The sequence below is a fragment of the Methylosinus sp. DMC45 genome (assembly GCF_056313885.1).
The window spans coordinates 122,905-177,892 of sequence record NZ_JBQUZK010000035.1; the positions used below are offsets into that span (position 1 = coordinate 122,905).

Sequence of the window (54,988 nt, forward strand, 5' to 3'; positions counted from 1 at the left end):
CGTGCCTTACGCATCCGAGGCCGGGCACTTTCAGCAGACCGGCATTCCCAGCGTCATTTGCGGCCCCGGCCGCATAGACGAAGCGCATCAGCCGGACGAATATATCGAAATCGGCGAGCTCGCGGCCTGCGTCGATTTCATGCGCGGCCTCGCCCGCGAGCTCGGCGCCTGAGAGAGGCGCCGAGCGGAACCAGAGGCTTTCAGTAGCAGGCCCAGACCCAATAGCCGACCCAGCGCCAGCACGGGCCGACGCCATAGCCATACCAGCGCCCATGCCAGAAACGGCCGCGGCCGCCATAGCCATAGGCGGGTCCTCCGCGCCAGCCGGGGCCGCCATGCCAACCGGGACCACGACCGCCGCCGTGCCAACCGCCGCCGTGCCAGCCGCCACCCCCGTGCCAGCCGCCGCCATGACCTCCGCCATGCCAACCGCCGCCGCCGTGGCCGCCGCCGTGATGCTGAGCAAATGCTTCCGACGGCAGCGCGAGCGCGGCGCCCAGCGCGACGACGAGCGATAATTTCTTGAACATCGGAATTCTCCTCACTTCGCTGCGAAGCGCGCGGAGCCCCTCCGCCCCGATGCTTCCCAGAGGCGACATACTTCCCCGCCGAGGCCTCCGACTGTGAGTTGTCGCACAGACCTCGCCGAATTCATACCGGCGACGGCGCCGCAGCGCAGCGCCGGCCGCCATTGATTTCGGGATAGGGCCGGCTATAGTCCGCGCCCGTTGCAAGGCGGCTTCCTGCCGGCACGAAGGCGCGCGCGCCGCTTCTAAGAGATCGAACATGAAATTGATCCAGACCGCCCAAGCTCAGACGGCCCCTGCTCAGACCGACGCTCCCGCGGCTCCTCCCGCTCCGCCCGTCCCGGCCGCTCCCCCCGTTCCGGCGGCTCCCTCGGCGCCGCCCGTCCCGCCCAGCACGACAGTGCAGACGGCGCCGGATGTGGGCGCTCCCCCGGCGGCTCCGGCTCCCGACATGATCACGCAGCTCGTGCCGCTGCTGCTCGTCACGCTGATCGTCTATTTCATCGTGCTGCGTCCGCAGGCGCGCCGCACGAAGGAGCAGAAGGACTCGCTCAAGAATGTGCGGCGCGGCGACACGGTCGTCACCGCCGGCGGGCTGATCGGCAAGGTCACCAAGACCATCGACGACGCCGAGGTCGAGGTCGAGATCGCGCAGAACATTCGCGTGCGCGTGCTGCGCTCGGCCATCGCCGAGGTGCGCGCCAAGGGCGAGCCGGTGAAGGATCAGGCGGCCTCGCGCTAGCCTTCGCTCAGAACGCGACGTCTCCCATCCCGGCCGCCACGCCCGGCGCCGGGACCTTTCTTTTAGGACCGCCTCACAGGACCGACGATCCATGCTGCGCTTCGCCACCTGGAAGATCATCGCCATTCTGGCGCTGACGCTCGCCGCCGTTCTCGTCGTCGTCCCCAGCATGCTCGCGCCGGCGAGCGTCAAGGCGCTCGAAAACGCACTGCCCTCCTGGGCGCAGCCGCGCACCATCGTGCTCGGCCTCGATCTGCAAGGCGGCTCCTATGTGATGCTCGAGGTGGACAAAGCCTCGGTGCTGCATACGCAAGTGACCAATCTGCGCGACGACGTCCGCCGCATCCTGCGCGAGGAGAAGATCGCCATCACCGGCGGCATAGGCGCGCAGGCGCGCGGCGTGCAGCTGCGCATACCGGAGGCCGCCGACCGCGCCAAAGTGCTGCCGAAGTTCCGCAATCTGGCGCAGGGCTTCGGCGCGAAGATCGGCGGCGCGCCGCCCCTAGAGGTGCGCGATTCGGGCGACGGCCTGGTGCAGATCGTCGTCACCGACTCCGGCGTGACCGACAAGGTCCGCCACGCCGTCGATCAGTCGATCGAGGTCATCCGCCGCCGCGTCGACGCGCTCGGCACGCGCGAGGCCAGCATTCAGCGCGAGGGCGACGATCGCATCATCGTTCAGGTCCCCGGCCTTCAGGACCCGGAGCAGCTGAAGACCATTCTCGGCCAGACCGCCAAGCTGGAATTCCGCCTCGTCGCCGAGCCGGGCCAGAGCCCGGCCGAGCTCGAGGAGCTCGATCAGGCCGATCAATCCGGCAAGATCGCCATCGAGAAGCAGGTCATGGTGCAGGGCGAGGATCTGACCGACGCCCAGCCCGGCTTCGACCAGCAGCGCGGCGGCGAGCCGGTGGTGAATTTCCGCTTCAATATTCGCGGCGCGCAGAAATTCGGCGAGGTCACATCCAAGAATGTCGGCCGGCTGTTCGCCATAGTGCTCGACAATAAGGTGATCTCGGCGCCGCGCATCCTGCAGCCGATCACCGGCGGCTCCGGCCAGATCTCCGGCCATTTCACCGTCGAGCAGGCAAACAACCTCTCGATCCTGCTGCGCGCCGGCGCCCTGCCCGCCAAGCTCGACATCATCGAGGAGCGCACGGTCGGCCCCGGCCTCGGCCAGGATTCGATCGACGCCGGCAAGCGCGCGGCCTATGTCGGCGCCGGCCTCGTCGTCGTCTATATGCTCATCACCTATGGCGTGTTCGGAATCTTCGCCAATCTGGCGCTCTTCGTCCATATCGCCTTCATCTTCGCCGGCCTCGTGCTGCTCGGCTCGACGCTGACATTGCCGGGCATCGCCGGAATCGTGCTGACGATCGGCATGGCGGTCGACTCCAACGTGCTGATCTATGAGCGTATTCGCGAGGAGCAGCATGGCGGGCGCTCGATCCTCGCCTCGTTGGACGCGGGCTTCAACCGCGCCTTTGCGACCATCGTCGACTCCAATGTGACGATGTTCGTCGCCGCGGCGATCCTCTACTTCCTCGGCTCCGGCCCCGTGCGCGGCTTCGCCGTGTCGCTCGCGCTCGGCATTCTGACGACCATTGTCACCGCCGTCACCATGACGCGGATGATGATCGCGATCTGGTATCATTACGCGCGCCCGACGCGCCTGCCGATCTGAGGGTGAAACAGATGAAGCTGCTGCGTCTCGCCCCGGAGAACACCAAGTTCCCCTTCATGCGGTTCCGCCGCGTGAGCTACCCGTTTTCGGCCGTGCTCTCGATCTGCTCTATTCTGCTGTTCATCTTCAGCGGCATGAATTTCGGCATCGATTTCGCCGGCGGCACGGTCATAGAGCTGCGCGCCAAGACCGGCCAAGCCGAGATCGCCACTCTGCGCACGACGATCGAGAAGCTCGAGCTCGGCGACGTCGAGGTGCAGGCCTTCGGCAATCAATCCGATGCGACGGTCCGCTTCGGCCCGCAGAAGGGCGGCGATTCCGCCCAGCAGGCCGCGGTCGAGAAGGTCCGCAGCTCGGTCGGCTCAGACTATGAGCTGCGCCGCGTCGAGGTCGTCGGCCCGCGCGTCTCCGGCGAGCTGGTGCAATCGGGCACGCTCGGCGTCGTGCTGTCGATCGTCGCCGTGCTGACCTATTTGTGGTTCCGCTTCGAATGGCAGTTCGCCGTCGGCGCGGTGATCGCGACCATGCACGATCTTCTGCTCACCGTCGGCTTCTTCTCGCTCACCCATCTCGAATTCAACACGACGTCGATCGCCGCCATTCTGACGATCGTCGGCTACTCGCTGAACGAGACCGTCGTCGTGCTCGACCGAATTCGCGAGATGATGCGCAAATACAAGAAGATGCCGACGGATCAGATGATCGACCTCTCGATCAACGCGGTGCTGCCGCGCACGATCATGACGGCGACGACGGTGTTTCTGGCGCTCCTCTCGCTGGCGATCTTCGGCGGCCATGTGATCCGCAGCTTCTCGCTGGCGATGATCTGGGGCATTTTCGTCGCCACTTATTCGTCGGTCTTCATCTGCTCGCCCATGCTGATCTATCTCGGCCTGCGCAATGAGGATGTCGGACCGGCGCCCGAGGCCGCCGCCGCGCCGGGCAAGGGCTCCGCCAAGGCGACGACGCGCGCCAAGCCCAAAGCGGCCTGATGGCCGAGCAGGGTCGAGGCTTCGTTCCGGGCCGCCATAGGATCGAGACCTATGGCGGCGGCGGCTTTCGCTTCGCGGAAATGTCGCATCGCGGCTCGCTGCTCGCCCTGCCCTCCGGGATTCATGCGCTGGAGGCGGTCGCTGCGGCGGAGATCGACGAAGCCACGCTCGCGCCGCTCTTCGACGAGAGCGCCGGCGCGGTCGAGCTGCTGATCTTCGGCTCCGGCGCGAATTTGCGCCCACCCTCGCCCGCCCTGCGCGCGCGGCTGAAGCAGGCGGGAATCATGGTCGAGGCCATGGCCACCGGCGCCGCCGTGCGAACCTATAATATGCTGCTCGACGAGGACCGCCGCGTCGCCGCCGTGCTGATCGTGGTGTGAGCCGAGGTTTTTCGCCCATGGACGAGGCCGCGACGACCGCGCGCGAGACCGAGCTCGCCGACCATTACCGCCATTGCGAGGCGGCGCTGCGCGAGCAGGATCTCGACCTCTGGCTGGCCTGCCTGTTCGCGCCGGCGCAGGCGCGGCCGCATCTCCGTGCGATCGGCGCTTTCTGCGCAGAGATTTCCAGCGTGCGGGCGCGCGTCTCGCAGCCGATTCTCGGCGAGATGCGGCTGCGCTGGTGGTACGATTCGCTGGAGGCGCCGGCCGATAGCGAGGGCGCCCGCGCCCATCCGATCGCCGACGCGCTTTTCGATACGCTAGAGCGTTGCGCTATCCCACGCGAGGAGGTCGTCGAGCTGCTCGAGGCCCATAGCTTCGATCTCTATGACGAGCAGATGGAGAGCCTCGCGGCGCTGGAGACCTATTGCGACCGCGTGTTCGGCGCGCCTCTGCGCTGGCGCGCGCGCGTCATCGACGCCGAGGACGCCGCACGGCAGGAGGAGGCGCTTCGCCTCGCCGGGCGCGCCTTTGGCCTCACGGCGATTCTGCGCGCCCTGCCCCGGCATTTGGCGCAAGGGCAGCGATTCTTGCCGCTCGATCTTCTCGCACGCTGCCGCGCCGAGAGCGATTTCGTCGAGGCGAAGCTCACGCCCGCGCTCGCCGCCGCTCTGGCGGAGCTGCGCGGCAAGGCGCGCGATTATTTCGAAAAGGCGCGCAAAGCCGTGCACGGCGATGGCGCGGCGCGCGCGGCTCTGCTGCCCGCAGCATTGATTCCACTCTATCTCGGCGCGATGGAGCGCAAAGGCTTCGACCCGCTCCATATGATCGCCGAGCCGCCGCAATGGCGGCGGCAGTGGCGGCTGTGGCGCGCGGCAAGGGGGCGCGGCATATAGTCCTGCGGAAAATCGCTGCGGAGCACAGGCGAAACGCGCTACAAATCGCAGAGCCGCGCGTCTCGCGCTGCTGCAATTTTCGAGACAACGCCGCCTCATGACCAATACAGCCGACGCCGATTTCGGCCATCAGGCCCGCCAGCTTCGCGTCGACACGCTCATCATCCTGCGCTGGCTGGCGATCGCCGGCCAGACCTTCGCGACGCTCGTCACCTTCTTCTATTTTCAGTTCGATTTCCCGATCGGGCTGAGCTTCATCGCCATCGCGACCTCGGCCTGCCTCAACGCCGCGCTGCGCCTCGCCACGACGCGCACCTTCCGCCTCGACGACGGCGAGGCGGCGTTGCTCTTGTCCTATGACATATTGCAGCTCTCGGCCCTGCTCTATCTCACCGGCGGCGTCGCCAATCCTTTCGCCATGCTGTTTCTGGCGCCGGTCATGATCTCCGCGGTGTCGCTGCCGCGCAAGCTGACCATTCTGCTCGGCGTGCTGATGATCGCCGCGGCGACGATACTGACCGTCGAGTTTCAGCCTTTGCCCTGGTACGAGGGCGTCGAGCTGCATTTCCCGCTGCTCTATCGCACCGGCGTGTGGACGGCGCTGGTGCTGAGCGCGGCCTTCGTCGGCCTCTACGCGGCGCGCGTCTCCGACGAGGCGCGGCAATTGTCGACAGCGCTGGCGGCGACGGAGTTGGTGCTGGAGCGCGAGCAGCATCTCTCGCAGCTGGACGGCCTCGCGGCCGCCGCCGCGCACGAGCTCGGCACGCCGCTCGCGACCATCGCCGTGGTGACGAAGGAATTGCAGAAATCCGCGCTCGCGACGGCGCCGGCGCTCGCCGACGATCTCGCCCTCCTCGCTCAGGAGACGCGGCGCTGCCGGGACATTCTGCGCAAGCTCGTCTCGCTCGGCCAGGCGGACACGGGCGGCCTGCTCGACATGCAGACGCTGGAGACCATGCTCGAGGAGGTGATCGAGCCGCACCGCGCCTTTGGCGTGGACGTAGAGCTGACGCGGCGCGGCCCGCCCCCGGAGCCGAGCTTCTCGCGCAATCCCGGCATCGTCTACGGGCTCGGCAATCTCGTCGAGAACGCCGTCGATTTCGCGCATTCGCGCGTGCGCATAGAGGCCTTGTGGTCCAAGGAGCTCGTCGTCCTCGTCATAGAGGATGACGGCCCCGGCTTCTCGCAGGCGATTCTCAATCGCCTCGGCGACCCTTATGTCAGCGGACGCCCGACCGATCGGCGCACCAAGAACGAGCCGGGCTCCGGCCTCGGCCTCGGCCTCTTCATCGCCAAGACGCTGCTCGAGCGCTCCGGCGCGACCGTGACGACCGCCAATGTGCAGGCCCCGCAGACAGGCGCCAAGGTGACGATCTCCTGGCCGCGCGCGGCGCTGGAGCGCTCCAGCGGCAATGGCGAGGCAGGCGGGCACGAGCGTGGCTCAGACCAACAAACGCCTTCGTCCGACGCGGCGTGATGCTATATTGAATAATCCCAAACCAGGACGACGACGCATGATCGACGACGCTGGCGCAGCCGAACACACCGATTTCGATGCGGCCGTGGAGGCCGCGCTCGGGGAGCTCCCGCAGGAGCGCTCGCTGCTGATCGTGGAGGACGACAAGCCCTTCCTCGGCCGGCTCACGCGCGCCATGGAGGCGCGCGGCTTTCTCGTCACGGCGGTGGAGAGCGTCGCCGACGGCCTCGCCGCTGTCGAGGCCGCCGCGCCGGCCTTCGCCATCATCGACATGCGGCTCGGCGACGGCAATGGCATAGACGTCATCTCCTCGCTCAAGGTGAAGCGGCCGGACGCGCGCGGCATCATCCTCACCGGCTATGGCAATATCGCCACGGCGGTGACAGCGGTGAAGCTCGGCGCCTTCGACTATCTGGCCAAGCCCGCCGACGCCGATGAAATCTATCATGCGCTGATGGCGACGAAGATCGACAAGCCCGACGCGGTCGACAATCCCATGTCGGCCGATCGCGTGCGTTGGGAGCATATTCAGCGCGTCTATGAGAGCTGCGACCGCAATGTGTCGGAGACGGCGCGCCGGCTCAACATGCATCGCCGCACGCTGCAGCGCATATTGGCCAAACGTGCGCCGAGATGAGCGCACGGCGATGACGCGCGGCGGCGCGGGTCAGAATTCGTCGCGATGCAGGGCGTAATGAAGCCGCTCCGCCGCCGCGCCGGCGAAGCGCAGCAGCATGGCCTTGCGGCTGGCCGGAGCGAGCTTATGGACCGGCGCCTCGCGCGTCAGCATGGCTCCATGCGCGTCGGCGACGATGAGGCCCGCGTCCAGGGGAAAGGCCGCCTCGGAGAGATCGCAGGGAATGGCGAAATAGAAGCGATCGCAATGGAGGCGATAGTCCATCCATTTGCGATCGGCGCGGAAATCGGCGAGCGAGCTCTTCACCTCGACGATGCGCAGCGCTCCATCCGGCGCGAAAGCGACGAGATCGGCCCGCCGCCCGCCCGGCAGCGGCAGCTCCGCGAGCACGGAAAATCCCGCCGCGCGCAAATAGCGCCGCGCGCCGCGCGTCACGAGACGGGCGTTATGCTCGCGCAGACTTTCGAGCGGAGAGGCAGGCTCCATCGCATAATCTCGGAATGGCGGGAGAGCGAGAGGATGGCCATTGTGCCCATGAGGCGACGCGCCGCGCAAGCGGCGAAGCAAATCGCCGGACGTTGAGGGAGAGCGAAACCAAATGAGAATCCTCGCCGCATGTCTGCTCGCGCTCGGAAGCGCCATGGGCGCGCAGGGCGCCGAGCGGGTCGTCAACATCTTCAATTGGAGCGATTATATCGACCCGCGCGTGCTCGAGGACTTCACCCGCGAGACGGGCGTCAAGGTCGTCTACGACACCTATGATTCCAACGAGATATTGGAGACGCGCCTGCTCGCCGGCGCCGCCGGCTATGATGTCGTCGTCCCCTCGGCGACCTTTCTGCAGCGGCAGATCAAGGCCGGCGTCTATCGCCCGCTCGACAAGAGCAAGCTCAAGAATATCGACAATGTGTGGCCGGAGATCGCGCAGCGTCTGTCGCGCTATGATCCAGGCAACGCCTATGCCGCCCCCTATATGTGGTTCACCACCGGCGTCGCCTATAATGTCGCCAAGGTGAAAGAGCGCATCGGCGACAAGCCGATCGCCTCCTGGGAGCAGGTGCTGAAGCCGGAAAATCTGCGCAAATTCGCCGATTGCGGCGTCTATGTGCTCGATAGTCCCGAAGATCTCTTCTCGATCACGCTCAATTATCTGAAGCTCGATCCAAATTCCAAGGAGCCGGGCGACATTCGCCGCGCCGCCGATCTGCTCTCCGGCCTTCGGCGCCACATAAAGAAATTCCACTCCTCGGAATATATCAACGCGCTGGCCAATGGCGACATTTGCCTCGCCATCGGCTGGGCCGGCGACAGCTTCCAGGCGCGCAATCGCGCCCGCGAGGCCGCCAATGGCGTCGAGATCGCCTATGTGATCCCGCAGGAGGGGACGCTGATGTCGCTCGACAGCCTCGCCATCCCCAAGGACGCGCCGCACCCCGACGAGGCGCATCTCTTCATCGATTATCTGCTGCGGCCGGAGGTCGCCGCCCGCAACACCAAGATCACCAATTTCGCCAATGGCGTCGGCGCCTCGCGGCCGCTGGTGGACAAGGAGATCGCCGAAAATCCGGCCATCTATCCCGATGCGGCGACGATGAAGCGGCTCTTCACCGTCACGGCGCCGGATCAGCCGATCCAGAAGATCGTCACCCGCGAATGGACGCGGGTGAAGACCGGCCGCTGACAAAAACGGTTCGTCTCTTGCTCCGAGTGGGATGGCGGCGCCGCCGCCGTCTCATTTTGAAACAGGACGGAGCCATTGATGATCCGCGCGACCGAACGCAAGAAGACGCTGTTCCTGGTCTCGACGGCCACGCAGCCTTGCGGCGTCGAATCCTTCGCCCGCCATGTGGCGGCGCGCTGGGGCGAGCTCGGCCTCGAGGCGCAGCGGCTCGCCGTCTCCGGCAGGCTCTCCGATTGGGCGGCGATCTGGCGCGCGCTCGGCGAGGTGGACGCCATCGCGATCAATCTGCCGGTCGTCGCCTGGAAAAAAATCGTGCTGACGCCGCTCGTCGCGCTCGTGCTGGCGCTGCTGCGCGGGCGCGGCCGGGTCCTCGTCCTGCATGAATGGGCCGATCTCGACTGGCGTCGCCGCCTCATCATCTCCGTCTACGCCCTCTTCGCGCAGCGTTTCGTCTTCTCCTCGCCCTTCGTGCGCGAGGGCTTCGCCGAAGGCGTCGTCACGCGCTTTCTGGCCGCCCGCAGCGCCATCGCGCCCATTCCTTCCAATATTCCGCCGACCGCGCCGGACGGCCCCTCCCCGCTCGCCGCGCGCATAGACGCGGCGCGCGCCGAGGGACGCATGGTCATCGGCCATTTCGGCTCGATCTATCCCAAGAAGCAGTCCGATTTCGTGCTCGATGTCGCAGCGAGGCTGCGCGACTCCGGCCGGCCGGTCCTCTGCCTCTTCATCGGCGGCTTCGTCAAAGGCGTCGATCGCGTCGAGGAGGATTTTCGCGCCAAGGCTCAGGCGCTCGGCCTCGCCGAGGATTGCCTCGTGACCGGCTATGTCGACGGCCCTCGCGATCTGCATGCGCTCTTCGCCGAGGTCGACTGCTTCCTCTATCGCTTTCCCGAAGGGCTCACCTCGCGCCGCGGCAGCGTGCTCGCCTGCCTGCAATCCGGCAAGCCGGTGATCGTCAATGCGCCGCGCGAGGCCGGCGAGTTCGACCATCATCGCGCCTATCGCCGCGCCATCGCCGACGGCTCTCTGATGCTGCTCGCCAATGACGCCGATGCGCGCGCCTATGCCGACCGCCTCGCGCGTTCGGAGAGCCTGCCGTCGCGCTCGCTGTCGCCGCTCTACGATCAGTGCTGGCGCGACGCCGCCGCCGCTGTCGCGATCGATACAGAGCCCATGAACGCCGCGCCGCTTATGGCCGAGTAAAGAGAGAGAAGACGACCGCGTCAGGCGGTCCTGCGCGTCGTCTCCGCACGGCGGCGCGCATCGCGACGCGGCAGCCAGGGATCGCTATGATCGACTCGCAAAATCACCGCGATCTTGGCGCGCAGCGCCTCGGGAAGCTCGCCGATCGCGGTCTCCTCATCCTGATCGCGGCCGAGCACCGGCGCCACGAAATCGAGCCGCTCGAACATGCTCTCGTCCGAGCCGACGCCGTCGCAGAGCACGATATCGACCTCGGCCGGACTGCCGTCGCGGAAGCCGTCGACGATGCGCTCCACCGCTCCGGCCGCGCGCGACCGACGATCGATCGCCGGCAGCGCCAACAGCACGCTGTCATTGGTGCGCACGAAAGGATCGTCGGCGTCGCCGAAGGCCTCGAGCCCATCCTCGATGAGAACAGTGAGCGCCGCATGATCGCGGTCCGCATCGACCAGCGCCACCTCGAGATGCTGCAGCCGCAGCGCCAGCGCGATATTGACGGCCATCACCGTGCGAATGGAGCCGGGCGCGTCGCCGACCAGACCGATGACGAGCGGCCGATGCGCGCTCTCGGCGACCAGCGCGCCAAAGCGCGACACCACCGCCTCGAGCTCGCGGCGATCGGCGAAAGGCCGCACGAAAGGGATGCCGAGCCGCGTCAGCTCGAGCCGGTCGGGTCCCGCCGTCGGCCCGCGCACGGTGAATTTCGTCGCATCGGTCACAGCGACGCGCACCGGCTCGTTCTCGACGTCGCGACGCGGACCCGACTCGGGCGCGCCGCCGAAGCCGCGCTCCCGCAGAAAAGCGAGGCCGAGGCCCAGAGTGAAGCCGGCGACGAAGCCAGCGCCCGTCATCAGCCCGGCGCCCGGCGGAAAGCTGCGCGCGATCGGCGGCGTCGCCATTGTAATGATATGCGTGCTGGCGGCGTCGAGCTGCCGCGCCTCGCCGGTCTGACGCGAGCGCGTCAGGAAGGATTCGTAGATCGTGCGGCTGACCTCGACCTCGCGCTCGAGATCGCGAAGCTTGACCGAAGCTTGCGCCGAGACGACAGCCTTGCCCTCGAGCTTCTGCATCTCGCGGTTCAGCGCCTCTTCCGTGCTTCGCGCGCGCTCGTAATCCTTGCGCAGCGAGACGGCGACGCGCGCCAGCTCGGTATTGACGAGGCGCTTGGTCTCGGCGAGCCGCGCAGTCGCATTCTTGACGACCGGATGCTGCGGCCCGAGCTCGGCGGAAAGATCGGCGAGCTTTTGCGCCGCCTCCGCCTGCTGCCCGCGCAGCGCGTTCAGCGTCATCAAATTCATATTGGCGGCGATGGCGGCGAGCTCCGTGTCCGAATGCGCCGCGCGCTGCACCTGCTCGAAACGGGAGCGCGTGTCCTCGAGCCGCGTGCGGGCGAAGGTAAGCTGCTGATTGAGCTCCTTCAGCCGCTGCTCGTCTATGTAGGAATCGCGCGTGCCGACGAAGCCATTCTCCGCCTTATAGGCCTCGACGGCTTTTTCCGCGGCGAGCAGGCGCTCGCGCAGCCCGTCGAGGCGTCCGGTGAAGGACGTCGCCGCCTGCTGCGCCGCATCCTTATGCATCGTCGAGCGAACATCGATATAGGCTTGCGCCACCGCATTGGCGATGCGCGCGGATTTCTGCGCATTGTCGCTCGAGGCGGCGATGTCGATGATGAAGGTGCGCTCGGGACGGCGCACCATGATCTTCGTGCCGAGCGCGCGCACGGCGCCGTCGACGATCTCCTCCTTCGTCGGCGTGCGGCCGAAATGCCCGAACAGCTTGCCGAGCAAGGAGGTAGAGGCTCCGAACTCGGGATCCTCGGTGAGCTTCTCGGCCTCGACGACGCGCTCGAGCACGACCTGCGAGGTCAGAATGCGCGTCTGCGTCTCGACGAAATTGATGAAGCCGGTCGAATCCTGGCCCTGATTGGCGTCGCCCTCGAGACCGGGCAGCCCGCGCGGATCGAGATAGATCTGCGCGGCCGCGACATAGCGCGGCGTCAGCAGCTTGGTGAGCGCATAGCCGCCGACCGCGCAGGCGAGCGCGACGGACAGGATGAACAGCTTGTTGCGAAGCGCGAGCGCGATCAAGCTCCCCGGCGTCAGAGAGGAGCGGGCGCGCGGCGGCTCCGCCATGGGGCGCTGACGTTCGGCAACGCTTTTCGACCCGGAGTCATAGTCCAACATCACGCGAGTTCCGTTCCGACGTCGAACAAGCGAGCACAGTCCCGCATTCGCGCTGAAGCCGAATGTTCCATTTCATGGTTAACGTTTCTTAAACCCCTCTCTCTCATTCATCCTCTTCATGTCGAAAATAGGGTTTGCAGGGACGATTCGCCACGTTTCACGATCGTGACAGAATTCGAGACGCCTCGAGTGTCTCGTCCATGTCCAGAGCATCATAGCCGCGTTTCATTTTCACGCAAATGGCCGCGAAATTCTTGCCCGAACGGGTCAAATTTTATGGAACGAATTTGGCAACGATCAAATCCGCAAACTGTTCACCAACGAGCGGCAATTTAGCTGAAAATGCAGCGCGAGCGCGTATGGTGACGCTGAAACTCGAGCTTGGTCGATGGAGAAGAAGATGCTCGATACGATTAGACGACTCGTCGATGAACAAGGCCGCTTGGCCGTGGCCGCGGAGGCGATCGGCGACGACGCCGATCTCTACGCCACGGGACTCACATCCTTCGCCGCCGTCCAGCTGATGCTGGCGCTCGAAGAGACTTTCGACGTCGAATTTCCCGACCGCATGCTCAACCGTCGCAGCTTCTCCTCGATCGCCTCGATCGCCGGCTGCCTGCACGAGCTCAAGGAAGCCGCCTGATGAATGCGCCACTCGATCGCGGAGCGAATGTCATTGCGACGGCCGCCCGCCACGCCGATGACGTCGACCGCAACGGTCGCTTCCCGATCGAAGCGATTCAGGCGCTCAAGGACGCGCGCCTGCTGTCGCTGCTGATCCCGATCGAGTTCGGCGGCGGCGGAGCCTCGCTCGCCGACGTCGCCGAGATCTGCACCTCGCTCGGCCAGCAATGCGCCTCGACGGCGATGATCTTCGCCATGCATCAGATCAAGGCGTCGAGCCTCATCGCGCATGGCCGCGGCAGCGCATGGCACGAGAGCTTCATGCGCCGCGTCAGCGACGAGCAGCTGCTGCTCGGCTCCGCGACGACCGAAGGCGGCGTCGGCGGCAATATGCGCAACAGCATTTGCGCTTTCGAGCGCGACGGCGCGACATTCCGCATCGCCAAGGAAGGCGCGCTCATCTCCTATGGCGCCTATTCGGACGCGATCCTCGTCACCGCGCGCCGCGCGGTCGACGCTCCGCCCTCCGATCAGCTGATGGCCGTGCTGGAGAAGAGCCAGTATCGTCTCGACCGCACCGGCGGCTGGGACGCGCTCGGCATGCGCGGCACCTGCAGCGAAGGCTTCACCTTCAGCGGCGAGGCGCCGATCGAGCAGATCTTCACTCATGACTTCGCCGAGATCGCCTCCGAATCCATGCTCGCGACCGCGCATCTCCTGTGGAGCGCGGTGTGGTACGGCGTCGCCTCGGACGCGCTCGCGCGCGCGCAATCCTTCGTGCGCAAGGACGCGCGCCGGCATCCCAATGGCCCCGCCCCCGGCGCGCTGCGCCTCGCGGAGGCGACCGCGAAGCTGCAGCTCATGCGCTCCAACGTCGTCGAGGGGCTGAAGCGCTTCGCCAAGGCGCAGCAGAACGTGGACGATCTCAACTCGATGAGCTTCGCCGTAGCGATGAACAACATCAAGATCGGCTCGTCGCAGCTCTCGATCGAGATCATCAATCATGCGCTGCTGATCGCCGGCATCGCCGGCTACAAGAACGACACGCCCTTCAGCGTCGGCCGCCACATGCGCGACGCGCTCTCGGCGCAGGTGATGATTTCCAACGACCGCATCTTCACCAATCTGTCCAATCTGCTGCTCGCGCAGCGCATCGACCAGCGGCTGGGAGACTGACCCATGTGCCAGGCCTGCGACAGCTTTCTCGATCGCCTCTTCGCCAAAGGCGTTCTGCATGAGACCGGCGTCGACGGACTCTATGGCCGTGGACAGGCCTTCGAGGCGGTCATAGAGGGAATGGATCGGCTGATCACGCGCATCGCCGCGAATGATCGCGCCGAGGTCATCCGCTTTCCTCCCGGCATGAATCGCGCGCTCTTCGAGAAGAGCGGCTATATGAAGAACTTCCCGCAGCTCGCCGGCACGGTTCACAGCTTCGCCGGAAGCGAGAAGGACCATCTCGCCCTTCTCGACAATATTCACAACGGCGGCGACTGGACCGGCGGACAGGGCGCGACCGACATCGTGCTGACGCCCGCCGCCTGCTATCCGCTCTATCCGATCGTCGCCCGCCGCGGCCCGCTCGCGGCCGAAGGCGGCCTCTTCGACATTCAATCCTATTGCTTCCGTCACGAGCCGTCGAAAGACCCGGCGCGCATGCAAATGTTCCGCATGCGTGAGTTCGTGCGCATCGGCGAGCCGGAGCAGGCCGCGAGCTTCCGCGAATCCTGGCTGGAGCGCGCCCGCGGCTTCGCCGAGACGCTCGAGCTGCCGCATCACATCGATGTGGCGAATGATCCGTTCTTCGGCCGCGCCGGACGCATGATGGCCTCGAGCCAGCGTGAGCAGGCGCTGAAATTCGAGCTGCTGGTGCCGATCGAGAGCACGGAAAATCCGACCGCGTGCCAGAGCTTCAACTATCATCAGGATCACTTCGGCGCGCTGTGGGGCATCAAGACCGCCGCCGGCGAGACGGCGCATACCGCTTGCGTCGGCTTCGGCATGGAGCGCCTCGCCCTCGCCTTGTTCAAACATCACGGGATCGACACCAATGGCTGGCCGACCTCAGTCCGCGCTGCTCTCTCTCTCTGACGCCGAGCTCTCGCCGCTGAAGCCGGCGAAGCCACATTTCCGTCACGCGCTGCATCATGCAGAGCGTGATTGGCCGCAGACCAATTGCTATGTCGATCTCATGATCGAGCTCGTCACCATGCGCGGCTTCGAGCCGGAGGCCATGCTCGGCTTCACGCTGGCGCAGGATTTCGAAGAAGATCAGCTCACCTTCTTCAAGCCGCGCCTCGCCGATCTCGAGCGTCTCTACGGCCTTCGCGTCGAGGAGCTGGCGCTCTACGATCGGCTGGACGATCACATCGCACGTCAGACCGCGCGCGGCCGTGTGGTGATGGTGGAGGTGGACGGCTATCATCTGCCGGACACGCGCGGCGTCACCTATCGCATCGATCACTCCAAGACGACCATCGGCGTCACGGAAATCGATCTCTCCGCGCGGCGGATCGACTATTTGCACAATGACGGCTATTTCGCGCTCGACGGCGAGGACTTCGACGCGATCTTCGGCCGCGCCGGCGAAGCGCGCGATCTCGCCGCTCTGTTTCCTTACGCCGAATTCGTGCGCTTCGACCGCGAGCGCACGCATGCGGATTTGCGCGGAGCAGCGGAAGAGCTGGCGAGCGAGCATTTCGCGCGCCGCCCGAGCGACAATCCGATCCGCGCCTTCGCCGCGCGTTTCCCTGCGCTGTGGAATGTGCTGGAAGCGCGCCCTCCGTGCTTCTTCCACAGCCTCGCCTTCAACACGTTCCGCCAGCTCGGCGCCAATTTCGAGCTACTCGGCAGCCATCTCGATTGGCTGCGGCCGGGTGGCGATCTCGCCGCCGAGGCGGAGGCCTGCCGACGCATTTCGGCCGGCGCCAAGGCGATGCAGTTCCAGGCGGCGCGCGCCTCCGCGCGCAAGCGCGTCTATGATCCGCGCGAGACGCTCGACGAGCTCGCCGGCGTCTATGACGGCTTGTTCGGAGGTCTCTCGGCGAAGCTGCGCTGAGGCCGATGATGCGCGCGCGCGTCGAAGGAGAAAAGCGCCAGCGCCTCGACGCCGGTTGGACTTTCGCGATCGACGAGGCCGGCGAGTGGACGGAGCCATCCGCCATTCCTGGCGTCGCATCCTGGCGCGCGACGCGCGTTCCCGGCACGCTGGCGCAGACGCTGATCGCAGAAGGCGCGCGCTTCGACGAGCTGCCGCCGCTCGACGCCATCGACGTCTGGTACAAGACCTCCTTCGTCAATTCCGCCTCGGCAGAGCTGCGCCTGCACGGTCTCGCCACGCTCGCGGACGTCTATCTCGACGGCCGACTCGCGCTGCGCTCGGACAATATGTTCCACGCGCATCGAATAGAGGTCGCGACGCAAGGCGCGCATGAGCTTCATATTCGCTTTCGCTCTGTCGAGCGCGAGATCGCGACGAAGAGCGGCCGCGCGCGTTGGCGGCCGCGCATGATAACGCCGGCCGGCCTGCGCCATATACGCACGACAGCGCTCGGCCGCCTTCCCGGCTTCGCGCCGCCGACGCCGCCAGTCGGTCCCTGGCGCGAGATCGAGCTGATCGAGCATGGCGCACTGCGCCTGCGCAATGTGGATATGCGCGCCACCGCCCGCGATGGTCGCGCCAATCTGCGCGTGGCGCTCGAAATTTCCGGCCTCGACGATTCACCCGCGCGGCTCGTCTGCGGCGAAGCGGAGACGCCTTTCACGCGCGTCGCCGACGATCGTATCATCGCAGAGCTGTCGCCGCCCGATGCGCGGCTGTGGACGCCGCATACGCATGGCGCGCCGCACCTCTATGACGTCTCGGCGACGATCGGCGCGCATCGCATCGATCTCGGCCGCGCCGGCTTTCGCGACATTCGCGTCGATCGCGGCGCGGATGGCGCCGGCTTCGCGCTACGTGTGAACGACATGCCGCTGTTCTGCCGCGGCGCCTGCTGGACGACGGCGGACGCGGTGTCGCTCGCCGGCGGCAGAGAGGATTGCGCGCCGCTGCTGCGCGCGATGCGCGACGCCGGCATGAATATGGTGCGCGTCCCCGGCGTCACGCTCTATGAGAGCAATGATTTCTACGCGCTCTGCGACGAGCTCGGACTCTTGGTGTGGCAGGATTTCGCCTTCGCCAATTTCGATTATCCGTTTCATGACGCCGCCTTCCGCGCCAGCGTCGAGCGCGAGGCGACGGAGTTTCTGGCACGCACGCGATCCTCGCCTTCGCTCGCCGTGCTCTGCGGCGGCAGCGAGGTCTATCAGCAAGCGTCCATGCTCGGCCTCGCCGAGGCCAAATGGCGCTCGCCTTTCTTCGACGAGGCTCTGCCACAGCTCATCGAGGCGCAGCGTCCCGACGCCATCTATGTCCAGAACTCGCCCTCCGGCGGCCCCCTTCCCTTTCATGCTGATGTCGGCGTCTCGCATTACTATGGCGTCGGCGCCTATCGCCGCGGCTTGGACGATGCGCGCCGCGCCAATGTGCGCTTTGCGTCCGAATGTCTCGGCTTCGCCAATATCGCGGATGACGCCGCGCTGCGCCGCGACTTCGGCGACGCTCCGCTGGCGTCGCCTCTCTTCGCCGAACGGATCGCGCGCGACATGGGCGCGACGCAGACTTTCGGCGACGTCACCGAGCATTACATGCGCCTGCTCTATGGCTGCGATCCGTCGGCGCTGCGCGTGAGCGATCCGCAGGTCTATCTCGACATTGCCCGCGCCGCGGTGGCCGAGACGATGGAGACGACGATCGGCGAATGGCGGCGCGGCGGCTCCACGACTCATGGCGCCATCGTCTGGTTTCTAAAGGATCTGTGGCCCGGCGCCGGCTGGGGCGTTCTCGATGCGCATGGCGAGCCGAAATCCGCCTATCACGCTTTGGCGCGCGCCTTTCGTCCGCTGTCGCTCATGCTCACGGACGAAGGCGTCAACGGACTCTTCGCGCATTTGCGCAATGACGGATCGCAACGCGTCGAGGGCGAGATTTCGCTGGCCTGCTATCGCGACGGCCATGTCCCGGTGATGAAAGCGAGCCGCAGCGTCGTCGTCGAGCCGCATGGCGTCGCGACATTGCGCGACGCGGAATTCTGGGGCGGATTTTTCGACACGGCGCTCGCCTATAATTTCGGGCCGCCGTCGCATGATTTGACCGTCGCACGCTTCATCGGCGCGAATGGCGTCGAGCGGGAGGCCTTTCATTTTCCACTCGGCCGCAGCGCTGCGAAATCACAGCTCGGCTTGACGGCGGAGATAGAGGAGGACGGCAACGGATTCCTTCTCGCTCTATCGACGAATGTCGCCGCGCAATCCGTTTCTATCGAGGATGAGTTCTTTCGTCCTGCCGAAAGCTGGCTGCATATCGCGCCCGGCGCGACGCGGCGCATTCATCTCGTCGCGCGATCCGCCGATGTGAAGCGCCCCAAGGGCGTCGCGAGAGCGCTGAATGGGGAAGCGATCCGCTACGGCTAGTGTGTTTTCGAGCGAAGTGGGAACCGGTTCGCGTGAAGAACACACGTCCGAACAAAGAGAGTGATTTCGGTTCGATCCGAACCGGAATCACTCTAGCCCACATGCTCGGGGAATTCGACACGCACCAGCGTACCTTGCGGCAGACGCTCGAAGAAAGCCTCGCCCTTGAGCTGGCGCGCCAGCCCGCGCATCAGCTGCAGCCCGTCGCCCCGCGTGACATTGGCGGGATCGAAGCCACAGCCATTGTCAGCGATGGTCAGCTCGAGCCTGTCGCCGATGCGGCGCAGACGCGCCTGCACCTCGCCATGCGCGCCGCCTGGAAAGGCGTGCTTCATCGCATTGGTGACGGCTTCGACATAGACGAGGCCGACGCATTGCGCGCGGCGATAATCGAGAAAAATATCATCATCCGCTATCGTCTCTCCGACGATGCGATCGTCGAAAGCTTTGCGGCGCGCCTCGGAGAGCGCCCAAAGATAGGAGGACATGCAGATCTCGGCGTCATCGTCCTCGTCCAGCGCATTATGCAGCTCGACGGCGCTGCGCAGGCGCATGGCGCAATTGCTGCAGCCCTCGGGCCTCTCGAGCCGGCGGGACTGCGCGGAGATCAAGGTCGCCAAGGCCTGCAGATCATTGCGGACGCGGTGACGCAGCTCGCGATAGCGCTCCTTCTCGGCGCGGAGCTCGGCATGAACGCTCGCGAGCTCGGCCTCGAGCTCGGCGATTTTGTTCTTGCCCCCGACTGCCGGGGATACGCCAGCGACTTCGCTCATTCAGCCCGATCCCTCCGCGCGACGCGTCGGAGACGACAGCCCGTCGAACGGACCCATTTTTCATTTATCTGAAGCGTTCATCGCGAATTTTCAAGCTACACTTCGGCCGATTGCGCGCCGGCGGCCGCGCGCGCGAGCTTGCTGCGCTTACGGCCATAGGAGAAATAGAAGATCAGCCCCAGAGCCATCCAAATGGCGAAGCGCTCCCAGGCCGCGGCGGGCAGCTTGGAGAGAAGCCATAGGGAGAAGCCGACGCCGACGAGCGGAACATAAGGCACGAGCGGCGTGCGAAAGCTGCGCGGCGCATCCGGCCGCGTGCGCCGCATGACGATGACGGACAGGCAGATGATGACGAAGGCCGAGAGCGTTCCGATATTGACGAGCTCGGCGACCTCGCGGATCGGATAGAGCCCGGCGACGATCGCCGTCAGCGCGCCGATGAGGAGCGTCGGGCGATGCGGCGTGTGGAAGCGCGGATGCGCGTGAGAGAACCAGGCCGGCAGCAGACCATCGCGGCTCATGGCGAAGCAGATGCGCGCGCAGCCCAGCAGAAACGCCAGCATGACGCTGATAATGCCGGCGACCGCGGCGACGGAGACGACGAAGGTCGCCCAGGGAAGGCCGACGGCGGTGAAGGCCGCGGCCACCGGCGCCGGATTGTTCAGCGTGTCGTAGCGCACCATTCCGGTGAGCACGAGCGACACCGCCACATAGAGCGTCAGCGCGACGGCGAGCGAGAGCAGAACCGCGCGGGGCAGCTGGCGTTGCGGGTCTTTCGCCTCCTCGGCCGCCGTGGTCAGCGTGTCATAGCCGAAGACGGCGAAGAACACGACCGCCGCGCCCTCGACGACGCCGCCGAAGCCATAGGGCATGAAGGGCGTCCAATTCTCTAGGCGCACATGCGGCAGGCCGGCCGCGACCACCAGAAGAACCGCAGCCGTCTTCACCACCACCATCACGGCGTTGAAGCGCGCGCCCCACTCGATGCGCAGCACCAGCACGCCGGCGACAAAGAGCGCGCCCAATATGGCGGCGAGATCGACGACCCTGCCCTCCCCCGTTCCCGCCGCGCCCGAGGCCCAGACCGGCAGAGCGAGGCCCAGCTGACCGAGCAGCGCCTGCAGATAGCCGGACCAGCCGATGGAGACCACGGCGACGACGAGCGCATATTCGAGCAGCAGATCCCAGCCGATGATCCAGGCCGCGAGCTCGCCGAGCACGGCATAGGCGTAAGTATAAGCGCTGCCCGCCGCCGGAATCATTCCGGCGAATTCGGCGTAGCAGAGCGCCGCCGCCGCGCTGGCGACGCCGGCGATGAGGAAGGACAGCGAGACCGCAGGCCCGGCCTGCGTCGCCGCCACCACGCCGGTCAAGACGAATATGCCGACGCCGATCAGCCCGCCGAGGCCGATGCTGGTGAGCTGCCAAAGGCCCAGCACGCGACGCAGCTCGCTCGGCCTGCCGGACTCCGCCGCGAGCGTCTCCAGCGGCTTCACGCGCAGGAGATCATGCAGAGATGGAAGATCATGCAGGGAAAAGCGTCGCTCGGTCATGCCGTCCCTTCGGTCGGATTCGTCGCCGAAGTGTAGCATGTCCGCCGAAACGACGGATCGTCCTCAGTGCTTATCCGCCGCGCGAAACTGGACCGGCACCTCGAAGGAGAGGCCCTCGTCCGCCACGGCGGGAGGCGGCGGCGGCACCGGATCGGCGCGCTTCATCATGGCGAGGGCGGCGTCGTCGAAAATGCGGTCGCCCGCCGAGCGCTTGACGCTCGCGCTCACCACATGGCCGAGCCGATCGAGCGTGAAGGCGACGGCGACCTCGCCGGCGCGCCGTCCCGCTCCGCTCGGATAGCGCTTGGCGCGATTGAGATGCGCCATCAGCGCCTTCAGCCAGGTGAGCTTGGCCGCGCGCGCGACCTTGTCCGCGCCTTGGACGGGCGCGATGGCGCGCGGCGCCTCGGCGAGCGCATCGGTCTTGGGCGGGGCGGCCGCCTCGGAGGCGGCGGACTCGGCCGAGATCACCGGCGTCGCCTGCCGCTTGGTCGGATCCTCGACCGGCTTCTCGTGCTTTTCGGCGGTCGTGTAATCTGCGTCCTCGGCCTCGACGCGCGAGATTTTGGGATCGTCGTTTTCCTTGGTCTGCGAGGCGGCGACGGCCGGCGCGGCGGCGGCGGCTTCATCGGCCTGCGGACCGGGGGGAGCGTCGGGCGAATCCTCGACATTGGGCGCTGCGGGCGCGAGGCCGATCTCGATCGCCGGAGCGCCGCTGGCGTCATCGTCGGTCTCGATCTCGAAGACGACGAAAATAGCGGCGAGCGCCAGAAGATGCGCGGCCAGCGCGGCCAGCGCCGCGCCGGTCCAGATGCGATTGTTCCGGCCCGTGTCGAGATCGGCGGCGATCGTCATTTCGCAGCCCCGCCCGTCGTAGCCCCACCCGCGTCGAGCGCGACGAGAGAAATCTTGGCGTAGCCGCCGGAGCGCAGACGTTCGAGAATGGCCATCATCTCGCCATAGGGAACCGCCGTGTCGGCGCGCAGGAAGACGCGCTTGTCCTTGTCGCCGCCGGCGAGCGCGTCGAGCGAGGCGATGAGATCATTGCGCTTCACCGGCGTCTCGCCCAGCGCCAGAGCGAGATCGGCCTGAATGGTGAGATAGATCGGCTTGTCGGGCTTCGTATGCGTCGCCGCGCTCGCGGCCGGCAGATCGACGGGAAGATCGACAGTGGCGAGCGGCGCCGCCACCATGAAGATGATGAGGAGCACGAGCATCACGTCGATGAAGGGCGTGACGTTGATCTCGTGAGTCTCCTCGAGCGCGCCGCGCGGCGATCCTCCGATATTGCCGGCCATGGCGGCTTACTCCGCGGCGCGCAGAACGGCGGGCGCCTGCTGGACGCCGCGATCGAGATCGCGAGAGACGATGCGCAGCAGCTCGCCGGAGAGATTGGAGACGAGCTCGAGATAGGCGCTCGTCTGGCGCGCGAGATGATTATAGATCAGCACGGCGGGAATGGCGGCGATGAGGCCGATGGCGGTGGCGAGCAGCGCCTCGGCGATGCCCGGCGCGACGACGGCGAGATTGGTCGTCTGCGCTTTCGATATGCCGATGAAGCTGTTCATAATGCCCCACACCGTGCCGAACAGGCCGATGAACGGGCCGGTGGAGCCGACCGAGGCGAGCAGGCCCGTGCCGCGACGAATGGAGAGGCTCTCGGCGCGCTCGATCTCGGCGAAGCTCGACGCGACGCGCTCCTTCAATCCGCCGGCGGAGGAGAGATCGGAAGAGAGACGGAACTCGCGCAGCGCCTCGGCGATCAGCGCGCTGGCCAGAGGATCGTCGCCGCCGAGCGCGAGACGCGCTTCGGAAAGGCCGCGCGCCTCCTGCAGACGCTCGATCGAGCCGCGAATGCGCGCGCGCGCGCGCCGCAATTCGATGGTCTTGGCGATGAGCACCGTCCATGTGCCGATGGAGGCGCTGACGAGGCCCAGCATGACGATCTTCACGACGATGTCGGCGTTGAGGAACATGCTCGACACGGAGAGATCATGCGGACGATTGACGATGTCCGCGCGTCCGTCGGCCAGACAGAGAGACGTCGAGAGGAGGAGAGACGAGGCCGCGATCGCTAGCGTCTGATATGATCGTTTCATGCTTCCGCCCATATGCGAATGAGATTGTGATAGACGCCCGTCAGCTTGACGCAGGCCGGATCGCCGGCGCCGAGCCTCTCCGTGAGGCCTTGAATCGTCTGGTCCAAATCAAAAAGCAACGAACGTACCACGTTGTCGCGAATCATGCTTTGAAGCCAGAAGAAGGAGGCGACGCGCTCGCCGCGCGTCACTTCTCGCACGAGATGCAGGCTGGTCGATGGATAGAGCACGAGATGACCGGCGGGCAGCTTCACTTCCTGCGCGCCATAATGGTCCTCGATGACGAGCTCGCCGCCGTCGTATTCGTCGGGATCGGCGAGAAACAGCGTGACGGAGAGGTCGGTGCGGATGCGCACCGAAGTGCGCGGCACGCCGCGAATGGCGTTGTCGACATGCAGCCCGAAATCATGGCCCGCGCCATAACGATTGAACAGCGGCGGGAAAATCCGCAGCGGCAGAGCGGCGGAGACGAAAGTCGGACAGGCTGCGAGCGCATCGAGCACGAGATCGCCCAATTCGCGGGCGGCGGCGCCGTCTTGCGGCAGCTGCAGATTATTCTTCACCAGGCTCGATTGCGAGCCGGCCGTCGTGCGGCCGTCTTCCCACGCGTTTTGCGACATCACGTCGCGAAAATAGGCGACCTGCCGCGCATCGAGCACATCGGGTATGCAGATCAGCATGGCGCGACCCTCATACCTCGCTCCAATGGCGTATGAGATTGTGATACACGCCGCCGAGCTTCATCACATCCTCGTCGTCTCCGCCGAGCCGCGGAGCGAGCTGCTGGATCGCCGTGTCGAGATCATAGATCACGTCACGCACGCTCTCCTGGCGGATCATGCTCTGCGCCCAGAAGAAGGAGGCGACGCGCGCGCCGCGCGTGACCGGCGCGACCATGTGCAGATCGCTCGCCGGATAGACGGCGAGCGCGCCCGCCGGAAGCTTCACCTGATGAGAGTCGTAGGCGTCGTCGACGACGAGCTCGCCGCCGTCATACTCCTCCGGCTCGGACAGAAAGACAGTGACGGCGAGATCGGCGCGAATGCGCAAGCCGGTCAGCGGATCGCCGCGCACGGCATTGTCCACATGCACGCCGAAGCGATGGCCGACGCGATAGCGATTGAACATGGGCGGATAGATGCGCAGCGGAATCGCCGCGGCGACAAAGCCCGGATGCGAGACGATCGCCTGCAGAAGGCGCTCGCCGAGGCGCCGCGACAATTCGCCATTGGGCGGCAGCTGCTCGTTGCTCTTCACCGAGGGCGGCTGGGCGCCGGCGGTGGAAGCGCCGTCCTCCCATTCCGCGGCGTCCATGACGCTGCGGAATTGAGCGACCGTCTCCTTGCTCAGAACGTCCGGCACGCAGATCAGCATATCCGCACATTCCATTTTTTGCGGCGCAATGAAAAGGCGCCGGCTCCTTGTTTGAAACTTTTCCAAGGGAGCCGGCGCCTGCGACAATGTGTCCTTTAGAATTTGGCGCGCGCCTCGAACAGCACGGTGCGCCCGGGCGCCACCTGCGTGAAGGGCGTCGCCGTCTGATAGAAGGCGTCATAATAGGTGCGGTCGAAGAGATTCATGACCGAGACCTTGAGCGTGATGTTCTCCGTGACCTTGCCCTCGAGGAAGGCGTCGAAACGCCAATAGGAGGGCAGCACGGTCGGCACATTCACGAAGGGATTGGCCGCAGTCGGCGCCGGCCATCCGAGCGTTCCATTCACCGCCGTCGCGCCATTGGCGATGATATTGTTGCCGCCGTAGATTTTCGAGCGATAGATCGCCTGTCCGCCGAACTCCAGCCGATCCGCATCGAGGCCGAAGAGATCGCCGAACTCGTATTTGCTCAGCAGGCTGAAGGATTCATGCGCGATATTGGCGAGCGGCAGGCCGACATTGGTGACGATCTGCGATTGCGTGACCTTCGACTCCATGATGACGACGCCGCCGGTCACGCTCCATTTGTCGGTGATATTGCCGGCGATCTCTATATCCGCGCCTTGCACGTAATAGGCGGCGTTGCCCGTCGTCACCGAGCCGTTGACCTCGCGCGCGCCATTCACATCGGTGCGGAACAACGCCGCGGTCGCGAGGAGATGGCGATCGAACAGCTCCCATTTCACGCCGATTTCCTTGGCGTAATTGCGCTGCGGCGGGAAAATCTGCACCGCCGTGGTGAGACCGCCGTAATTGGCCGCGCCGCCGTCGAGCTCGGCGCCGACAGGATTGGCGGAGGTCGCATAGGCCGCATAGAGGCTCACTTCCGGCAGCGGCTTCAGCACCAAGCCGAAATTGTAATTCACCAGCGCCGAGTGATTGGCCGCGAAGGTCGAGTAGGACTCGTTGCGATTGGTGATCGTGTAATCGTCGAAGCGCACGCCGGCGTTGGCGATGACGATATCCTCGTAATTGGCCGTCTCGATGAGATAGCCGGCCTTGGTGTCGACGGCGACGCGCGTCACATTCTGATTGAGCGTCGGCGTGTTGAGGAAGGGAAGCGAATTGCACGGCAGATAGAGATTGCAGACCAGCGCGGAGCCGGTGGAGCCGCCGTTCAGCTCCGACGAGAGATTGGTGTAATTGGTTCTCGTCACGCCTTCGCGGCTGTATTCCGCCCCGAGCACCACTTCGTGCTTCACCGGGCCGGTGGCGAATTTGTAATTGATGTCGGTCTGGCTCGCGAGAACATTGGTCACCTGATAGCGGCTCTGCGCGCCGATGTTCACGGTTCCAGCGGCCCAGCTGGCGCTCTGCGTCAGCGTGCCGATGTAATCGATGACGGAGCGCTCCTGCCGCAGCCGGCTGGTGATCTTCAGATCGTCATCGACGCGATACTCGCCGGTGAAGGTGCCGAAATCCTGCCGATATTTCTGGTAGTCGCGATTGAGCAGCCCATACCATGTGCTGCGCGAGGTGACGCCTTCCGCATAAGGCCTGTTGGTGATGCGATTATAGGGAATGCCGAAGTCCGGCAGGCCGTTCTGATAGCTATGGGTGTAGTTCGCCGTGAGCGTGAAATTGTCGATCGGCTTGAAGACGACGGAGCCGGAGACGCCATTGCGGTCATCGGTGACATAATTGCGTCCCGCGACATTGGCGTCCTGGAACAGGCCGTTGAGGCGCACGGCGAGAATCGGGCTGATCGCCTTGTTCACATCGACGGTGATGCGCTTGGAATTGTCCGACGGGCCGCCGGAGAACTGCATATCGGTGAAGTCTCGGTCCTTGGCCGTCTTGGTGACGACGTTCAGCGCGCCGCCGGCGGTGCCGCGGCCGGCGAAGCTGGAGCCCGGACCACGCAGAATTTCCACCTGTTCCGTGTAGAAATTCTCGCGCAAGCTGACGCCCGGATCGCGCACGCCATCGACGAAAATATCGTTGCGGGCGTCGAAGCCGCGGATGAAGAAGCGATCGCCGAAGGCGTTGCCGCCCTCGCCCGAGCCGAGCGTGACGCCGGCCGTGCTGCGGGCGATCTCCTTCAGCGTGAAGGCGTTCTTATCGTCGAGCACTTCCTTGGTGAGGACGGTCACGGTGCGCGGCGTGTTGAGCAGCGGCTGGGTGAATTTGTTGGAGGACAGGCGATCCGCCTTATAGGGCGCCTTGGGATCGGCGTAAGGATTGGCGTCGGCCGGCGCGGCGCCGCCCCCTGCCCCCGCCTGCGCGCTCTGGGCGCCTTGCGCGCCCTGCTGCGGGGCGGCGGGCTGCTGCGACGGCGCATGCGCGGCGCGGCGCGGCTTGGCGGCGTGATGCGCGGTGGGCGCGGCATGGACGACGGGCTTGGGCTTCTCCTTCGGCGCGTCGACGCGCACCGCCGGGAGAGGCTGCGAGGCTTCCTGCGCCGTCGCGACGCCGACTCCGGCGGCCAGAAGCGCCGCCGCCCCCAATACTTTCACGGACGGGCCGTCGACGCGCGCGACCGACGCGGACGCCCCGCGCCGAAGGCTGCGCAGCGAAAACGGCGCTTTGATGTTGTTCATTCTGTCCTGCCCCCGTGGAATCAAATCCGGCAAAGCCGGTAAGGTCTTCCACTATGAGTATTTTCAGCTAGGGGCAGGGTCAATCGAAGGATACGCAGACTGGAAATGTTGCAAGAACGCTATTCTTGGAATGCTTACAACAAAGGCGTCTGTCTCCTTTCGAACATTGTCTGAAAGCAGCTGATTGGAATATTTCCATTTTGGAATTGGGTGAGCTTATCTCGCTCGTCTCACGTCGATTGCGCGCGCGGCGAACCTATTGTCGCACGCGCGGGCGGCGACGCGGCGCCGCCCTTCCAGCTCGGAAAACGCTTATTTTCCTTCGATCGTCTTGCGCGCCTCGTCGCGCAGCACCCGGCGGGAATCGTCGCGGATATAGGACATGTGGCCGCCGGGCGTCGTCACGAGCCGCACGCGCGGCGGCTCGCCGAAGGCGGGCAGCTGATCGAGGATCAGCTTGCTCGCATAATAAGGCGTCACCAGATCGGCGAGCCCATGGGCGACGAGCACCTTGAGGCGCGCGTCGAGAGCGAGCTCGTCGCGCAGCGTCGAGACCGCCTCCGCATTGGCGCGGCCGCCGCGGCCGAAGTCCCAGTCGCGTGCAACCTTGTGATTGAGAATCTCATAGCGCGCGTCGCCGATCGGCCATTGCAGCTTCTCGATCGTGACGCGCGTCATGGCGGCGCCGAGCGGCGCGGCGAGCGCGTCGAGCACAGGATCGGACCAATCGCTCTCGCGCGAGAAGGGCCGCGGATCGAAGCCCGTGATCTCGCCGTCATAGGCGCTGGAGACGAGATGCGAGGCGCGCAGACGATCGCGCAAAAAAGTCTTCAGCGAGACGCGGCCGCCTTCCTCCGTCACGATGCGGGATTCGAGCCCGGTGAAGCGCGCGACATTGGCGTCGAGACGCTCCAGCGCCTCCTTGTCGCGCGGGCCTTTGAGCAGATCGACGAGAAACTCGCCCGAGGCGTAGGCCTCGACATCGGCCAGCTCGGCGCGCTGCTTGGCGTCGCGCGCCACCGCCGCATAGGACGGCAGGCGGCCCGCCAGCGACAGGAGATTGCGCGGGCTGTCCAGCCAGGCGAAATCCAGCGCCGGCGAGATCAGCACAAGGCCTTCGACGCCTATGCTCTCGCGCTCGCGCAGCGCATGGGCGAGCTCGACGGCGCGAAAGCCGCCATAGCTCTCGCCGACCAGAAACTTCGGCGAAGCGATGCGCCGATGCGTCGCCAGCCATTTGCGCACCACGACGGCGAGCGCTTCCGCATCGCCTTGCGCCGAGAAGAAGTGCTTTCGCGTCTCCTCATTATCGGTGAGGAATTTGCTGTAGCCCGTGCCCGGCGGGTCGATGAAGACGAGATCGACGAAGGGCAGCCAGCTCTCGGCATTGTCCACGACGACGGGCGGCGCGGAAGGCGACAGCGGCCCTGCGCCGAGCGACAGTCGCCAGGGCGAGAGTCCACCGAGGCCGAGCCAGGCCGACGCCGCGCCCGGCCCGCCATTGAAGACGAAGGCGATGGGCCGCGCCGTCGCATCGACGTCGGAGCGCTCGTAGGACACGAAGGCCACATCGACACGCGGCGCGCCGCTCTGGGCGTCGCGCAGCCGCACCGCGCCGGCGCGGGCGAGGAAGGCCAGCTTCTCGCCGCGAATCGACATGGAATGTGTGGTCGTGACCTCGGTCGGAAGGCCTTGCGACGGGTCCGAAGCCTCCTCGCTCTCCTTCTTCTGCGCCGCAGGCGGCGCGGCGAGGCTCGAGGAGCCAGCGAGACACAGCGCCAGCGCGAGCGCAATCCAGGCTTTCGCAATCATGTGACGACCTTTCATTTCACGATATCGAACAAATAGCGCCGCGCTCCAGCGGAGCGAAGAGCGATGGAACCATCTCCATCGACAAGAATTGTCATCCGATCCTGCGGCGCTCGCAAATAGACGCGCCCCAGCAGAGGAGAATAAAGATGGAATGGAACCAGATCCAAGGCAATTGGAAGCAGGCGACGGGCAAGATCAAAGAGAAATGGGGCGACTTGACCGATGACGATCTGACCAGAATCCAGGGCAAGCGCGACCAATTCGAAGGCGAATTGCAGAAACGCTACGGGAAAAGCAAGGAAGCCGTTCAAAAAGACGTGGATGAATGGCTGAAGACGCTCCATTGAGCGACGCCTCTCCACTGCGCTCCCAGGGGAGAGACAAAACGGCGGCCGGTTCTCCGGCCGCCACCCCTTTTCGTCAGCGCGGCAGAACCGCCCAATAGTCGAGATCGAGCAGAACGGCCGGATGCGGCTTGCCCTCGGCAGTGGTCAGCGGGAAATCCGCCGGCGGATGATCCTTGGTGGCGACGAGCCGCAGGCGCAGCGCGCCAATGTCGGAACGGCCGGGAATCTCGGCCTTGTCCAGCACTTCCGACCAGGCGAAGACAGTGCCGCCGGCAAACAGCGGATTGACGTGGCGGCCGCCATTCACCGCGGCGATGTGGAAAGCGTTCTCGAGACCGTTGAAAGAGAGCGCGCGGGCGAGCGAGATCACATGCCCGCCATAGATGATGCGCTTTCCGAACCGGCCTTGCGCCTCGTAATATTGGTTGAAATGGACCTTGGAATTGTTCTGGTAGAGGCGCGTCGCGATCTGATGCTCGGCCTCCTCCACGGTCATTCCGTCGATATGGTCGATCTTCTCGCCCACTTCGTAATCGCCCCAGAAATAGGGCGAGCCGGCCAAATCCTTGTCATAGGCGGCGACGTTTATCGCCGGCACGGCCTTGCCGAGATCGGCGGGAGCGACGGATTTGGGCAGCGTCGGCACGACCTCCGGCCCGACCGGGGCGTCCTTGTCGCGCTTCTTCACCATCACCCAGCGGGCGTAGTCGAGCACCGTCTCGCCGCGCTGATTCTTGCCGGTGGAGCGCACATAGACGACGCCGGTCTCCTTATTGGAGTTCTCCTTGAGGCCGATGACCTCGGAGGTCGCCGTCAGCGTGTCGCCCGGATAGACGGGCGCCAGAAATTTGAAATCCGCATAGCCGAGATTGGCGATGGCGTTGAGCGAGACGTCCGGCACGGTCTTGCCGAGCACGAAATGGAAAACCAGAATATCGTCGATCGGCGCTTCCCTATAGCCGATCGCCTGAGCGAAAGCCGCCGAGGATTGGACGGCGAAGCGCGGCAGATAGAGCGCCGTGTAGAGCGCGACGTCGCCCGCCGTCACCGTGCGCGGCGCGGCGTGGCGGATCACCTGACCCAGCGAGAAATCCTCGAAAAAATTTCCGACCTTCGACTTGCTCATGCCTCAACCATTTCTTGTCGCGCCGGTCTTCTCCAGCGCTGCGAGGAGCCGTGCGGGATCGCCCGCGATGAAGAGCTTTTTCAGCCGCGCCGTGTGACCGGAGGCGATCGACACGGTTCTGCGCGGCGCGCCGATCGTCTCGGCCACCAATTCGACCAGCGCGTCATTGGCGCGCCCATCCTCCGGCGCCGCCCGCACCCTGGCCTTGAGCACCGCCCGACCATCGGCCAGACGCTCGACGCCTTCCACGGCGTCGCGGCCGCCCTTGGGCGTCAGCCGAACCCACAGAGCGACGCCGTCGCCCTCCGCGCTCCAGGCCGCGGCCTCTGTCATGTCAGCCTAGGCCGCCGAGCTGGCCGGCGACGAGATTGCGCAGAAATTGCAGCGCGAGCAGCAGGATGATGGGCGAGATGTCCATTCCGCCGAGGCTCGGCACGACGCTGCGAATCGGCCGCAGCACCGGCTCGGTCAGCGCGTTCAGCGCATTCCACAGCGAGTAGACGACGCGCGATCTGGTGTTCACCACATCGAAGGCGACGAGCCAGGACATGACCGCCATTGCGATGACGACCCACCAATAGAGGTCGATGATCGTGAAGATGAGATTGGCCACGGCATATTGCATCGTTGCGCTTTCCAACGGTCGAATTCGTGAGAATTCTCTATCCTTCCTGCTCCGCCGCCGCAATCCCCGCGCGGACGGGCGCCACGCGCCGAATGCGAAAGGCTCCGGCTCGGCCGTGGGAACGGGTCATTTCGGGACGGGGAACGATTTCGACGCGGAGCGGATTGACAGCCGGATAGGCGCCGAGTAATCAGCGCCTCGGAACGGGGCTGTAGCTCAGATGGGAGAGCGCTGCAATCGCACTGCAGAGGTCCGGGGTTCGATTCCCCGCAGCTCCACCAAGTCCCCCATGCCTTACGGCACGTCGAAACCTTTCGATTGGTCCTTCCCGGAGACCTGGGAACTGTAGCAACCTCCGCTGATGCGAGATTCCATACTCAACGCGGGGCGGAACGATTCGGACCTCGAATCGATTCGTCCACTTGCACAAAAAAGCCAAGGCAACGGAAGCTGTCGTCGAATTCCGTTTGAAACACGAAATCTTCGGTCGATACCTCGAGGGTCGAGACCGTCTCGCCTTGAAACTCAACCGGGACCTCCAGCTGGAACTGCGTCCATACTTTTCTGGATAGCGTCGCCTTATAGACGCGCCACGCCGCTTTCAACGACACGATCTGTTCGTCTCTGGCTCCAGCCAAGGTCACACTCAGCAGGCCGTTCTCGATTTTACATGCGACCGTCGCTGTCGACCCGGCCGGCCGGGCACGCCCCAACGCCGGGTCGGCGACGGTCGTGAACAGACCGCTTTGATCCGGCACTTCGCAATTATGCATGTGATCGAGGCGGCCAAGATGATCAAAATGCAGATAATTCCTGTATTTGAGAAAGGCTGGACTACCAGGTGCAAATTTTATGGAACGCGCCCCCGGCGGCGTATCGGTAAGGAAAAGGCGAAACTGATCAACGCCATAGTCCTCTGCTAATTTTAATGCTGCGTCTATTTCCTCATCCGAATCATTCCAATAAAATACCAAATATCTCCAGACGACCTCCGGCCTTGATAATTGCATATTTCGCTTTGACTCACATATATTACGTAGCCCATTGAGCGCTTGACTTACTTTCCCTCCGACATGGTATTTCTCATACGAACTCTGCGTAACGCCACTGATAGTGAATATTATTCTGTCCGGTTGCGCACCTACAGTATTAACTGCTCTCGATTTAAGAGATAGCGGTATCCCATTTGTTCCGGCAACAATCATAGCATTTGGACAATTATCCCTAACATATCCAATCATATCCTCCGCTTGACGATGCATAAATGTTTCCCCATAATTATACATATGAACGACATTTAAATGATTCTTCAATTCATCGACGACACGCTTGAATGCCTCGAAATCCAAAACGTTTTCGTCTCTTGTCTTTTCGAAAGAATTATTATTAGGGCCACAGGCCGGATTTAGACATTGTATATTACATTTTACAAACGCTTCAACAACAATTGAAGATGGGTAATGTGCTCTCGCTGCAGGCGGAGAATCGGCCGCGCTCACTCTACGATAGTGACCACAATCCCGACACCGATGCCCATTCCACAAATTATTCCGCATCTCAGAAAATTCTGATCTCTTGTATATTGTTCTAATATTGTCTAAATGAATATTTCCAAAACTCCTCTGGCCATGCGGATCATCTAAACCACAGCTTATGTTTCCATCACAATGCAATGTGATGGAATTTTCAATCCATTCACATCTATAATTATATCCGTCTGACTCTAACATAGACAGGCTAGGCCGCGGATCTTTTAGATTGTACCGCTTGCCCTTTCCAAGCGCAGCATATTCAGTAGATCCAATAATCTGCTCCGTTAGATAATTTATGTCTCCCCCAGAATCTAAAAACGCCTCGCAGTTGCTCTGAGCTTCCGGTTCCGGCAATCTGCCGAGTAAGTTTTTATACAAATTTATTATTTTTGATGTGTTTGCTGACATCTCTGAGCCCGCTTGGGAAAGAATCTACCCATCACCTCCTATCAGCTCTGAGACATGATTGCCATTTTCACGTAGCGGGGATCACATGACGCGTTCCACAGAAACGCGTCATGTGATCGGAACTCGACCGACCGTCACTCAGGCCCGCTAGATCATCACGCCCTGGAGGTCGGGACGCGCTCGTCGAAGCGGCGGCGGGGAAAAGCCGCGCGGAACAGCATAATGACGAGATTGAGCAGGACGAGCCCGACGAGCAGCGTCAGCGCCCAGTCGCCTATGCTCGCGGTCGCGGGCGTCTGCAGCACCGAGTTGAGCGCGGTCTCGCCCTTCGCCCATACGCAGCTCACCGCCTCGCAGAATGTCATCGACGCCAGCGGCTGTTCGCAGGACTCCATGATACGGCTCCCGTTTTCATACGTATCGCGATGCAATTAGCGGCGCTGGCGGCGAGTTCAATCCTGCATTCGGTCGCCGACGTCAGGCCGCGCTGCGGCGGGAGGTGGGCGCGGCGCCGCAGCGCGAAGTGATTCGCACGATAAAGTAGAGATTTGCCGGGCGGCTTCTATCGGCGCGTGCGGCAGAGTAACAAAATTGTTACCGCACGAGCATTTTCTCTCGACATCGGCTAAGTATTCGCCCACTCTACCAGCGTTCGGAATTTCCGTTCATCCTGGGAAAGCTCGGAGCCGGCCGACCGATTCGGACGAATATCGTCCGGCGGAAGCTGTTTTGCCCCCCATCGCCGCCGGAGACCCATGCGCCGCATCGTCCGCCCTTTCGTCAAGGAATTCAAATCTCGCTCCGCCAAGGCGGCGGCGGGACGTCTCGGCCCGCTCGATGAGGCGACGCCCGAGTCCAAGCCCGCTTTTCTCGATCTTTCGACCTTCGCGCCGCGAGTCGTGGAGCGCGAGGTTCATCACGACGACAGCTATGAAGCCGCGATGAAGGCGGCCGATCTCGTCTTCGGCAAAAAGGCCGAGCCCGCGACGACGGCGGAGGCCGCGCCCGGCGCGACGACGACCGGCCGCGTGCTTCCGAGCCTCATAGAAATCGTCGCGCCGCAGCCCGAGCCGGAGGAGCCGGTTCGCCGCGGTCCCGGCCGTCCGCGCGGCGTGAAGAAAGCGGTCGAGCCCAAGATCGAGGCCGAGATCGAAGCTACGACGCCGGCGCCGGCGCGCGCACGCCCTGGCCGTCCGCGCAAGACGGCGGAAGCGGCTCCGGCGCCCACGCCGCGGCGCGCGCCCACGCCCGCTCCGGCGGCCATTGTCGCGCCGCGGCCGGCGCCGATCGCCATCCCGGTCGCCGCTGTGGAGAGCGAGCCGAAAGGCCGCCGCGTCCGCCGCCCCATTCAGCTGCGCTGGGTCCTCGACAAAGAGCTGCGCGCCGGCGAAAGGTGGAAGCGTCGCCTCCCCGAGGCCGCTCGCTGACCAGTTGCGAGCGCCGTCTTTCGGCAAGACGGCGCTAACCTTCGGCTACGCCATTCGCTCAAAATCCTTGCTCCTCGGGCCGATCGGCGTCATATACGGAGAGCGATGACGGACGCTCAAGAAACCACGCTGATCGAGGCCTTGAAGAAGGTCGATGCGCATGGCGACATTGCGCCGCCGCATGTGCAGGATCCCATGACCATGGCGCTGCGCCAGCGCGCCATAGCGGCCGATCTCATGCGGTGGGACGACAGCCGCGGCCGCTATGTGCTCACCGGCACCGGCCGCAGCCGCATCAGCGCCCGCAATCGCGCCCCCGGCGCGGTGCTGCGCTTCCGCCGCCGCGACGAGAGCGACGGCGCCACGCAACGCAAGGCCGACTGAGGCGCGACCGCCTCCGCCTACTTCCCCTTCCCGAAGCTTCCGTTTTTCGCGTCGGCCACGGCCGCGTGATATTTCTTCGTGATCTGCGCCAGATCGACGCGCGTCGGCGGCAGCTTCAGCCCCATCTCGTCCAGCGTGTCGACGACGATGCGCGAGATCACGAGATCGCGAAACCATTTGTGATTCGACGGAACCACGAACCAGGGCGCCTGCTTCGTGCTGGTGCGTGACAGCGCTTCCTCATAGGCCTCCACATATTGCGGCCAATATTCGCGCTCCGTGTAGTCGCTCTCGCTGATCTTCCAATTGCGCGCGGGATCGTCGAGCCTCTGCTTGAAGCGCGCGAGCTGCTCCTCCGGGCTGATGTGGAGATAGAATTTCAAAATCTTCACATTGCCGTCGCGCGTCAGCAGATGCTCGAATTCGTTGATCTCGTCATAGCGTTTCGACCACACGTCCCGCGGCACGAGCTTATGCACGCGCACGACGAGAACATCCTCGTAATGCGAGCGGTTGAAGATGACGACGTCGCCCTTGGACGGCGCATGGGCATGGATGCGCCAGAGAAAATCATGCTCATGCTCGATCGGCGTCGGCTGCTTGAAGCAGGCGACGGAGACGCCCTGCGGATTCATGCCGGAGAACAAGTGACGGATGGTGCCGTCCTTGCCGGCGGCGTCGAGCCCCTGCAGCACGATGAGCAGCGCCTGTGAGCCGTCGGCGTAGAGCAGATATTGCAGCTTGGCCATACGCTCGACATGGTCCTTGATCTTGGGCAGCGCCTCCTCATGGGACTTGTGCTTGCCCGTGTCCGAGGGGTCGTAATCGGAGAGGCGGAGCTTTCCGCCCGGCCCGACCGCATATTTCTCACGCCAATCCATCGGCTCTTCCCCTTCAATTGGACTTTTGCGTCGCCAGCACGAGCCCGCCGGCGAGCGGCCGCTCCACGGTGGCGACGCTCTTCTCCTGACGCCTCATGCGATGGTCCACGACGCGCGCCACGATCTTGCGCACCAAGCCGAGGATGAACATGAAGGCGATGCAATAGGCCCAGACGATGCCGATGAGCCGCAGCGAGATCGGCGGCACGAGCCAGCCGAAATAGCACATTGCGGCGGCGAGAATCTGCGTCGCGACGATCGCCAGCAGCAGCTTCCACGCCGGAAACGGCGGCATGAAGAACCAGCGCCGCGTGCGCGCGACCAGCAGCAGCAGATGGCCGCCGACGACCAGCTGCAGGAACATCATCGTCTGCAATTGCTGCGGCGTGAACAGCTGCATGGCCTCTTTCAGCGGCTCGTGCGCGAGAGCGCGAACGCCGATGAGCAGCAGCCCGAAGGATTCGATGACGCAGACGAGGCCGAGCATGGTCGCGATCGCCAGCAGCCGCGGCATGCGCCAGCGTATCGGCCGCGGCTCCACCGGCGTGTTGTCATAGGCGATGGTCATGATCGGCGCGTCGTCGAGCAGCGACATGACGACGATCATCGCCGCGGTGAGCGGCGTGAAGCCGAGGAACACGCTCGACAGCACGACGACGAACATGATGTCGATCGTCAGCGCCACGCGATAGGTGGTGTAGGATTCGATGCGCCCGAAGATGCGCCGCGCCTCGTCTATGGCGCTGGAGATCACCGAGAGGCCCGGCGCGGTGAGAATCAGCGCCGCGGCGCCGCGGGCGGCGTCGGTGGCGCCGGAGACGGCGATTCCGCAATCGGCCTGCTTGAGCGCCGGCGCGTCATTGACTCCGTCGCCGGTCATGGCGACGAGATGGCCGCGGTGCTGCAGCGCCTTGACGATCGCATATTTATGCTCGGGAAACACGCGCGCGAAGCCGTCCGCCCGCTCGATCGCGTCGACGACATCGACGGAGAGATGATTGGGGTCGAGATCTTTCGGGAAGATATCGGCGGCCGCGACAATGTGATCGCCGAGGCCGAGCTGACGCGCCGTCTCTATGGCGATCGCCGTGTCGTCGCCCGTCACCATCTTCACCACCACGCCCTTGGCGCGGGCGGCGGCGATGGTCGCCTTGGAATCGGCGCGCGGCGGATCGAACATGGGCAGCACGCCGAGCAGCCGGAAGCTCGCGCCATCGTCCTCCGAGCGCGCCACGGCCAGCGAGCGCGAGCCCTTCTCCGCGAGCTCGGCGACAATGCTCTTCACGCGCTGCGCCACGCCGGCGTCGGGATGGACGAGATCGACGATCGCCTGCGGCGCGCCTTTGGAGACGATGATCGATTTGCCCTGGGCGTCCGTGACCATCGCCTGGGTGCGCTTGCTCACCGGATCGAAGGGCGTGAATTTGGTCATCGAATAGGCTTTGAGCGCATCCTTGTCCTTCAGCGCGTCGATGCAGGCGGTGTCTATGGCGTCGCGATCCTCGAGCTTGGAGGCGAGCGCGGCGGCGAGAATGCAATCCTGCGCGTCCTTGGAGTCGAAGAGGATCGGCTCACTCAAGGTCAGCTGATTCTTGGTCAGCGTGCCGGTCTTGTCGGAGCACAGAATGTCGACGCCCGCCATCTCCTCTATCGCCGCGAGCTTGGAGACGATCGCCTTCTCCTTGGAAAGCGCGAGCGCGCCGAGCGCCATCGTCACCGAGAACACCGCCGGCATGGCCACAGGAATGGAGGCGACCATCAGCACCAGCACGAATTGCAGGATGGAGAGCGCATCCGCCATGCTCCAGTCGTCGGCGACGACGAGATCGCGATAGACCTTCACCGCGACGAGAACCACCGCGAGCGCGACGGCGACGACGATGAGAAAATCGCCGATCTCGAACATGGCCTTTTGCGCATGGCTCACCGCGCCGGCGCCGGCGACGAGGCTCGCCGTGCGGCCGAAGAATGTGTTGCCGCCCGTCGCCGTGACGACGCCGATCATCTCGCCCTGCTTCACTATGCTGCCGGAATAGGCCACGTCGCCGACCTTTTTGGCGACCGGCAGGGATTCGCCGGTCAGAGCCGCCTGGTCGATCGAGGCGTAATCGCCGGCGACCAGCCGCAGATCGGCGGGAACGACCACGCCGAGCCTGATCTTCACGATGTCGCCCGGCGCCAGCTCGGCCGCGGGCTTGGCGCTCCAATCGCCGTCGCGCAGCACCGTGGCCTCGGGCGCGAGGCCTTTCTTCAGCGCCGCCAATGCGTTGGAGGCTTTGCGATCCTGCCAGAACTCGAGGCCCGCATTGAACAGCAGCAGGGCGAGAATGATGGCGAAATCATTCCAATGGCCTATCAGCGCGGAGACGAGCGCCGCCGCCTCGATCATATAGGCCATCGGCCCGGCGAAATAGCCGAGGACCTTGCGCCACAAGGGAATGCGCTTCTCGGGGAGCGCATTGGGGCCATAGGCTTTCAGCCTTCGGCGCGCCTCCTCCGGCGAAAGCCCGCGCTTGGGATCGACGCCGAGCCGCGTGAGGACCTCGTCCAGCGGCATTTTCCCGTAATCTGCGGCCGCCGGCGGAACATCCGCGGCATGAGTCGGGCGCGTCCTGGTCGTCAGCGACATGGCGTGTCTCTCGTTCGGATGGCCTCTCGATGGCGCGCTCGCGACGGCGAGCGCCCTGCTGACATAGAGCCGCGCGCGCCCGGAAATAGTCTCCCGTCGTGGTGAATCGCGCCTGGGCGCCCCATTCGCCACGACATTGACAAGCCGGCGCCCCTCGCCCAAGAGGACGATCGCCGGCGGGAGCCGCAGATCGAGAAATGGGTCGCATTTGACGAAGCAGGCAATCGCGCTCCTTCCGCAAAAGGACGTCGCCATAGAGAATGGCCGCTTCTTCGCCCTCTCGAAGGAGCCCTGGCTGCGCGTGGAGGGCGATTTCGGCGCGCGTCGTTTCGTCGAGATCGTCTTTCGGACGAGCCTGCTGGACGATCCTGTGCGGCCGGTGCTGCGCTTCGTGACCAAAGATCGCGTCATCGATCGCATTCTCCCCGGCCCGGCGGCCGGCGCGGGCGTCTGGATCGGCGCCCTGCCCCGCGACGCATATGAGATTCTCATCAGCCCCACCAACCGGCCCGGCGCTTTCGGCTTTGCGATCGAGAGCCTGCGGCCCGTCGGCCTGACCGAGGCGCTCGGCCGCATCTGGCGCCGCAAGCCGGCGAAGCTCTGGTCCTATTTCCTGCCCACGCTCTTCGGCTATCGCGCGGAGGCCGAGAACGCGATCGATTGGGCCAGCAATTCCGACCCGCTCGATTCCTTCGAGAATTGGCTGGCGCGCCGCGTCCGTCCTTTCGAGCCCACGGGCCTCGATGCGCCGCGTAGCGCGCCGGACGGAGCGCCGCGCTTCGCCATTCTCCTCTCCGGCGCGGAGGCGACGCAAGAGCAATGGGCGCGCACTCTCGCCTCGATCGAACGGCAATCCTATCCCTCGCCCGCGCGTCTCGCGCGCAGCGAGGCCGAGCTCGTTCCTCTGCTCGTGGAGGCGGATTTCGTCGCGCATCTGCGCGCGGGCGATGAATTGGCCGATCACGCCTTCGCCGCTCTTGCCGAGCAGATCGCGCGCGCGCCGCAGACGAAGCTGATCTATGCCGACGAGCTGCTGCGCATGGCGCATGGGCTGCGGCCGCGCTTCACGCCGGATTGGAGCCCGACGCTGGCGGCGGCGCGCCCCTATTTCGGCCACTGCGCCTTCTATGCAGCCGCGACTCTCGCCGCAGAATCGATCGAGGCTGCGATGCGCGCGGCGCCCTTCCGCCTCGCTCGTGAGGAGATCGCGCATCTGCGCCGCTGGCTGCTCACGCGCGACGAGGACGCTGAGCCGCCGATCCTCGCGCCGACCGCATCCGCAGAGCCGGCGCCGAGCGTCTCCATCATAGTGCTGACGCGCGACCGCGCCGATCTCCTCGCCCCTTGCATCGAGAGCGTCCTGCGCCTCTCGACGCATCCGTCCTTCGAGCTCGTCATCGTCGACAATGGCAGCCGCCAGCCGGAGACCTTCGCCCTTTTCGACAAGGCGAAGAAAGACCCGCGCGTGCGCCTGCTGTCGCGGCCGGAGCCGTTCAATTTCGCGCGCCTCAACAATGACGCCGTTCGCACGACGCGCGGAGAGGTGATCCTCTTTCTCAACAATGACACGGTGGTCGTCAGCCCGGACTGGCTGGAGACGCTGGCGCGCCGGGCCATGGCGCCGCAGACGGGAGCCGTCGGCGCGCTGCTGCTCTATCCCGACGGCCGCATCCAGCATGCGGGCGTCACCATAGGGCTCGGCCAGGACGCCGGCCATTTCGGCGCGCTGGTCGCGCCGCAGACGCCGTCATGGCTCGGCCGCGCCGGCCTCGCGCATGAGAGCTCCGCCGTCACCGCCGCCTGCATGGCGGTGGAGCGCCGCAAGCTCGACGCGGTCGGCGGCTTCGACGAGATCAATCTGCCGATCGAGTTCAATGACACCGATCTCTGCCTGCGCCTCGGCGAACGCGGCTGGACCACGCTCTACGAGCCGGCCGCGCGGCTGCTGCATTATGAATCAGCGTCGCGCGGCTCGGCCCGGCTTCGCCCGATGAGCGTCTACGCCAAGGAGCGCGACTATTTCCGCGATCGCTGGCGCGGCGTCATCCGCGACGATCCCTATTATCATCCGGCTCTCTCGCTCTATTCGCGCCATCTGGCGCTCTGGTAGAGAGATGAGAGAATGACGCGCCCGATCGTCTATGACGCCACGCATCTCGTCTCCCTCGGAAGAGCGGCGGGCGCAGCCGGCATCGGGCGCACCGATCTCGCCTTCGCACGCCATTTCGTCGCGCATCCGCGGCTGTCCTGCGGCGCGCATTATGGCGTGCGCGGCCCGCATGTGCTCGCGCCCTCGCGCCTCGCCCGAATCGTCGCCGATGTCACGCCCGCCGCGCCGGACGATTCGGCGGATTGGACGCGGCTGCGGAGCTGGCTGCTCGGCGAGGAAACGGCGCCATCCGCCTCCGCCACTGCGCCGCGCGACGCTCTCGGCCAATTTCTCTGGCGCGCGCCGCTGCGTCTCGCCAATGACGCGCCGCGCGCGCTGCCGCCGGACGCGCTCTATTTGAACATCGCCCAGCACGCCTGCGAGTTCCCGCTGCTGTTTCGATGGCTGGAGCGGCGGCCGGACATGCGCGCCGTCTTCTTCGTGCACGACCTTCTGCCGCTCGATCGGCCGGAATTCTTCCGCCGCGGCTATGAGGCGCTGTTTCGCAGGCGCATCGACACGATCTTGCGACACGCCCATGCGCTGCTGACGATGAGCGAAGCGGTCGCCGAGCGCGTCGAGCGCGAAATCGCGGCCACAGGCGCGCGCATTCCAATTCACGTCGAGCCGGCGCCGTCGACGCAGGGCGAGGCAGCGGATGCGCCCGACGAACAGCTCGCGCGCAGTGATTATTTCATGCTCGTCTCCACGCTGGAGCCGCGCAAGAATCATCTGATGCTGCTCAATCTCTGGCGCGCCCTGGCCGCTGGCCCGCAGCCTGTCCCCAAGCTCGTCCTCGTCGGCGGACGCGGCTGGGAGAATCAGCAGATCGTCGACATGCTGAATCGCTGCGAGGCGCTCCGTCCCCATGTGCGCTGGACGAGCGACCTGCCCACGGCCGCGCTGCGCCGGTTGCTCGCCAACGCCAATGCGCTGCTGATGCCGAGCTTCGCGGAAGGCTATGGCCTCCCGGTGGTCGAGGCGCTCTCGCTCGGAACGCCGGCCATCGTCTCCGACATTCCCGTTTTTCACGAGATCGCGCAGGAGCGCGCGCTGTTTCTGTCGCCCATAGACGGGCTCGGCTGGAAGCGCGCGATCGAGGATTTCTCGACGGCGAATTCCCCCCGCCGTCTCGCCGCCATCGACGCCGCGCGCCGCTTCGAGGCGCCGAATTGGACCCGCTATTTCGAGCGTGTCGAAAGCTTTCTCGACAGGCTCTGATCTTCGCGCCCCGGCCGGCGCCCGCGCCGCCGCGCCCTCTCCCCGGCTGTCGGACCGGCCCCATCGCGACCGCGATAGACATTGAAAACGCAAAGAGCCCGGCGCAAGGCCGGGCTCCTCGTTTCTATTCGCTCGCCCTTATCGGGCGACCGCCAAATCAGTATTTGGCGACGACCGGAGCAGCGGCCGGGCTGAACAGGTTGAAGTGGTAGTTCACGCCGGCGCGAACGACATGGCCGTTGAAGCGAGCCGAGGTGGCGGTGGTGGCGACCGGAGCGGCGATGCCCGTGAAGCCGATCACGCCCGAGGTCGAGACAGTGCCGAGATCGTAATAGAGATATTCGACCTTGGCGCTCCACTTCGGCAGGAACAGCCACTCGACGCCGCCGCCGGCCGTCCAGCCCACGCGGGTGTCGGAGAAGGCGCTCGACGAGGTGCCGACGAGACCGCCGACAGCCTGGAAGACGCTGCTGCTCAGATTGGCCTGGCCATAGGCGAGACCGCCCGTGCCGTAGATGAGCAGCGAGGGGGTGACGAGATAGCCGAGGCGGCCGCGGACGGTGCCGAGGTAGTCGATCGACTTCGTAGCGCTGATCGTCGAGGTCAGCGGGCCGAAAGCCGCGACCGAGGACGTGCCGTTGTTGCTGCCGGCGACGCCCTGGATGTCGGCCTCGATGCCGGCGACGAAGGCGTTAGCGAACTGATAGTTGTAGCCGATCTGGCCGCCGCCGATGAAGCCGTCGACGCTGGTGCCGAGCACGCCCGAGCCGGCGATGCCGACGATCGGATTGAAGGGGGCCAGCGAGCCGGAAGCCACCGTCACCGAGCTGCTCTCATCCCAGGTGTAGCCCGCGTTCAAGCCGACGTAGAAACCAGTCCACAGGGCCGGCGGCGGCGGGGGCGGCAGCAGGGGAGCGGCCTTCTTGGAAGGCAGGTCGGCAGCCAACGCCGAGCCCGCGGACACGGCCAACGCCAGAGCGGAGGCGGCGAGCAAAGACTTTTTCATCATACGGCCCTCAGTTAGATTTCATGGGTCTTCGATCCGCCGCCGCCGGAGCCCCCAGGACCCCCAACGATCGATCGCCGACCGCGACAACCGGCGCACCAGAGGTGCGCCGTCTGTGGTGAATAGCTACGGATCATTACGATTGTCGTCAACAAAGGCGGGGCCGTTGGAGGGCCGATCGGCGGATTTTGTCCAAGCCTGTGTCAATTGCGCAACAGTGCGGAAGGCCGTGCATAAATAAATCGCGCGCAACACTGCGCTTGCCAATAATTTGCCGCTTTGGCATATCTCAACTCGCGCTCGCCGGAGCGCCGAGATTCGGAGGCTTCGGCGACAGCGCATCGAGCGCCTGCGGAGACGTGGCCGAGAGGCTGAAGGCGGCGGTTTGCTAAACCGTTATAGGGTTGTAAAGCCCTATCGAGGGTTCGAATCCCTCCGTCTCCGCCAGCCCTTCAATAAAAACAAGCGCTTAGGCGCAAAATGCGGGCGAGACATAGCTCATGCCATAACTCACGCGGAGAACTGATTCCGCCCCCGCTTGCCGTTCGTTCCCGCCTTGGTCCGCTCGCGGTTCACCTTGCAGTTCGCGAGCCGATGCTTGCGGCGGCAGGTGGCGCACAGCTTCTTGTCTCGTCTCTTCGCTCCGACGATCGGCGCGCCGCAATCCACGCATTTGAGCGCGGCGGCGGCGTGCTTTCGCCAGCCCTGAAATTCTTCGTAGTTCGCTGCGACACAGCACGCTTTGCAGCAATAGATTTGAAATGAGCGGTTCTGCTCAAAGCCTTTCGCACACCAAGCGCACACCGCGTCCGGCAGGTCGTCGAGCGTTCGCGGCGCATTGAGGCGAGCAACACTGTTGCCGGAGTCGCTTCGGCTTAAATTCTGCTCCGCACATCTTACAGGCGTGCGGTTTCCTCTTTTCAGCCCAGGCGGCACGATATATTTTGTCTTGTCCATATTCATCGGCCGACATCCTTTTTTGATGCTGGTCTATTTTTGCCGCACGCGCGCAGACCGGGCCGCAATAGCGATAGTTCCCCTCAGGAAGCGGCTTGGCGCATCGGGCGCAGCGATCGCGCGTCCGCGGGACATGGCCGTCTTGCGTGTATTCCGGCTGCCCCTGTTTCCAGTCCGGCCGCTTCGCCCCGACGCGGGCCAGGGCCGCTTGCACTGCGTCATCAGCCGCCGCGTCGGCTTGGCCCCAGGGCCAGCCCACCATGCAGAGCCGAGCCCGGATCGCGGCGCGCGCCGGCCCCTCGATCGCAAAGGACGTCGGCTCGGCCTCTCGCATCATGGCCGCCAACAGGTCGACGATCGCCTCCCGCCGATGCCGAGGAAGCTTCCGCGCCCGCGGCGACTTCGCAGCCCCGCCGGCGAGCGTGACGGGCGAGCGCGTCTCCGAGCGAAGCCGCAGGAGCGCAGGCGGTGTAATCGCGAGCATTCACTCCCTCCGCAACGTTTTGATTTTGAACTCCTCAAATTTGAGGAGCTTTATGTTTCAGTGCATTACGGCATTCGACGCGCACGCGAGGAGCGCCCCCTCACGATTCCCAGTCCAAACGCTGAAATGCCGCCGCCAGCGCCTCCGGCGGCAAGCCCGCCTCTTTTGCCTGCGCCATGGCCTGCACGAGGGTCGAGAGCGCCCGCGCCGCGCCGCCAGAGTCGAACGCCTGCGTCGCCCTCAGGACGTCGAGCTCGACGAGGCCGCCGAGCTTGCGCGACGCCTCTTCTTCGATCAGCTCAGCGATCGGCTGCAGGGTCCATTGCGCGAGGTGGCGCTGCGCCTCTCGGACCATGGGGCCGGTCGTTTGGTGGTAGAGAAGGCCCGGCAAGACGCCGAACGCCGCGCAGATCGCCTCTCGGGCCGCCGCGAGCGTCTCGCCGGCCATCGCGCGGGAGAGGTCCGGCGTCACATCTTGGGGTTTCCAATCGGCCGCCGGAGCCGGGCCGCCGGCCGCCTGGACGTTCACACTCTCGCGCAGGAGAACCTTGCCGCGCCGGCCGCGGAAGCCCCGGCCGAGGGTTTCCATGTCCGTCTCGCTGCTTTCAGGAAAAGGCACAATCTGCGAGCCTAGCGGGGCGTTCTCATAGACCTCGGCGAGCGCCGACTCGATCGTGTTCAAGAGCCCCGCCGTCAGGGCCGCGCGCCGCAGCGGCGCCGAGCCCAGATAGGGGGCGGCTGCGTCGCAGCCTATGCGCAGGTGAAGAACCTCCCCGGCGAGCGCGGTTTCTGTCCGCCCGCCGCCGGCTTCCGAGACGCTGACACGATAGGCGGTCGGCTCGCCGTCCCGCGTGCGGAAATCCCAGTCCGCGCAGGGTATGAGCCTGTCCCGGATCAAAAATACCGCCTCGCCGCGCAGCGCCAGGCCGCGCCCGATTAGCGCCATGGTGCGACGGTCGAGCAGCGGCGCGCCGGTCACGTCGGCGAGGCTGAAACCGTTCTCCCACAGGCTGACGCAGCTCTGCGCCGTCGCGGTCAGCTCGGCGAGGCCGCTGCGGCCGCTGATATAACTCTCCCGCGCGCTGACTATTTCAGCCGTGAAGCCGGACGCCGCGCTGCGCTTCTCCGCCTTTGCCCATGGCCATTTCCAAGCCATCACGCCGCCCTCCGAAAGGTGCGAAGACAGTCGCCGGCGCCGCTGCGATCGAGCGCGCGGCCGATGGCGCCGGGGTCGAAAGTCGTGTCGCCGATCCCGTCGACCTTCTCCTGTCGAATCCCCGGCTCGGAATTCGCTTTCGCCAGGGCCAAATATTCGGCGAGCCGGCGGAAGGCTTCGACGACAAGCGCGGGCGCCGCTGGCGTCGCCGGCCCGGCCGTGCCTGTGAAGCGATAGAGCCCGGGTTGCAGGATGTAGCCGCCCATGGCCGAGGCCGAGAGCGTCGCATCCTCCACCCAAGCGCCGGCTTCCCATCGCTCAATCGTGGCGATCGTCGCCGGCGCCAGCGGCGGAAACCACGCGCCCGGCCCCTCTGCCACCCACACGACGGCGCGCGCCGACCAGCGAAATCCGCAGTACGCCTCGAGGCGCTGCCAGATCACCGTTGCGTCGAGCGCCGCTGCGGCGGCAGAGAGGCCGTTCGGCGCAGCGGGATAAGACGCGGGCGCGCTCTCCACTTGTCGAATCGTCGTCGCCATTTACGCAGCCTCGATTAGTGAAATTGTCGAGCCGGGCGGGCAATGCACCCAGTTCCAACAAGGGGGCGAGTCGACGAAGAGCGCGGGGTCATTGGCGTCTGCGGAGCCGCTGCCGCCGGGCGGAATGACGCGATAGCGCGTCGCCACGGTGACTTGGATGCGCGCGAGATTGGTTCCGGCCGGCGATGCCGTTGAAGCCGCCGCCGTTGCCGAGGTCGCGACTTGCTGACGCGAGACGTAAGGCTCGCGGGCCAGGGTCGTATGAGTATTCGCTTCATCGCCAACATGCCCGGCATAGTGCCAGATTTTCGCAGTCGCCATTTTCAAGCCCTCCATCGCGCCAATGCGTGGCGCAGAGAAGCGTCAGGCGCATCGTGTTTCGATCGCGCCTCGACACTCGTGTTCGTGTAAGCCGGCCATGCGGAGACGACGGATATCTCGTGCAGCTCCACCGCGCGCAGCTCGCGGTGCTTGCCGCTCCAATTCTCGCCGGTCGCCTTGAAGCCGAAGCTCATTCCGCCGAGGTCGCCGCGCTCTGCGAGTGCCAGAACGTCGCGCGCGGCTTGTGTGTCGGGGAGATCGATAGAGAACGCGAGGCCGCGAGTATCTTCCGATAGACGCAGCGTCCCGCTCTTGGTCCGACCGAGAACCCGCGTCGGATCGTGGTCAACAAGCGCCAGCACATCGGCGCCGCTGCCGAGCGTCGCAGAGAACGCGCCGGCGCGTATCGTCTCGACGAAATCCGAGACGCGCGCCTCGGTGCCGAACGTCGCGGCATATCCTTCGAGGCGACGCGGATTGTCCCGCGCCGCCCTGATTTCAATTTGAAGCGCGCGACGTTCCATCACTGAACCCCGGTGAGGATTTGCAACTGCGCCGGACGCGAGACTGTGACGTCCATCGTCGCCAGCGCCGTGAGGCGCAGTCCGCCGGAGGCCGCGTCTGTCCACACGTCGCGAATGAGATCGATTGCGCCCCAGGCGCCGACGAAAATCGGAGGCACGCCGCCGACGCTCGTCGTCAGCAACGCTTTCGAGGCCGCAGGCGAGCCGGTCGGCGCCGCGAGCGCATTCGAACTGCCGACGATATTCGAGATCGGAATATTCTTCGTCATGCGATCCCACTCCGAAACCGCGGTATTCGAGATCAGTGTGCCGTCCATGGCGTCCCACACTTCGGGGCGCAGCAGGAGCCGAACGTCGCCCGGAGAAGTCGCCGAGTTCGCGAGCATGAATCGCCTCACGGCGCCACGGAATGCCGACCAGGACGCCGCCGCTCCGATCGCCGTGGAGGTGATGCCGTAGCTGCCGACGAGCACGCCCGCAGGCTCGCCGCCCGTCCCCGCGCCGAGGAAAACGGCCTTGTCCATCGCCTCGCCGATCGCGCCGGCCATGTCGCGTCGAACGGCCTGCTCGAGGGCGTCGCCGACCTGCTTCATCGCCTTGCGCGTGATCTTCATTTGCAGGCCGAGCGTATTGGCGGGCGTCAGCGGCTTGTCCGTGGTGGCGTAAGCGGTCGGGCCGCCGACGCTTCCCGTCTCGCTGGACGCCCACGCGGCGGAGACGGCGCTCGTCGTCACCGGATGGTCGACTTCACCGTGATCGATGGATATGAATTGCGCGCCCATGCGCGAGGCGGCGCTTTGAGCAAATATCCGATCGATGATGGGCGCTTTCACGGTCGGCGCGACGACGCCGCTCGCGATCGTCTCGCCCGTGCGCTGTTCGAGGGCCGCCCAAGGGACGGGAACGCCGCGATAGCCGCCGCGATTGCGAAGCTCGGACACGATTTCCGCGGTCGGCCCGTTGAGCACGCGGCCTTCATCGAGAAAGAGCGCGACCTGCCGCATTTCGAAGCGCGACATGAGGTCCGCATATTCGCGGTCGCCGCGCGTCTCGAGATCGTCCTTCGCCTCGCGACGCTCGGTGTCTTCGGCAATGAGCGCAGCTCGGAAGCGGGTCTCATTCGTGCGATATTCGCTGTCGAGAGCCGCCATGTTGCGCGTCTCATCTTCGGTCGGCGCATCCTTGCCGACGAGCGTCGACAAAGCGGAGCGAATCTCGCTCTGCCTTCTCTGAATTTTGGTCGATTCGAGCATCACCGTTCCTTTCTTTGAGGCCGCGCCAGTTCGGCGACAGCGGTTCGCCACGCGGTTTGCGCGGCGTCGGGCGCGCGGCCCAATTCACGTTCGGTCTCGGCCGCGTGGCAGTCGCGGCAGAGTGTTTTGAGATTGCGGAGATCGAAGGCGAGTTCCGGCGCCGATCGCACGGGCTGCATGTGATGGACCTCGAGCCGATCGCGTGAGCCGCACTGCGCGCACTTGAAGCCGTCGCGGCGCTTCGCGAGAAAGCGCGCGCGCTCCCACTGTTTGCTCGAATAGATCGCGCGGCCACTCACACCCATAGCGCGGCCCTCGCCTGTTTCACCGGACGCGCAGAGCGCCGCATTCCTTCGCCAACAGCCAGGATCGCAGCGCACGCGGCGTCGATGCGTCCGCAGCTTCGGCTCTTCGTGACCTTGTGATTGCCGGCCGGATCGATAAGCGTGATTGCGTCAGCAAACGCGCTGCGCAGCAACAGGGACGGCGCCACCTTGATCTTGCGCTCGAACAGCGCAGCGCGGAACCGCTCGATATCTTCCGAGCCGTCTTTGAATCCCATGCCGCGCGCAATGAACGGCGCGCGGATCCCCGCCTTCTGCATCGCCTCGAGGAATTCGGCATGTCGGAAGCGATCTCCGACGATGCAGGATATCGTCGCGTCGCCGGCGAGCTTCACTATCGCGGCGAGCCACGGACCGGCCGGAACCACATTCTCGCCGAGAACGGATAGCTCGCCGCGATCTTTCATTTCGGCATAGCGCCCGCCGACTCCATCGGCCGCGCCGCGATCGGAAAGAGAGGGGTTGCAGGCGAAAGAGGCGATTGCCTCGAGCCGCCCCGTGCGCGGCCAGAACAGCGCCGCGGCCGACATGGACCGAGAGCCGCCGAGGTCGACGCCGAGGACGCACTCGCCCTCGCGCGGCGGAAGCGCGCCGGGTGCTACCTCGGCGCTCAGCCATTCGTCGACCGTCAGCAAGACGGAACGATTGTCGGCGCAGACACGCTCGTTCCGATTCAGATTGCGGAACGAAGAGAGCGCAGAGCCGCCGCGGGCTATCGCTCGGCGCGCCTGTGCGAGCAGCCATTCGGGCGAAGAACCGATTCCCTCGAGCGCGCCCGGATTGGCGACCAAGAGGCTTTCCAGATCGTCCGCGGGCAGACCCGGCGCCGGCCGATGTTCTTGGATGAACGTCCCGTCAGGTGGGTTGTCCAGCCATCGGGAGAAGCTGTTCGCGTCGTCCGGGCCGCTCGTCGAGATAATCAGGGCCTTGCCGCCGCGCTTCCCGAGCCCCGAGAGAATGCCGTTTTCGAGTTCGTCGCCCTTCTCGCGCTCCCACGCGGCCCGCTCGTCCAGGATCGCCAGATTTTGACTTCCGCCGAGAATCGACTTTCCATCCGCAGCAACGCAGCGCGCCAGGCCGCCGCCATTGCCGAGATATTCGACCTCGAGCCGCGAGCCGCGCCTGATTTGGAATTTGTCTCTCTGCGCCTTCGGCAGGCCGGCGACGAAGCCGACCAGGAAACCGAAGGCGACCTTCGCTTGGTCCCTATTGCGCGCTGCGAAGATCACGTCTCGCCGGGGTTGTTTGTCTCCAATCCCCATCACGGAATAGAGCGCGAGCGCGCTGGACGTAGCCGTTTTCGAATTGCCGCGCCCGATCGAGAGACAGGCGATCGTCGTCGCAGGGTCCAGCGCGCCTGAGACGAACTGCTTTTGAAAGCCGGCGAGCCGCAGCGGCTTTCCCGCGTGCGGTCCCTCGGGAATTTTCAGCCCTTCGAGGAAGGCAATCGCTCGCTCTGCGCTCATCGACCTCCCCTGAATTTTTTTCGGATCGGGAGAGAGAAAGAAAAACCCCTGAGCCGGTCAGCGCCCCCAAACCGATTTCGAGGCATTGGCACCAGCCCGCGACCCGTTGAATCACGTTCACGAACATTGTTCAAGTGTGCGTGAACAACGCTCGAGTGCGATCTGTCAGTGATTTAGCGATTGTCGCAGAAGAGCGCGGGAGCGGGCGCGACATGGAGGGCGTCGTCGGCCGCGTCGTCCACGCGTCGTCCACGGATTGGCGCGCCACCGCGGCGCAAACAGTGACCCTCGCTTTAGCCGAGGGTCATTCCGGGAAAGTTCTCCGCGATTTGGGGAAAAACCCCTCGAACGGAAACGCGCGACGCCATGGCGCGGTTCTGGCGAACAGCCGAACGGTCGCTGAGGCGTTTGGGAAACGACACGACCATACCGTCGAGGCAATCGATAACCTGCTGATCTCTCTCACGCCCGAAAAATCGGGCATGCTCTTTCGCGAGATCAATTCGGAGCATCCGACCGTTCCCGGCCGGCTTATTCGCTCCTTCGAACTGACCCGCGACGGCTTCACGCTGCTCGCCATGCGCTCGGGGGTTTTTTGGGCCGCCCGCGAATTTTCGTCGTCAGTCGCTCGATCAGACCCTCAGAACGCGCGCTGCCCCCGCATGGCTATATATAGATGTGTCCGCCTGGGCGGACTATGAGGGGGGTAGTTTTGTGACGATTAGTCCGCCCTGGCGGACTGTAAGGGGGGTCATTGTCCGCCCTGGCGGACTATGTTGTCCACCAGCGCGGCCTATGTTGTCCGCCACAGCGGACAATGAAATCACCGCTCAGTATCACGCCTCGGCAGTTTGTCGCATCGGGACAACGACAGCATCCGCCGCCCCGATGCGCATAAATCGCTTGCTCGCCACCTCGCCGGTCACGTTGCAATTATGAGTCGTGACGCGATACTCGGCGCACTGCTTTTTCTTTCCGAAGTCGGACTGTTTCATGCGATCGAGGAACCCCCATCGCACGAGTTCGTTGATCGCGCTCGCCGCAGCGGTCTTTCCGCATCCGAGCCGTTCCGCGAGAAGACGAGAGGATATGCCGATACGGCCATTGTTCGCGCCGGTGTAGAGAAATTGGACTTCGATCCAGGCGCATCGGGCCAGCGGCGAGAGCCGGCCCCATGCGTAGCTGCGCACGATGTATTCGTGGATCATGACGAAGCGCCCTCCGCTCTTGCTGCGCCCCGTCCGGTCATGATGCTTTGCCACGCGCGCGCCCTCTTTGGAGATAGCCGAGCAGAGAGGCCAGATCGTCGCCACGGGCGCCGGTTGCGTCGTCACACCATCGCCACGTCAGGCGATTGACCTTCAATTTCGGCCAGCGCTTCGCCAGGACGGCGCGGGACGGGAGCCGAGGGAGGGCCGCCATCACTGGCGGCCCCGTCTCATCCACGCCCGCGCCTCGGCAAGCTCGGCCTCGCTCGGAACATAAGCCTCGCCTCGCTTGACACGCTCGCGCGCCAGACGATCACGCTCGCGCGCCGCACGCACCTGCGGCAGTTCCGGCCCGTCGTCGGACTCGGCCGCCGGCTCGCCGAACACGCGCAGCGCGTCGTCGAGCTTTTTGTCGCGGGCGCCCATTAGGCCGCAGCCTTCTTCGCCGCCTTCGCGTCGCGCTCGGCGATGCGGGCGGCAATCCAGGCGACGACCTCGGCCCGGACGAACGCGATGCGCTTGAAGCCGACCGGAACCGGCTGAGGGAAACGCCCCTCGGAGCGATAACGATTGATCGCCGTGCGAGACAGGCTCGTAAGCTGGCACGCGTCGTTAAGCGAAATGAGAGTCGGGATATCGATGTTCGGCATTGCCATTCCTCGCTTGGTTGGAATGGCTAGCCATAAAGCGCCTATTCGCGCCGCCTTCTACGGCACAAAATCAGCCTTTTCGGCGCATTTTCGCGCGGCGAACTTCCTCGGCGATTGCTCGCCTATGAGCGTCGTCTGTCAAGTCCCAGGGCGGCCTTTCTCTTTTTGCCCGAGCCAAATAATTCGAAAACGCGTCGAGATCGACGCCCGTCCGTGCGGCTATGTCGGCCTTGAGCTGCTCCGCCGAGAGGTAGTTTGGATTATCCTTGAGATTCCATCCCCGCGCTTTATAGTCATGCCGGCACATATCATAGACATGTCCAGCAAATCCTAACTCTGTTGAAAGGTCATGATCGTCAATAAACAACGTATTAAAGCACGTTTTTGCCGGCCTCCCCTTCGGTAATTTAACTGGCTGAAGTTTTCCCTCCAACCAGTCCGCCAACGCGTCCCTTGCGTCGCGCGTCAATCGCTTATTGCTCCGCAATAGAGCGAGTAGCTCTGAACTATCGCCTTCGACTGCTTTCCAAACGGCGACTCGATCATCGGCCATCAACCCGCCCTCCCGATCGCGACCACATTCGCCGGCCGGACGGTCGCGCAATAAGCCGCCCAAGCCTCCATGAGCTTCCGCCGCTTCGCCACGGCGGTTTCGCGGCGATACGCCTGCTCGGCCTTGTCCCCTACCGCATGGGCGAGCGCCGCCTCTGCGACCTCCCGGGCCGCGTCCGTCCGATCGCCACACCAATCGCGAAATGCGGAGCGCATCCCGTGCAGCGTGGCCGCCTTGTCAGGCGAGGCGAGTCGCAGCGCTTTTGTCATCGCCGTGTCAGAGATTGGCCGGCCCTCGACACCGCCGCCAAAGATCAGCTCGCCCGTCGCTTGCTGGCGCATGGCCTCCACGATCGCCAGCGCGCGGTCACTGAGGGGCACAACATGCGCGCGGGCAGCTTTCATGCGCTCCGCCGGAACCGTCCAGGTCTTCGCCTCTGTGTCGATTTCGGAGAAGGTCGCGCCGCGCGCCTCGCCCGCGCGCGCGGCCGTCAGGACGAGGAATTCGACGCAGCGCGCCGAGACGCCGCTGGACTGGCGCAGGGCCGCCATCATCGTCGGAACCGAGGCATAAGCCAGCGCCGCATGGTGTCCGCGCTCGAGCTTCCTGCGCGCCGGCATTACCTTGTCCAGCAAGCCGCGCCATATCGCCGGATTGCCGGCCGTGCGCCACTGGTGGGCGATGGCATAATCTATGACGGCCTGAATTCGAGAGCGCAGCCGGTCGGCGGTTTCCGGCCGTTCCTGCCAATGCGGGGAGAGACAGCTCTTCACGTCGCCCAAAGCGATATCGGCGACGGGGAGGTCGTGCAGCGGCTTCGCATATTCCCGAAGCGTCATCTCCCATTGCTGCCGATGCTTGTCGTTTTTCCATTCTGACGACTTCGCCGCGAGCAATTCGTCCATGCAGTGCCGGAAGGTGATGACGCGAACGGGTTTCCTCTCGGCCGTCGGGTCGAGCCCCCGCGCCAGCTTCTCACGAATCTCCTGCGCCTTCTCTCGAGCGAGCGCCAGAGAAACGGGCGCCGTTCCCTGCCCATAGCCTCCGAGGCCGAGTTCCCGGCGATCGTTCCCGCGACGGAAAATGAAGAACCATTGACGGGAGCCGCCCTTGCGGACCCTGAGAAAAAGCCCGTCTCCGTCCGAATAAATACCGGGCTTATCCAGCCGTTTGAGGTTGGACTCCGAGAGCTTGTATCTCGCCATTTCGACGCCCCGATGCCATAACGTCGGAAACGACCATAGCGACCATTTCGTAAATATCAATCACTTACGTGCAACAAAGACAGCAAAAACGGCGGAGTGGCGGGCTCCGTCTCCGCCAGCGCCTCGCGCCCCCTTGCTCCCCCATCCCCATTCCGCCGACGGTTGCGCTCCGGCGCGCGCTGGGGCTAGATGCGTGCGATTGCCGTCCTTCGGCGCGCCATTGCTTTTCGATTCACAGGTTGGACCGCCCATGCGTAGACTTTCCGCGGCGCTCGCGGTTTCCGCCACGCTCGCGTCCCCCGCCCTGGCGGAGCCGGCGATCGGCTCGGCCGCCACCATCGAGAAGGACGTGCGCGGCGAGATCGCCGAGCGCGCCGCCGCCAAGCTCGCCGTGGGCGACGAGATTTTCGCGCAAGAGGTTCTGCTGACCGGAACCGAGAGCCGCGGAAAATTCGTCTTCCAGGACCGCACCGATCTGCAGCTCGGCCCCTCCTCCCGCGTCAAGCTCGATAATTTCGTCTATTCCGGCGAGAATGGCGTGACCTTCAACGCCGCCAAGGGCGTGTTCCGCTTCGTCAGCGCGCCGGCCGGCCACAAGGATTACGTCGTGCGCACGCCCAATGCGACGATCGGCGTCCGCGGCACCGCCTTCGGCGTCCGCGTCGTCTTCGGCCGCACCGATGTGGTTCTCTACGACGGCGCCGTCGAGGTGTGCTCGATTCTCGGCGGCGTTTGCCGGACGCTCGCCTCCGCCTGCACCTTCGTCACCGTCACCGGCGATTTCGTCACCCCGCCGCAGCCGCTCGGCCGTGAGGATTGGAGCTTCGACGACAGCTGCGGCGGCGCCGGCCAGCGCGCCGCGCGGACCTATCGCGCCGGGCCGGTCTTCTATCCGGGCGCGGGCGGCCTCGCCTCGGGCGGCGGCGGCGGAGTCGGGCATCCGCTCGTCAGCCCGAACTGACGATTTTCCGTCCGCGCCTTTTAAAGGATACGGATGTTTTTTCGTGGGGCGGCGGCGGGCGGCGCATTGCCGATGCGCCCGGCGACGCCTATAAATCAGCGGCGTTCCGCCCTCGGGCGCACGGCCCTTTTCAAAAAGAGACGATATGCCCTGGAGCAGTCAAGGCGGCGGCCCTCGCAAGCCGAACGACAATGGCCCTTGGGGCCAAGGCCCCTGGGGCGGCGGCGGTCCGCCCGGCGGTTCTCCGCCCGATCTCGAGGAACTGCTGCGCCGCGGCCAGGACGGCCTGCGCCAGATGCTGCCATCTGGCCTCGGCGGGCGCGGAATCGCCATTCTCGCTCTGCTGACGCTGCTCGCCTGGCTCGCCAGCGGCTTCTACACGGTCGGGCCGAATGAGGTCGGGCTCAATCTGATCTTCGGCAAATATCGCGGCAAGACGCAGGCCGGCCTCAACTATAATCTCCCCTCGCCGATCGGGACGGTGATCAAGCTCGCCGTCACCGACCGCAACGCCGTCGACATCGGCTTTCGCGAGCAGCCGGCCGCCTCGCGCCGCGGCCCGCTCGCGCCCGAGGCGCCGGAGGAGAGCCTCATGCTCACCGGCGACGAGAACATCGCCGACGTCAAATTCCGTGTCTTCTGGCAGATCGACCCGGCTCATCCCGAGGATTTCGCCTTCAATGTCGCCAATCCGGCCGCGACCGTGAAGGCGATCGCCGAGAGCGCCATGCGCGAGATCGTCGGCCAGTCGCAGATTCAGAAGATTCTGACCGCCGACCGCAAGCTCATCGAGCCGGCCAGCCAGCAGCTGATGCAGAAGGTGCTGGATGATTATCACAGCGGCGTTCTGGTGCTGCAGGTGCTGCTGCTCTCGGTCGATCCGC

At 65.1% G+C, this 54,988-nt stretch carries 56 protein-coding genes, 2 tRNA genes and 1 pseudogene (2 of these 59 running past the window's edge); 25 read left to right on the top strand and 34 right to left on the bottom strand.

All coding sequences use genetic code 11. The features are described from left to right. On the top strand, positions 1-172 hold the end of the coding sequence (gene argE, locus ACT53T_RS08760; RefSeq protein ID WP_476160919.1) for an acetylornithine deacetylase. It extends 1,001 nt beyond the left edge of the window; the window shows 172 of its 1,173 coding nt (coding positions 1,002-1,173); the start codon falls outside the window, past its left edge; it ends in the stop codon at positions 170-172. 28 nt (positions 173-200) lie between these two features. On the opposite strand, the gene ACT53T_RS08765 is transcribed toward argE, so the two are convergent. Next, on the bottom strand, positions 201-530 hold the full coding sequence (locus ACT53T_RS08765; protein ID WP_476160920.1) for a hypothetical protein: 330 nt from the start codon (positions 528-530) through the stop codon (positions 201-203). A gap of 256 nt (positions 531-786) precedes the next feature. Here ACT53T_RS08765 and yajC point away from each other — a divergent pair, with 256 nt between their 5' ends. From yajC to ACT53T_RS08800, 7 genes are all read left to right on the top strand, one after another. After that, on the top strand, positions 787-1,269 hold the full coding sequence (gene yajC / locus ACT53T_RS08770; protein WP_400768376.1) for a preprotein translocase subunit YajC: 483 nt from the start codon (positions 787-789) through the stop codon (positions 1,267-1,269). A 91-nt stretch (positions 1,270-1,360) separates the two neighbouring features. Then, the gene (gene secD, locus ACT53T_RS08775) at positions 1,361-2,950 is read left to right on the top strand and encodes a protein translocase subunit SecD (protein WP_476160921.1); all 1,590 of its coding nucleotides are present in this window, start codon (positions 1,361-1,363) and stop codon (positions 2,948-2,950) included. 11 nt (positions 2,951-2,961) lie between these two features. Further along, positions 2,962-3,942: a protein translocase subunit SecF gene (secF, locus tag ACT53T_RS08780; protein ID WP_476161014.1), complete on the top strand. Its 981-nt coding sequence runs from the start codon at positions 2,962-2,964 to the stop codon at positions 3,940-3,942. Further along, positions 3,942-4,322, top strand: coding sequence for an Mth938-like domain-containing protein (locus ACT53T_RS08785; RefSeq protein ID WP_400768383.1), 381 nt, complete (start codon positions 3,942-3,944; stop codon positions 4,320-4,322). The genes secF and ACT53T_RS08785 overlap by 1 nt, the downstream gene beginning before the upstream one ends. A 17-nt stretch (positions 4,323-4,339) precedes the next feature. Beyond that, positions 4,340-5,218: a phytoene/squalene synthase family protein gene (locus ACT53T_RS08790; RefSeq protein WP_476160922.1), complete on the top strand. Its 879-nt coding sequence runs from the start codon at positions 4,340-4,342 to the stop codon at positions 5,216-5,218. Positions 5,219-5,315: 97 nt separating this feature from the next. Next, complete coding sequence (locus tag ACT53T_RS08795) at positions 5,316-6,695, top strand: ActS/PrrB/RegB family redox-sensitive histidine kinase (protein ID WP_476160923.1); 1,380 nt, start codon at positions 5,316-5,318, stop codon at positions 6,693-6,695. Positions 6,696-6,732: 37 nt separating this feature from the next. After that, complete coding sequence (locus tag ACT53T_RS08800) at positions 6,733-7,332, top strand: ActR/PrrA/RegA family redox response regulator transcription factor (RefSeq protein ID WP_018265857.1); 600 nt, start codon at positions 6,733-6,735, stop codon at positions 7,330-7,332. 30 nt (positions 7,333-7,362) lie between these two features. Here ACT53T_RS08800 and ACT53T_RS08805 read toward each other — a convergent pair whose 3' ends face one another. Beyond that, positions 7,363-7,818: an MmcB family DNA repair protein gene (locus tag ACT53T_RS08805; protein WP_476160924.1), complete on the bottom strand. Its 456-nt coding sequence runs from the start codon at positions 7,816-7,818 to the stop codon at positions 7,363-7,365. Between the two features lie 112 nt (positions 7,819-7,930). On the opposite strand from ACT53T_RS08805, the gene ACT53T_RS08810 reads away from it, so the two are divergent. After that, positions 7,931-9,013 carry a polyamine ABC transporter substrate-binding protein gene (locus tag ACT53T_RS08810; protein ID WP_476160925.1) on the top strand — a complete coding sequence of 361 codons (1,083 nt, stop codon included), beginning with the start codon at positions 7,931-7,933 and terminating at the stop codon, positions 9,011-9,013. A gap of 78 nt (positions 9,014-9,091) precedes the next feature. Then, a complete protein-coding gene (locus ACT53T_RS08815; RefSeq protein ID WP_476160926.1) occupies positions 9,092-10,216 on the top strand; it encodes a glycosyltransferase in 1,125 nt (374 codons plus the stop codon). Positions 10,217-10,236: 20 nt separating this feature from the next. On the opposite strand, the gene ACT53T_RS08820 is transcribed toward ACT53T_RS08815, so the two are convergent. Then, complete coding sequence (locus tag ACT53T_RS08820; RefSeq protein WP_476160927.1) at positions 10,237-12,348, bottom strand: GumC family protein; 2,112 nt, start codon at positions 12,346-12,348, stop codon at positions 10,237-10,239. A 451-nt stretch (positions 12,349-12,799) separates the two neighbouring features. On the opposite strand from ACT53T_RS08820, the gene ACT53T_RS08825 reads away from it, so the two are divergent. The 5 genes from ACT53T_RS08825 to ACT53T_RS08845 are packed head-to-tail and all read left to right on the top strand — an operon-like array spanning position 12,800 to position 18,537. Next, positions 12,800-13,042 carry an acyl carrier protein gene (locus ACT53T_RS08825; RefSeq protein WP_026191372.1) on the top strand — a complete coding sequence of 81 codons (243 nt, stop codon included), beginning with the start codon at positions 12,800-12,802 and terminating at the stop codon, positions 13,040-13,042. Next, positions 13,042-14,199 (top strand): acyl-CoA dehydrogenase family protein, encoded by a 1,158-nt coding sequence (locus tag ACT53T_RS08830; protein WP_018265863.1) that lies wholly within the window; start codon positions 13,042-13,044, stop codon positions 14,197-14,199. The genes ACT53T_RS08825 and ACT53T_RS08830 overlap by 1 nt, the downstream gene beginning before the upstream one ends. 3 nt (positions 14,200-14,202) lie before the next feature. Beyond that, a complete protein-coding gene (locus tag ACT53T_RS08835) occupies positions 14,203-15,114 on the top strand; it encodes an amino acid--[acyl-carrier-protein] ligase (RefSeq protein ID WP_018265864.1) in 912 nt (303 codons plus the stop codon). Beyond that, positions 15,074-16,081, top strand: coding sequence for a DUF1839 family protein (locus ACT53T_RS08840; RefSeq protein WP_476160928.1), 1,008 nt, complete (start codon positions 15,074-15,076; stop codon positions 16,079-16,081). Before ACT53T_RS08835 ends, ACT53T_RS08840 begins: the two co-directional genes overlap by 41 nt. Before the next feature lie 5 nt (positions 16,082-16,086). Next, positions 16,087-18,537: a glycoside hydrolase family 2 protein gene (locus ACT53T_RS08845; protein ID WP_476160929.1), complete on the top strand. Its 2,451-nt coding sequence runs from the start codon at positions 16,087-16,089 to the stop codon at positions 18,535-18,537. 92 nt (positions 18,538-18,629) lie between these two features. Here the strand turns inward: ACT53T_RS08845 and ACT53T_RS08850 are convergent, their stop codons facing one another. From ACT53T_RS08850 to ACT53T_RS08890, 9 genes are all read right to left on the bottom strand, one after another. Further along, positions 18,630-19,310 (bottom strand): sensor histidine kinase, encoded by a 681-nt coding sequence (locus ACT53T_RS08850; protein WP_476160930.1) that lies wholly within the window; start codon positions 19,308-19,310, stop codon positions 18,630-18,632. A gap of 95 nt (positions 19,311-19,405) precedes the next feature. Beyond that, entirely contained in the window at positions 19,406-20,863 is a 1,458-nt protein-coding gene (locus ACT53T_RS08855) for an amino acid permease (RefSeq protein ID WP_476160931.1), read from the bottom strand. Positions 20,864-20,926: 63 nt separating this feature from the next. Beyond that, positions 20,927-21,718 carry an energy transducer TonB gene (locus tag ACT53T_RS08860; RefSeq protein ID WP_476160932.1) on the bottom strand — a complete coding sequence of 264 codons (792 nt, stop codon included), beginning with the start codon at positions 21,716-21,718 and terminating at the stop codon, positions 20,927-20,929. After that, the gene (gene exbD / locus ACT53T_RS08865) at positions 21,715-22,161 is read right to left on the bottom strand and encodes a TonB system transport protein ExbD (protein WP_476160933.1); all 447 of its coding nucleotides are present in this window, start codon (positions 22,159-22,161) and stop codon (positions 21,715-21,717) included. The genes ACT53T_RS08860 and exbD overlap by 4 nt, the downstream gene beginning before the upstream one ends. A gap of 6 nt (positions 22,162-22,167) precedes the next feature. Then, the gene (exbB, locus tag ACT53T_RS08870; protein WP_476160934.1) at positions 22,168-22,962 is read right to left on the bottom strand and encodes a tonB-system energizer ExbB; all 795 of its coding nucleotides are present in this window, start codon (positions 22,960-22,962) and stop codon (positions 22,168-22,170) included. Beyond that, positions 22,959-23,642 (bottom strand): Fe2+-dependent dioxygenase, encoded by a 684-nt coding sequence (locus ACT53T_RS08875; protein WP_400768420.1) that lies wholly within the window; start codon positions 23,640-23,642, stop codon positions 22,959-22,961. Before ACT53T_RS08875 ends, exbB begins: the two co-directional genes overlap by 4 nt. A 10-nt stretch (positions 23,643-23,652) precedes the next feature. After that, positions 23,653-24,336 carry a Fe2+-dependent dioxygenase gene (locus ACT53T_RS08880; protein ID WP_018265873.1) on the bottom strand — a complete coding sequence of 228 codons (684 nt, stop codon included), beginning with the start codon at positions 24,334-24,336 and terminating at the stop codon, positions 23,653-23,655. Positions 24,337-24,431: 95 nt separating this feature from the next. Beyond that, a complete protein-coding gene (locus ACT53T_RS08885; protein ID WP_476160935.1) occupies positions 24,432-26,936 on the bottom strand; it encodes a TonB-dependent receptor in 2,505 nt (834 codons plus the stop codon). A gap of 312 nt (positions 26,937-27,248) precedes the next feature. Beyond that, on the bottom strand, positions 27,249-28,748 hold the full coding sequence (locus tag ACT53T_RS08890) for a S10 family peptidase (protein ID WP_476160936.1): 1,500 nt from the start codon (positions 28,746-28,748) through the stop codon (positions 27,249-27,251). A gap of 146 nt (positions 28,749-28,894) precedes the next feature. Between ACT53T_RS08890 and ACT53T_RS08895 the strand changes: the two genes are divergently transcribed. Next, complete coding sequence (locus ACT53T_RS08895; protein WP_024879662.1) at positions 28,895-29,095, top strand: CsbD family protein; 201 nt, start codon at positions 28,895-28,897, stop codon at positions 29,093-29,095. Positions 29,096-29,168: 73 nt separating this feature from the next. Here the strand turns inward: ACT53T_RS08895 and ACT53T_RS08900 are convergent, their stop codons facing one another. The 3 genes from ACT53T_RS08900 to ACT53T_RS08910 are packed head-to-tail and all read right to left on the bottom strand — an operon-like array spanning position 29,169 to position 30,846. Further along, the gene (locus ACT53T_RS08900; RefSeq protein WP_018265878.1) at positions 29,169-30,221 is read right to left on the bottom strand and encodes a MaoC family dehydratase; all 1,053 of its coding nucleotides are present in this window, start codon (positions 30,219-30,221) and stop codon (positions 29,169-29,171) included. 3 nt (positions 30,222-30,224) lie between these two features. Further along, positions 30,225-30,554 (bottom strand): DUF167 family protein, encoded by a 330-nt coding sequence (locus tag ACT53T_RS08905; RefSeq protein ID WP_018265879.1) that lies wholly within the window; start codon positions 30,552-30,554, stop codon positions 30,225-30,227. 1 nt (position 30,555) lies between these two features. Beyond that, positions 30,556-30,846 carry a YggT family protein gene (locus tag ACT53T_RS08910; protein WP_018265880.1) on the bottom strand — a complete coding sequence of 97 codons (291 nt, stop codon included), beginning with the start codon at positions 30,844-30,846 and terminating at the stop codon, positions 30,556-30,558. Between the two features lie 205 nt (positions 30,847-31,051). On the opposite strand from ACT53T_RS08910, the gene ACT53T_RS08915 reads away from it, so the two are divergent. Then, a tRNA-Ala gene (locus ACT53T_RS08915) sits at positions 31,052-31,127 on the top strand. Positions 31,128-31,223: 96 nt separating this feature from the next. Here the strand turns inward: ACT53T_RS08915 and ACT53T_RS08920 are convergent. Both ACT53T_RS08920 and ACT53T_RS08925 read right to left on the bottom strand, forming a co-directional pair. Further along, complete coding sequence (locus ACT53T_RS08920; protein ID WP_476160937.1) at positions 31,224-32,195, bottom strand: hypothetical protein; 972 nt, start codon at positions 32,193-32,195, stop codon at positions 31,224-31,226. A gap of 746 nt (positions 32,196-32,941) precedes the next feature. Beyond that, on the bottom strand, positions 32,942-33,181 hold the full coding sequence (locus ACT53T_RS08925) for a hypothetical protein (RefSeq protein ID WP_018265882.1): 240 nt from the start codon (positions 33,179-33,181) through the stop codon (positions 32,942-32,944). A 360-nt stretch (positions 33,182-33,541) separates the two neighbouring features. Between ACT53T_RS08925 and ACT53T_RS08930 the strand changes: the two genes are divergently transcribed. Together ACT53T_RS08930 and ACT53T_RS08935 are read left to right on the top strand one after the other, a co-directional pair. Then, on the top strand, positions 33,542-34,213 hold the full coding sequence (locus ACT53T_RS08930; RefSeq protein WP_476160938.1) for a hypothetical protein: 672 nt from the start codon (positions 33,542-33,544) through the stop codon (positions 34,211-34,213). Positions 34,214-34,318: 105 nt separating this feature from the next. Next, the gene (locus ACT53T_RS08935; RefSeq protein WP_018265883.1) at positions 34,319-34,597 is read left to right on the top strand and encodes a hypothetical protein; all 279 of its coding nucleotides are present in this window, start codon (positions 34,319-34,321) and stop codon (positions 34,595-34,597) included. 17 nt (positions 34,598-34,614) lie between these two features. Here the strand turns inward: ACT53T_RS08935 and ACT53T_RS08940 are convergent, their stop codons facing one another. Further along, positions 34,615-35,478: a polyphosphate kinase 2 family protein gene (locus ACT53T_RS08940; protein ID WP_476160939.1), complete on the bottom strand. Its 864-nt coding sequence runs from the start codon at positions 35,476-35,478 to the stop codon at positions 34,615-34,617. Positions 35,479-35,491: 13 nt separating this feature from the next. Beyond that, a complete protein-coding gene (locus ACT53T_RS08945) occupies positions 35,492-38,107 on the bottom strand; it encodes a plasma-membrane proton-efflux P-type ATPase (protein WP_476160940.1) in 2,616 nt (871 codons plus the stop codon). A gap of 208 nt (positions 38,108-38,315) precedes the next feature. On the opposite strand from ACT53T_RS08945, the gene ACT53T_RS08950 reads away from it, so the two are divergent. Both ACT53T_RS08950 and ACT53T_RS08955 read left to right on the top strand, forming a co-directional pair. Then, positions 38,316-40,217 (top strand): glycosyltransferase family 2 protein, encoded by a 1,902-nt coding sequence (locus ACT53T_RS08950; protein WP_476160941.1) that lies wholly within the window; start codon positions 38,316-38,318, stop codon positions 40,215-40,217. 12 nt (positions 40,218-40,229) lie between these two features. After that, complete coding sequence (locus tag ACT53T_RS08955; RefSeq protein ID WP_476160942.1) at positions 40,230-41,477, top strand: glycosyltransferase family 4 protein; 1,248 nt, start codon at positions 40,230-40,232, stop codon at positions 41,475-41,477. Between the two features lie 157 nt (positions 41,478-41,634). On the opposite strand, the gene ACT53T_RS08960 is transcribed toward ACT53T_RS08955, so the two are convergent. Then, on the bottom strand, positions 41,635-42,483 hold the full coding sequence (locus ACT53T_RS08960; protein WP_400770288.1) for an outer membrane protein: 849 nt from the start codon (positions 42,481-42,483) through the stop codon (positions 41,635-41,637). Positions 42,484-42,836: 353 nt separating this feature from the next. Between ACT53T_RS08960 and ACT53T_RS08965 the strand changes: the two genes are divergently transcribed. After that, positions 42,837-42,930 (top strand) — tRNA-Ser (locus tag ACT53T_RS08965). 63 nt (positions 42,931-42,993) lie between these two features. Here ACT53T_RS08965 and ACT53T_RS08970 read toward each other — a convergent pair. The 8 genes from ACT53T_RS08970 to ACT53T_RS09005 form a co-directional block, all read right to left on the bottom strand. Next, complete coding sequence (locus ACT53T_RS08970; RefSeq protein ID WP_476160943.1) at positions 42,994-43,446, bottom strand: hypothetical protein; 453 nt, start codon at positions 43,444-43,446, stop codon at positions 42,994-42,996. A 578-nt stretch (positions 43,447-44,024) separates the two neighbouring features. Further along, positions 44,025-45,080 (bottom strand): phage portal protein, encoded by a 1,056-nt coding sequence (locus ACT53T_RS08975; RefSeq protein ID WP_476160944.1) that lies wholly within the window; start codon positions 45,078-45,080, stop codon positions 44,025-44,027. Beyond that, positions 45,080-45,619 carry a hypothetical protein gene (locus ACT53T_RS08980; protein WP_476160945.1) on the bottom strand — a complete coding sequence of 180 codons (540 nt, stop codon included), beginning with the start codon at positions 45,617-45,619 and terminating at the stop codon, positions 45,080-45,082. The genes ACT53T_RS08975 and ACT53T_RS08980 overlap by 1 nt, the downstream gene beginning before the upstream one ends. After that, entirely contained in the window at positions 45,620-45,940 is a 321-nt protein-coding gene (locus ACT53T_RS08985; RefSeq protein WP_476160946.1) for a hypothetical protein, read from the bottom strand. 2 nt (positions 45,941-45,942) lie between these two features. Beyond that, positions 45,943-46,464: an HK97 family phage prohead protease gene (locus tag ACT53T_RS08990; RefSeq protein ID WP_476160947.1), complete on the bottom strand. Its 522-nt coding sequence runs from the start codon at positions 46,462-46,464 to the stop codon at positions 45,943-45,945. Beyond that, positions 46,464-47,717, bottom strand: a complete 1,254-nt coding sequence (locus ACT53T_RS08995) for a phage major capsid protein (protein WP_476160948.1) — start codon at positions 47,715-47,717, stop codon at positions 46,464-46,466. Before ACT53T_RS08995 ends, ACT53T_RS08990 begins: the two co-directional genes overlap by 1 nt. Next, positions 47,717-48,022 carry an HNH endonuclease gene (locus tag ACT53T_RS09000; RefSeq protein WP_476160949.1) on the bottom strand — a complete coding sequence of 102 codons (306 nt, stop codon included), beginning with the start codon at positions 48,020-48,022 and terminating at the stop codon, positions 47,717-47,719. The genes ACT53T_RS08995 and ACT53T_RS09000 overlap by 1 nt, the downstream gene beginning before the upstream one ends. Beyond that, entirely contained in the window at positions 48,013-49,527 is a 1,515-nt protein-coding gene (locus ACT53T_RS09005; protein ID WP_476160950.1) for a terminase TerL endonuclease subunit, read from the bottom strand. The genes ACT53T_RS09000 and ACT53T_RS09005 overlap by 10 nt, the downstream gene beginning before the upstream one ends. Before the next feature lie 212 nt (positions 49,528-49,739). On the opposite strand from ACT53T_RS09005, the gene ACT53T_RS09010 reads away from it, so the two are divergent. After that, positions 49,740-50,228 (top strand): Rha family transcriptional regulator, encoded by a 489-nt coding sequence (locus ACT53T_RS09010; protein ID WP_476160951.1) that lies wholly within the window; start codon positions 49,740-49,742, stop codon positions 50,226-50,228. 135 nt (positions 50,229-50,363) lie between these two features. Here ACT53T_RS09010 and ACT53T_RS09015 read toward each other — a convergent pair whose 3' ends face one another. The 6 genes and pseudogenes from ACT53T_RS09015 to ACT53T_RS09040 form a co-directional block, all read right to left on the bottom strand. Next, positions 50,364-50,840, bottom strand: a complete 477-nt coding sequence (locus ACT53T_RS09015; protein ID WP_476160952.1) for a hypothetical protein — start codon at positions 50,838-50,840, stop codon at positions 50,364-50,366. Positions 50,841-50,948: 108 nt separating this feature from the next. After that, positions 50,949-51,161, bottom strand: a complete 213-nt coding sequence (locus ACT53T_RS09020) for a hypothetical protein (RefSeq protein ID WP_476160953.1) — start codon at positions 51,159-51,161, stop codon at positions 50,949-50,951. After that, on the bottom strand, positions 51,161-51,385 hold the full coding sequence (locus tag ACT53T_RS09025) for a helix-turn-helix transcriptional regulator (protein WP_476160954.1): 225 nt from the start codon (positions 51,383-51,385) through the stop codon (positions 51,161-51,163). Before ACT53T_RS09025 ends, ACT53T_RS09020 begins: the two co-directional genes overlap by 1 nt. Before the next feature lie 70 nt (positions 51,386-51,455). Beyond that, the gene (locus ACT53T_RS09030; protein ID WP_476160955.1) at positions 51,456-51,938 is read right to left on the bottom strand and encodes a hypothetical protein; all 483 of its coding nucleotides are present in this window, start codon (positions 51,936-51,938) and stop codon (positions 51,456-51,458) included. Beyond that, positions 51,938-52,843, bottom strand: coding sequence for a tyrosine-type recombinase/integrase (locus ACT53T_RS09035; protein WP_476161015.1), 906 nt, complete (start codon positions 52,841-52,843; stop codon positions 51,938-51,940). Before ACT53T_RS09035 ends, ACT53T_RS09030 begins: the two co-directional genes overlap by 1 nt. A gap of 42 nt (positions 52,844-52,885) precedes the next feature. Beyond that, positions 52,886-53,143: pseudogene (locus ACT53T_RS09040) on the bottom strand (Arm DNA-binding domain-containing protein); the annotation flags it as partial. Between the two features lie 250 nt (positions 53,144-53,393). Here ACT53T_RS09040 and ACT53T_RS09045 point away from each other — a divergent pair. Continuing rightward, on the top strand, positions 53,394-54,104 hold the full coding sequence (locus ACT53T_RS09045) for a FecR family protein (protein ID WP_476160956.1): 711 nt from the start codon (positions 53,394-53,396) through the stop codon (positions 54,102-54,104). A 145-nt stretch (positions 54,105-54,249) separates the two neighbouring features. Continuing rightward, positions 54,250-54,988 carry the 5' portion of an FtsH protease activity modulator HflK gene (gene hflK, locus ACT53T_RS09050; RefSeq protein ID WP_400768450.1) on the top strand. Its footprint extends 380 nt past the window's final position, so 739 of the gene's 1,119 nt are visible here — the first part of the coding sequence; it begins with the start codon at positions 54,250-54,252; its stop codon lies beyond the right edge, outside the window.

Bases quoted from the DNA above. Each gene is read 5' to 3' on its own strand.
- ACT53T_RS08805 (WP_476160924.1), bottom strand. From the start codon at position 7,818: ATGGAGCCTGCCTCTCCGCTCGAAAGTCTGCGCGAGCATAACGCCCGT.
- ACT53T_RS08890 (WP_476160936.1), bottom strand. From the start codon at position 28,748: ATGATTGCGAAAGCCTGGATTGCGCTCGCGCTGGCGCTGTGTCTCGCT.
- ACT53T_RS08825 (WP_026191372.1), top strand. From the start codon at position 12,800: ATGCTCGATACGATTAGACGACTCGTCGATGAACAAGGCCGCTTGGCC.
- ACT53T_RS08910 (WP_018265880.1), bottom strand. From the start codon at position 30,846: ATGCAATATGCCGTGGCCAATCTCATCTTCACGATCATCGACCTCTAT.
- ACT53T_RS08830 (WP_018265863.1), top strand. From the start codon at position 13,042: ATGAATGCGCCACTCGATCGCGGAGCGAATGTCATTGCGACGGCCGCC.
- ACT53T_RS09000 (WP_476160949.1), bottom strand. From the start codon at position 48,022: ATGGGTGTGAGTGGCCGCGCGATCTATTCGAGCAAACAGTGGGAGCGC.
- secF (WP_476161014.1), top strand. From the start codon at position 2,962: ATGAAGCTGCTGCGTCTCGCCCCGGAGAACACCAAGTTCCCCTTCATG.
- ACT53T_RS08815 (WP_476160926.1), top strand. From the start codon at position 9,092: ATGATCCGCGCGACCGAACGCAAGAAGACGCTGTTCCTGGTCTCGACG.
- ACT53T_RS08925 (WP_018265882.1), bottom strand. From the start codon at position 33,181: ATGGAGTCCTGCGAACAGCCGCTGGCGTCGATGACATTCTGCGAGGCG.
- ACT53T_RS08975 (WP_476160944.1), bottom strand. From the start codon at position 45,080: ATGGCTTGGAAATGGCCATGGGCAAAGGCGGAGAAGCGCAGCGCGGCG.
- ACT53T_RS08985 (WP_476160946.1), bottom strand. From the start codon at position 45,940: ATGGCGACTGCGAAAATCTGGCACTATGCCGGGCATGTTGGCGATGAA.
- ACT53T_RS08810 (WP_476160925.1), top strand. From the start codon at position 7,931: ATGAGAATCCTCGCCGCATGTCTGCTCGCGCTCGGAAGCGCCATGGGC.
- ACT53T_RS08840 (WP_476160928.1), top strand. From the start codon at position 15,074: ATGGCTGGCCGACCTCAGTCCGCGCTGCTCTCTCTCTCTGACGCCGAG.
- ACT53T_RS08875 (WP_400768420.1), bottom strand. From the start codon at position 23,642: ATGCTGATCTGCATACCCGATGTGCTCGATGCGCGGCAGGTCGCCTAT.
- ACT53T_RS09035 (WP_476161015.1), bottom strand. From the start codon at position 52,843: ATGGACGAATTGCTCGCGGCGAAGTCGTCAGAATGGAAAAACGACAAG.
- ACT53T_RS08820 (WP_476160927.1), bottom strand. From the start codon at position 12,348: ATGGCGGAGCCGCCGCGCGCCCGCTCCTCTCTGACGCCGGGGAGCTTG.
- ACT53T_RS08990 (WP_476160947.1), bottom strand. From the start codon at position 46,464: ATGGAACGTCGCGCGCTTCAAATTGAAATCAGGGCGGCGCGGGACAAT.
- ACT53T_RS08960 (WP_400770288.1), bottom strand. From the start codon at position 42,483: ATGAAAAAGTCTTTGCTCGCCGCCTCCGCTCTGGCGTTGGCCGTGTCC.
- ACT53T_RS08860 (WP_476160932.1), bottom strand. From the start codon at position 21,718: ATGACGATCGCCGCCGATCTCGACACGGGCCGGAACAATCGCATCTGG.
- ACT53T_RS08905 (WP_018265879.1), bottom strand. From the start codon at position 30,554: ATGACAGAGGCCGCGGCCTGGAGCGCGGAGGGCGACGGCGTCGCTCTG.
- ACT53T_RS08790 (WP_476160922.1), top strand. From the start codon at position 4,340: ATGGACGAGGCCGCGACGACCGCGCGCGAGACCGAGCTCGCCGACCAT.
- ACT53T_RS08955 (WP_476160942.1), top strand. From the start codon at position 40,230: ATGACGCGCCCGATCGTCTATGACGCCACGCATCTCGTCTCCCTCGGA.
- ACT53T_RS08850 (WP_476160930.1), bottom strand. From the start codon at position 19,310: ATGAGCGAAGTCGCTGGCGTATCCCCGGCAGTCGGGGGCAAGAACAAA.
- ACT53T_RS08845 (WP_476160929.1), top strand. From the start codon at position 16,087: ATGATGCGCGCGCGCGTCGAAGGAGAAAAGCGCCAGCGCCTCGACGCC.
- exbB (WP_476160934.1), bottom strand. From the start codon at position 22,962: ATGAAACGATCATATCAGACGCTAGCGATCGCGGCCTCGTCTCTCCTC.
- ACT53T_RS08835 (WP_018265864.1), top strand. From the start codon at position 14,203: ATGTGCCAGGCCTGCGACAGCTTTCTCGATCGCCTCTTCGCCAAAGGC.
- secD (WP_476160921.1), top strand. From the start codon at position 1,361: ATGCTGCGCTTCGCCACCTGGAAGATCATCGCCATTCTGGCGCTGACG.
- ACT53T_RS08855 (WP_476160931.1), bottom strand. From the start codon at position 20,863: ATGACCGAGCGACGCTTTTCCCTGCATGATCTTCCATCTCTGCATGAT.
- ACT53T_RS08970 (WP_476160943.1), bottom strand. From the start codon at position 43,446: ATGAATATGGACAAGACAAAATATATCGTGCCGCCTGGGCTGAAAAGA.
- ACT53T_RS08940 (WP_476160939.1), bottom strand. From the start codon at position 35,478: ATGGATTGGCGTGAGAAATATGCGGTCGGGCCGGGCGGAAAGCTCCGC.
- ACT53T_RS09030 (WP_476160955.1), bottom strand. From the start codon at position 51,938: ATGGCCGATGATCGAGTCGCCGTTTGGAAAGCAGTCGAAGGCGATAGT.
- ACT53T_RS08930 (WP_476160938.1), top strand. From the start codon at position 33,542: ATGCGCCGCATCGTCCGCCCTTTCGTCAAGGAATTCAAATCTCGCTCC.
- ACT53T_RS08935 (WP_018265883.1), top strand. From the start codon at position 34,319: ATGACGGACGCTCAAGAAACCACGCTGATCGAGGCCTTGAAGAAGGTC.
- ACT53T_RS08800 (WP_018265857.1), top strand. From the start codon at position 6,733: ATGATCGACGACGCTGGCGCAGCCGAACACACCGATTTCGATGCGGCC.
- ACT53T_RS08945 (WP_476160940.1), bottom strand. From the start codon at position 38,107: ATGTCGCTGACGACCAGGACGCGCCCGACTCATGCCGCGGATGTTCCG.
- exbD (WP_476160933.1), bottom strand. From the start codon at position 22,161: ATGGCCGGCAATATCGGAGGATCGCCGCGCGGCGCGCTCGAGGAGACT.
- ACT53T_RS08895 (WP_024879662.1), top strand. From the start codon at position 28,895: ATGGAATGGAACCAGATCCAAGGCAATTGGAAGCAGGCGACGGGCAAG.
- ACT53T_RS08795 (WP_476160923.1), top strand. From the start codon at position 5,316: ATGACCAATACAGCCGACGCCGATTTCGGCCATCAGGCCCGCCAGCTT.
- ACT53T_RS08785 (WP_400768383.1), top strand. From the start codon at position 3,942: ATGGCCGAGCAGGGTCGAGGCTTCGTTCCGGGCCGCCATAGGATCGAG.
- ACT53T_RS08765 (WP_476160920.1), bottom strand. From the start codon at position 530: ATGTTCAAGAAATTATCGCTCGTCGTCGCGCTGGGCGCCGCGCTCGCG.
- ACT53T_RS08885 (WP_476160935.1), bottom strand. From the start codon at position 26,936: ATGAACAACATCAAAGCGCCGTTTTCGCTGCGCAGCCTTCGGCGCGGG.
- ACT53T_RS09025 (WP_476160954.1), bottom strand. From the start codon at position 51,385: ATGCCGAACATCGATATCCCGACTCTCATTTCGCTTAACGACGCGTGC.
- ACT53T_RS08980 (WP_476160945.1), bottom strand. From the start codon at position 45,619: ATGGCGACGACGATTCGACAAGTGGAGAGCGCGCCCGCGTCTTATCCC.
- ACT53T_RS08995 (WP_476160948.1), bottom strand. From the start codon at position 47,717: ATGCTCGAATCGACCAAAATTCAGAGAAGGCAGAGCGAGATTCGCTCC.
- ACT53T_RS09020 (WP_476160953.1), bottom strand. From the start codon at position 51,161: ATGGGCGCCCGCGACAAAAAGCTCGACGACGCGCTGCGCGTGTTCGGC.
- ACT53T_RS09045 (WP_476160956.1), top strand. From the start codon at position 53,394: ATGCGTAGACTTTCCGCGGCGCTCGCGGTTTCCGCCACGCTCGCGTCC.
- ACT53T_RS09010 (WP_476160951.1), top strand. From the start codon at position 49,740: ATGGAGGGCGTCGTCGGCCGCGTCGTCCACGCGTCGTCCACGGATTGG.
- ACT53T_RS08880 (WP_018265873.1), bottom strand. From the start codon at position 24,336: ATGCTGATCTGCGTGCCGGACGTTCTGAGCAAGGAGACGGTCGCTCAA.
- ACT53T_RS09005 (WP_476160950.1), bottom strand. From the start codon at position 49,527: ATGAGCGCAGAGCGAGCGATTGCCTTCCTCGAAGGGCTGAAAATTCCC.
- yajC (WP_400768376.1), top strand. From the start codon at position 787: ATGAAATTGATCCAGACCGCCCAAGCTCAGACGGCCCCTGCTCAGACC.
- ACT53T_RS08900 (WP_018265878.1), bottom strand. From the start codon at position 30,221: ATGAGCAAGTCGAAGGTCGGAAATTTTTTCGAGGATTTCTCGCTGGGT.